The organism is Variovorax boronicumulans NBRC 103145 (assembly GCF_001591345.1).
GTDB lineage: Bacteria > Pseudomonadota > Gammaproteobacteria > Burkholderiales > Burkholderiaceae_C > Variovorax > Variovorax boronicumulans.
Window position 1 is genome coordinate 1 of sequence record NZ_BCUS01000002.1, and the last position, 55,615, is coordinate 55,615.

Annotated in this window: 52 protein-coding genes, 1 tRNA gene and 1 pseudogene (1 of these 54 cut by a window edge); 31 read left to right on the plus strand and 23 right to left on the minus strand. The window is 66.2% G+C overall.

The window, feature by feature from the left end; genetic code table 11:
* Together VBO01S_RS33115 and VBO01S_RS00830 are read right to left on the minus strand one after the other, a co-directional pair.
* Positions 1–129 (minus strand): annotated as a pseudogene (locus VBO01S_RS33115) (phosphonate ABC transporter); the annotation flags it as partial.
* Between the two features lie 13 nt (positions 130–142).
* Positions 143–1,006, minus strand: coding sequence for a putative selenate ABC transporter substrate-binding protein (locus VBO01S_RS00830; protein ID WP_062469048.1), 864 nt, complete (start codon positions 1,004–1,006; stop codon positions 143–145).
* Between the two features lie 111 nt (positions 1,007–1,117).
* Here VBO01S_RS00830 and selD point away from each other — a divergent pair, with 111 nt between their 5' ends.
* From selD to VBO01S_RS00845, 3 genes are all read left to right on the plus strand, one after another.
* Positions 1,118–2,197, plus strand: coding sequence for a selenide, water dikinase SelD (gene selD / locus VBO01S_RS00835; protein ID WP_062469051.1), 1,080 nt, complete (start codon positions 1,118–1,120; stop codon positions 2,195–2,197).
* Positions 2,198–2,360: 163 nt separating this feature from the next.
* Positions 2,361–4,877, plus strand: a complete 2,517-nt coding sequence (locus VBO01S_RS00840) for an ABC transporter permease (protein WP_062469054.1) — start codon at positions 2,361–2,363, stop codon at positions 4,875–4,877.
* A 106-nt stretch (positions 4,878–4,983) separates the two neighbouring features.
* On the plus strand, positions 4,984–6,468 hold the full coding sequence (locus tag VBO01S_RS00845) for an AAA family ATPase (RefSeq protein WP_062469057.1): 1,485 nt from the start codon (positions 4,984–4,986) through the stop codon (positions 6,466–6,468).
* A 21-nt stretch (positions 6,469–6,489) separates the two neighbouring features.
* Here the strand turns inward: VBO01S_RS00845 and VBO01S_RS00850 are convergent, their stop codons facing one another.
* Positions 6,490–7,410 (minus strand): LysR family transcriptional regulator, encoded by a 921-nt coding sequence (locus tag VBO01S_RS00850; RefSeq protein WP_062469060.1) that lies wholly within the window; start codon positions 7,408–7,410, stop codon positions 6,490–6,492.
* A 129-nt stretch (positions 7,411–7,539) separates the two neighbouring features.
* Here VBO01S_RS00850 and VBO01S_RS00855 point away from each other — a divergent pair, with 129 nt between their 5' ends.
* Complete coding sequence (locus VBO01S_RS00855) at positions 7,540–9,066, plus strand: MFS transporter (protein WP_082817911.1); 1,527 nt, start codon at positions 7,540–7,542, stop codon at positions 9,064–9,066.
* Between the two features lie 13 nt (positions 9,067–9,079).
* Here VBO01S_RS00855 and VBO01S_RS32150 read toward each other — a convergent pair whose 3' ends face one another.
* The 3 genes from VBO01S_RS32150 to VBO01S_RS00870 all read right to left on the minus strand — a co-directional run bounded on the left by VBO01S_RS32150 (position 9,080) and on the right by VBO01S_RS00870 (position 14,833).
* The gene (locus VBO01S_RS32150) at positions 9,080–10,246 is read right to left on the minus strand and encodes a hypothetical protein (RefSeq protein WP_157627236.1); all 1,167 of its coding nucleotides are present in this window, start codon (positions 10,244–10,246) and stop codon (positions 9,080–9,082) included.
* Positions 10,247–10,333: 87 nt separating this feature from the next.
* Positions 10,334–13,465, minus strand: a complete 3,132-nt coding sequence (locus tag VBO01S_RS00865; RefSeq protein ID WP_062469066.1) for a metallophosphoesterase — start codon at positions 13,463–13,465, stop codon at positions 10,334–10,336.
* A 471-nt stretch (positions 13,466–13,936) separates the two neighbouring features.
* Positions 13,937–14,833, minus strand: a complete 897-nt coding sequence (locus VBO01S_RS00870) for a LysR family transcriptional regulator (protein ID WP_062469069.1) — start codon at positions 14,831–14,833, stop codon at positions 13,937–13,939.
* Positions 14,834–14,959: 126 nt separating this feature from the next.
* On the opposite strand from VBO01S_RS00870, the gene VBO01S_RS00875 reads away from it, so the two are divergent.
* From VBO01S_RS00875 to VBO01S_RS00890, 4 genes are read left to right on the plus strand one after another with little or no spacing between them, the layout of a single operon-like run.
* On the plus strand, positions 14,960–15,718 hold the full coding sequence (locus VBO01S_RS00875; RefSeq protein ID WP_062469072.1) for an SDR family oxidoreductase: 759 nt from the start codon (positions 14,960–14,962) through the stop codon (positions 15,716–15,718).
* Between the two features lie 36 nt (positions 15,719–15,754).
* The gene (locus VBO01S_RS00880) at positions 15,755–16,255 is read left to right on the plus strand and encodes a DUF1097 domain-containing protein (RefSeq protein WP_062469075.1); all 501 of its coding nucleotides are present in this window, start codon (positions 15,755–15,757) and stop codon (positions 16,253–16,255) included.
* Positions 16,256–16,305: 50 nt separating this feature from the next.
* Positions 16,306–17,199: an SDR family NAD(P)-dependent oxidoreductase gene (locus tag VBO01S_RS00885; protein ID WP_062469078.1), complete on the plus strand. Its 894-nt coding sequence runs from the start codon at positions 16,306–16,308 to the stop codon at positions 17,197–17,199.
* 48 nt (positions 17,200–17,247) lie between these two features.
* Entirely contained in the window at positions 17,248–17,472 is a 225-nt protein-coding gene (locus VBO01S_RS00890; RefSeq protein ID WP_062469081.1) for a SlyX family protein, read from the plus strand.
* 109 nt (positions 17,473–17,581) lie between these two features.
* Here the strand turns inward: VBO01S_RS00890 and trhA are convergent, their stop codons facing one another.
* The 8 genes from trhA to cyoA all read right to left on the minus strand — a co-directional run bounded on the left by trhA (position 17,582) and on the right by cyoA (position 25,198).
* The gene (gene trhA, locus VBO01S_RS00895) at positions 17,582–18,289 is read right to left on the minus strand and encodes a PAQR family membrane homeostasis protein TrhA (protein ID WP_082817912.1); all 708 of its coding nucleotides are present in this window, start codon (positions 18,287–18,289) and stop codon (positions 17,582–17,584) included.
* Positions 18,290–18,352: 63 nt separating this feature from the next.
* Positions 18,353–18,916: a response regulator transcription factor gene (locus VBO01S_RS00900; protein WP_062469084.1), complete on the minus strand. Its 564-nt coding sequence runs from the start codon at positions 18,914–18,916 to the stop codon at positions 18,353–18,355.
* Complete coding sequence (locus tag VBO01S_RS00905) at positions 18,913–20,304, minus strand: ATP-binding protein (protein WP_062469444.1); 1,392 nt, start codon at positions 20,302–20,304, stop codon at positions 18,913–18,915. The genes VBO01S_RS00900 and VBO01S_RS00905 overlap by 4 nt, the downstream gene beginning before the upstream one ends.
* On the minus strand, positions 20,288–21,112 hold the full coding sequence (locus VBO01S_RS00910) for an SURF1 family protein (protein ID WP_062469086.1): 825 nt from the start codon (positions 21,110–21,112) through the stop codon (positions 20,288–20,290). Before VBO01S_RS00910 ends, VBO01S_RS00905 begins: the two co-directional genes overlap by 17 nt.
* Positions 21,112–21,534 (minus strand): cytochrome o ubiquinol oxidase subunit IV, encoded by a 423-nt coding sequence (cyoD, locus tag VBO01S_RS00915; RefSeq protein ID WP_062469089.1) that lies wholly within the window; start codon positions 21,532–21,534, stop codon positions 21,112–21,114. The genes VBO01S_RS00910 and cyoD overlap by 1 nt, the downstream gene beginning before the upstream one ends.
* Positions 21,531–22,172, minus strand: a complete 642-nt coding sequence (gene cyoC, locus VBO01S_RS00920) for a cytochrome o ubiquinol oxidase subunit III (protein WP_062469091.1) — start codon at positions 22,170–22,172, stop codon at positions 21,531–21,533. Before cyoC ends, cyoD begins: the two co-directional genes overlap by 4 nt.
* Positions 22,165–24,171, minus strand: coding sequence for a cytochrome o ubiquinol oxidase subunit I (cyoB, locus tag VBO01S_RS00925; protein WP_062469094.1), 2,007 nt, complete (start codon positions 24,169–24,171; stop codon positions 22,165–22,167). Before cyoB ends, cyoC begins: the two co-directional genes overlap by 8 nt.
* Position 24,172: 1 nt before the next feature.
* Complete coding sequence (gene cyoA / locus VBO01S_RS00930; protein WP_062469097.1) at positions 24,173–25,198, minus strand: ubiquinol oxidase subunit II; 1,026 nt, start codon at positions 25,196–25,198, stop codon at positions 24,173–24,175.
* A 190-nt stretch (positions 25,199–25,388) separates the two neighbouring features.
* On the opposite strand from cyoA, the gene VBO01S_RS00935 reads away from it, so the two are divergent.
* A complete protein-coding gene (locus VBO01S_RS00935) occupies positions 25,389–26,729 on the plus strand; it encodes an MFS transporter (RefSeq protein WP_062469100.1) in 1,341 nt (446 codons plus the stop codon).
* An 85-nt stretch (positions 26,730–26,814) separates the two neighbouring features.
* Complete coding sequence (locus VBO01S_RS00940) at positions 26,815–27,483, plus strand: HAD family hydrolase (protein WP_062469103.1); 669 nt, start codon at positions 26,815–26,817, stop codon at positions 27,481–27,483.
* A 28-nt stretch (positions 27,484–27,511) separates the two neighbouring features.
* On the opposite strand, the gene VBO01S_RS00945 is transcribed toward VBO01S_RS00940, so the two are convergent.
* From VBO01S_RS00945 to VBO01S_RS00965, 5 genes are all read right to left on the minus strand, one after another.
* Entirely contained in the window at positions 27,512–28,513 is a 1,002-nt protein-coding gene (locus VBO01S_RS00945) for an isopenicillin N synthase family dioxygenase (protein WP_062469105.1), read from the minus strand.
* Positions 28,510–29,253 (minus strand): amino acid ABC transporter ATP-binding protein, encoded by a 744-nt coding sequence (locus VBO01S_RS00950; protein ID WP_062469108.1) that lies wholly within the window; start codon positions 29,251–29,253, stop codon positions 28,510–28,512. The genes VBO01S_RS00945 and VBO01S_RS00950 overlap by 4 nt, the downstream gene beginning before the upstream one ends.
* A complete protein-coding gene (locus VBO01S_RS00955; RefSeq protein WP_062469111.1) occupies positions 29,250–29,960 on the minus strand; it encodes an amino acid ABC transporter permease in 711 nt (236 codons plus the stop codon). The genes VBO01S_RS00950 and VBO01S_RS00955 overlap by 4 nt, the downstream gene beginning before the upstream one ends.
* Positions 29,961–29,972: 12 nt before the next feature.
* Positions 29,973–30,668 (minus strand): amino acid ABC transporter permease, encoded by a 696-nt coding sequence (locus tag VBO01S_RS00960; RefSeq protein WP_056578440.1) that lies wholly within the window; start codon positions 30,666–30,668, stop codon positions 29,973–29,975.
* Positions 30,669–30,790: 122 nt separating this feature from the next.
* On the minus strand, positions 30,791–31,618 hold the full coding sequence (locus VBO01S_RS00965) for an ABC transporter substrate-binding protein (RefSeq protein WP_062469113.1): 828 nt from the start codon (positions 31,616–31,618) through the stop codon (positions 30,791–30,793).
* A gap of 191 nt (positions 31,619–31,809) precedes the next feature.
* On the opposite strand from VBO01S_RS00965, the gene fabV reads away from it, so the two are divergent.
* The 4 genes from fabV (at position 31,810) to VBO01S_RS00985 (ending at position 37,036) form a co-directional block, all read left to right on the plus strand.
* Positions 31,810–33,006, plus strand: a complete 1,197-nt coding sequence (gene fabV / locus VBO01S_RS00970) for an enoyl-ACP reductase FabV (protein WP_062469116.1) — start codon at positions 31,810–31,812, stop codon at positions 33,004–33,006.
* A 26-nt stretch (positions 33,007–33,032) separates the two neighbouring features.
* The gene (locus tag VBO01S_RS00975) at positions 33,033–33,452 is read left to right on the plus strand and encodes a group II truncated hemoglobin (RefSeq protein ID WP_056578450.1); all 420 of its coding nucleotides are present in this window, start codon (positions 33,033–33,035) and stop codon (positions 33,450–33,452) included.
* A 159-nt stretch (positions 33,453–33,611) separates the two neighbouring features.
* On the plus strand, positions 33,612–34,835 hold the full coding sequence (locus VBO01S_RS00980) for an NAD(P)/FAD-dependent oxidoreductase (protein WP_062469119.1): 1,224 nt from the start codon (positions 33,612–33,614) through the stop codon (positions 34,833–34,835).
* Positions 34,836–34,987: 152 nt separating this feature from the next.
* Positions 34,988–37,036 carry a bifunctional 2',3'-cyclic-nucleotide 2'-phosphodiesterase/3'-nucleotidase gene (locus VBO01S_RS00985; RefSeq protein ID WP_157627254.1) on the plus strand — a complete coding sequence of 683 codons (2,049 nt, stop codon included), beginning with the start codon at positions 34,988–34,990 and terminating at the stop codon, positions 37,034–37,036.
* A 27-nt stretch (positions 37,037–37,063) separates the two neighbouring features.
* Here the strand turns inward: VBO01S_RS00985 and VBO01S_RS00990 are convergent, their stop codons facing one another.
* Both VBO01S_RS00990 and radC read right to left on the minus strand, forming a co-directional pair.
* Entirely contained in the window at positions 37,064–37,729 is a 666-nt protein-coding gene (locus VBO01S_RS00990; protein WP_062469125.1) for a Smr/MutS family protein, read from the minus strand.
* Positions 37,729–38,406 carry a RadC family protein gene (gene radC, locus VBO01S_RS00995; protein WP_062469128.1) on the minus strand — a complete coding sequence of 226 codons (678 nt, stop codon included), beginning with the start codon at positions 38,404–38,406 and terminating at the stop codon, positions 37,729–37,731. The genes VBO01S_RS00990 and radC overlap by 1 nt, the downstream gene beginning before the upstream one ends.
* 107 nt (positions 38,407–38,513) lie before the next feature.
* On the opposite strand from radC, the gene VBO01S_RS01000 reads away from it, so the two are divergent.
* The 6 genes from VBO01S_RS01000 to VBO01S_RS01025 all read left to right on the plus strand — a co-directional run bounded on the left by VBO01S_RS01000 (position 38,514) and on the right by VBO01S_RS01025 (position 43,819).
* A complete protein-coding gene (locus tag VBO01S_RS01000) occupies positions 38,514–38,957 on the plus strand; it encodes an FKBP-type peptidyl-prolyl cis-trans isomerase (RefSeq protein WP_062469447.1) in 444 nt (147 codons plus the stop codon).
* On the plus strand, positions 38,954–39,922 hold the full coding sequence (ispH, locus tag VBO01S_RS01005; protein WP_062469131.1) for a 4-hydroxy-3-methylbut-2-enyl diphosphate reductase: 969 nt from the start codon (positions 38,954–38,956) through the stop codon (positions 39,920–39,922). Before VBO01S_RS01000 ends, ispH begins: the two co-directional genes overlap by 4 nt.
* 5 nt (positions 39,923–39,927) lie before the next feature.
* On the plus strand, positions 39,928–40,884 hold the full coding sequence (locus VBO01S_RS01010) for a threonine/serine dehydratase (protein WP_157627237.1): 957 nt from the start codon (positions 39,928–39,930) through the stop codon (positions 40,882–40,884).
* Positions 40,885–40,947: 63 nt separating this feature from the next.
* Positions 40,948–42,279, plus strand: a complete 1,332-nt coding sequence (serS, locus tag VBO01S_RS01015; RefSeq protein ID WP_062469134.1) for a serine--tRNA ligase — start codon at positions 40,948–40,950, stop codon at positions 42,277–42,279.
* 57 nt (positions 42,280–42,336) lie between these two features.
* Positions 42,337–42,426 (plus strand) — tRNA-Ser (locus tag VBO01S_RS01020).
* A 175-nt stretch (positions 42,427–42,601) separates the two neighbouring features.
* Entirely contained in the window at positions 42,602–43,819 is a 1,218-nt protein-coding gene (locus tag VBO01S_RS01025; protein ID WP_062469137.1) for a tyrosine-type recombinase/integrase, read from the plus strand.
* A gap of 80 nt (positions 43,820–43,899) precedes the next feature.
* On the opposite strand, the gene VBO01S_RS01030 is transcribed toward VBO01S_RS01025, so the two are convergent.
* Together VBO01S_RS01030 and VBO01S_RS01035 are read right to left on the minus strand one after the other, a co-directional pair.
* The gene (locus VBO01S_RS01030) at positions 43,900–44,289 is read right to left on the minus strand and encodes a hypothetical protein (RefSeq protein ID WP_157627238.1); all 390 of its coding nucleotides are present in this window, start codon (positions 44,287–44,289) and stop codon (positions 43,900–43,902) included.
* Positions 44,274–48,701, minus strand: a complete 4,428-nt coding sequence (locus VBO01S_RS01035; protein ID WP_169805010.1) for an RHS repeat-associated core domain-containing protein — start codon at positions 48,699–48,701, stop codon at positions 44,274–44,276. Before VBO01S_RS01035 ends, VBO01S_RS01030 begins: the two co-directional genes overlap by 16 nt.
* A gap of 440 nt (positions 48,702–49,141) precedes the next feature.
* Here VBO01S_RS01035 and VBO01S_RS01040 point away from each other — a divergent pair, with 440 nt between their 5' ends.
* From VBO01S_RS01040 to VBO01S_RS01075, 11 genes are all read left to right on the plus strand, one after another.
* Positions 49,142–49,390: a hypothetical protein gene (locus tag VBO01S_RS01040; RefSeq protein WP_062469145.1), complete on the plus strand. Its 249-nt coding sequence runs from the start codon at positions 49,142–49,144 to the stop codon at positions 49,388–49,390.
* A gap of 3 nt (positions 49,391–49,393) precedes the next feature.
* A complete protein-coding gene (locus VBO01S_RS01045; RefSeq protein ID WP_062469148.1) occupies positions 49,394–49,633 on the plus strand; it encodes a hypothetical protein in 240 nt (79 codons plus the stop codon).
* Positions 49,634–49,639: 6 nt separating this feature from the next.
* Positions 49,640–50,263, plus strand: a complete 624-nt coding sequence (locus VBO01S_RS32155) for a hypothetical protein (protein ID WP_157627239.1) — start codon at positions 49,640–49,642, stop codon at positions 50,261–50,263.
* Between the two features lie 147 nt (positions 50,264–50,410).
* On the plus strand, positions 50,411–50,779 hold the full coding sequence (gene xisR, locus VBO01S_RS01050) for an excisionase family protein (protein ID WP_157627240.1): 369 nt from the start codon (positions 50,411–50,413) through the stop codon (positions 50,777–50,779).
* Positions 50,776–51,357, plus strand: a complete 582-nt coding sequence (locus VBO01S_RS01055; RefSeq protein ID WP_062469151.1) for a DUF4224 domain-containing protein — start codon at positions 50,776–50,778, stop codon at positions 51,355–51,357. The genes xisR and VBO01S_RS01055 overlap by 4 nt, the downstream gene beginning before the upstream one ends.
* A 65-nt stretch (positions 51,358–51,422) precedes the next feature.
* Positions 51,423–52,136 (plus strand): hypothetical protein, encoded by a 714-nt coding sequence (locus tag VBO01S_RS01060; protein ID WP_157627241.1) that lies wholly within the window; start codon positions 51,423–51,425, stop codon positions 52,134–52,136.
* 61 nt (positions 52,137–52,197) lie between these two features.
* Positions 52,198–52,425 carry a helix-turn-helix transcriptional regulator gene (locus VBO01S_RS31590; RefSeq protein ID WP_082817914.1) on the plus strand — a complete coding sequence of 76 codons (228 nt, stop codon included), beginning with the start codon at positions 52,198–52,200 and terminating at the stop codon, positions 52,423–52,425.
* A gap of 331 nt (positions 52,426–52,756) precedes the next feature.
* Complete coding sequence (locus VBO01S_RS32160; protein ID WP_157627242.1) at positions 52,757–53,386, plus strand: hypothetical protein; 630 nt, start codon at positions 52,757–52,759, stop codon at positions 53,384–53,386.
* Between the two features lie 891 nt (positions 53,387–54,277).
* Positions 54,278–54,721 (plus strand): hypothetical protein, encoded by a 444-nt coding sequence (locus tag VBO01S_RS01065; RefSeq protein ID WP_157627243.1) that lies wholly within the window; start codon positions 54,278–54,280, stop codon positions 54,719–54,721.
* Between the two features lie 127 nt (positions 54,722–54,848).
* The gene (locus tag VBO01S_RS01070) at positions 54,849–55,406 is read left to right on the plus strand and encodes a hypothetical protein (RefSeq protein WP_157627244.1); all 558 of its coding nucleotides are present in this window, start codon (positions 54,849–54,851) and stop codon (positions 55,404–55,406) included.
* 181 nt (positions 55,407–55,587) lie between these two features.
* Positions 55,588–55,615, plus strand: partial view of a hypothetical protein gene (locus VBO01S_RS01075; protein WP_062469165.1) — the start only. Its footprint extends 479 nt past the window's final position; the window shows 28 of its 507 coding nt (coding positions 1–28); the start codon lies at positions 55,588–55,590; the stop codon falls past the right edge of the window.

Sequence of the window (55,615 nt, forward strand, 5' to 3'; positions counted from 1 at the left end):
GGTCTTGCCCGCGCCCGAGGGCCCGATGACGGCGATGCGCTCGCCGTCGCGCGCGGCCAGCGTCACGCCGGCCAGCGCGCGCTGGCCGTTGGGGTGCACCACGCCCGCGCTGTCGAGCGAAAAACTCATCCGCGCATTCCGCTCACTTGATGAGGCCGGCCGACTTGCCCGCCGTCTCGATGCCGTCGTAGTTCGACGACTTGGTGGGAATGAACTTGCTCGCACGCTGCAGCGCCATGATCTCCTTGTGCGCCGGGTTGGCCGGGTCCAGCTTCAGGAAGGCGTCGGTCAGCTTCTTCGTCACGGCGGCGTCCAGGCCCGGGCGCACGGTCCAGTTGTAGTCGTAGTAGGTCGGCGTGGTGGCCAGCACGCGCACCTTGGCGGCGTTGGGGTTCTTGGCCTCGACCAGCTTGTCCCACACCGAGGCGTTGAGCACGCCCGCTTCGGCGCGCGAGGCGGCCACGAAGGCCACGGTGGCGTCGTGCGCGCCCGAGAACGCGACGGTCTTGAAGTCCTTCTCGGGGTTGATGCCCGCCTGCAGCAGGAAGTAGCGCGGCATCAGGCTGCCCGAGGTGGACGAGGGTGCGCCGAAGGCAAAGGTCTTGCCCTTCAGGTCGGCCAGGGTCTTGGCGGGGCTGTCGATCGGCACGATGAACTTGCTGGTGAACACCTCGTCTTCCGCGCGCTGCACGATCGGCACCGCGCCGCCGTTGGTGCGGATGCGCGCCTGCACGAAGGTGAAGCCGCCCAGCCACGCCAGGTCGATCTTGTTCGTCGCCAGGCCTTCGACCACGGCGGCGTAGTCGGTCACGGGCGTGAACTGCACGTCCATGCCGGTTTCCTTTTTCAGGTAGTCGCCCAGCGGCGTGAACTTGCGCTGCAGCTCGGTGGGCGCCTCGTCGGGAATGGCCGACACGCGCAGCACGCCCTGGGCGAAGGCGCCCACGGCGGTGAGGGACAGGGCCAGCGCGAGCGCGAGCCGGGACACGGTTTGTTTCGTTTGCATGGTGTGATGACGCGTTCAGTGGAAAAAGAAAAGGGTGTGTCGGGGCACTCGGGCAGACGGCGGTGCAGGCTTCGATAATCGCGGCTTGTTCCATTCGACCGACCCGCTGCCATGATCGAAGCCGCACCTTCCAAGCTCCTGAATCCGTTGGCGCCGCTGCGGCTCACCAGCTTCTCGCATGGGGGCGGCTGCGGCTGCAAGATCGCGCCGGGCGTGCTGTCGCAGATCCTCAAGAACCATGCGGGCGGGCTGATTCCGCCCGAGCTCATGGTCGGCATCGAGACCGCCGACGACGCGGCAGTCTACCGGCTCAACGACGAGCAGGCGCTGATCGCCACCACCGATTTCTTCATGCCCATCGTGGACGACCCCTACGAGTTCGGCCGCATCGCCGCGACCAACGCGATCAGCGACGTCTACGCGATGGGCGGGCGCCCGATCATGGCGCTGGCGCTGGTCGCCATGCCGATCAACCAGCTGCCGGTGGAAGTCATCGCCGAGATCGTGCGCGGCGGCCAGGACGTGTGCCGCGCGGCCGGCATTCCGATTGCGGGCGGCCACACCATCGATTCGGTCGAGCCGATCTACGGGCTGGTCGCGATGGGGCTGGTGCACCCCAAGCGCGTGCGGCGCAACGCCGACGCGCAGGCCGGCGACGTGCTGGTGCTGGGCAAGCCGCTGGGCGTGGGCGTGCTGTCCGCGGCGCTCAAGAAGCAGCAGCTGTCCGAGGCCGGCTACCGCCAGCTGATCGAGAACACGACCAAGCTCAACACGCCCGGCATCGCGCTGTCGGCGCTCGACGGCGTGCATGCGCTGACCGACGTCACCGGCTTCGGCCTGGCCGGCCACGCGCTCGAACTCGCGCGCGGCGCGGGGCTCGCGGCGGTGGTCGAATGGTCGCGCGTGCCGCTGCTCGACAACGTGATCGCCATGGCCGGCGGCGGGCTGGTCACCGGCGCGTCGGGCCGCAACTGGGCGGGCTACGGCGCTGATGTGCAACTGCACGAAGGCCTGCCGGCCACCGCGCAGGCGCTCATGACCGATCCGCAGACCTCGGGCGGCCTGCTCGTGAGTTGCGCGCCCGAGGCGGTCGAGGCGGTGCTGGAGATCTTCCGCAACGAAGGCTTCGGGCAGGCGGCGGTCATCGGCCGCGTGGAAGCTGGCGCGCCGGGCCTCGTCGTGCTGCCCTGAGCCGGGGCCTCGCCGGGCGGGTGGGGTCGTCATCGGCACGCGCTCCTTCGTTTCTTTTTCGCATCGTGCGACAGGTCCGCGCGGCGGGCAACACCTGGCGGCCCCTTCATTCAATAACCCTTGAGTCCGCCGGTGCCGGTAGGCGTCGGCTATCGTTCGCGCCATGAACGCTTCCCTTCGCCTTGGCTGGCGCACGCTCTGGCGCGACCTGCGCGCCGGCGAGCTGCGCCTCTTGATCGTGGCCGTGGTGCTGGCCGTGGCCGCGCTCACGGCGGTCGGCTTCTTCGCCGACCGATTGCAGGGCGGGCTGCAGCGCGACGCGCGCCAGCTGCTGGGCGGCGACGCGGTGGTCGTGAGCGACAACCCGACGCCCGAAACTTTCATTGCACAGGCGAAGTCGCTGGGCCTTGCGGGCACCGGCACCTTCGGCTTCCCCACCATGGCGCGGGCCGAGGACGCCCAGGGCGGCGCCAGCAAGCTCGTGGCCCTGAAGGCCGTGACGCCGGGCTACCCGTTGCGCGGCAACCTGCAGACGGCGACCACGGCCGAGGGCGCGGGCACCGTGACGCGCGACGTGCCGGCGTCGGGCGAGGTCTGGGTCGATGCCTCGCTGCTCGACTCGCTGGGCCTGAAGGTCGGCGACACGCTGCTGCTGGGCGACACCGGCCTGCGCGTGGGCCGCGTGATCACGCTGGAGCCCGACCGGGGCGCGGGCTTCATGAGCTTTTCGCCGCGCGTGATGCTCAACCAGGCCGACGTGGCGCGCACCGGCCTCGTGCAGCCGGCCAGCCGCGTGGGCTACCGCTACGCCGTGGCGGGCGACGACGCCGCCGTGAAGCGCTTCACCGAATGGGCCGACGCCACCATCAAGAAGGGCGAGCTGCGCGGCGTGCGGCTCGACTCCTTCGAGGGCGGCCGGCCCGAGATGCGCCAGACGCTGGACCGCGCCGAGAAATTCCTGAGCCTGGTCGCGCTGCTCGCGGCGCTGCTGTCGGCCGTGGCCGTGGCGCTGGCCGCGCGCGGCTTCGCGGCCAGCCACCTGGACGACTGCGCCATGCTGCGCGTGCTGGGCCAGAGCCAGCGCACCATCGCCGCGGCCTACGCCTTCGAGTTCGCCGTGATCGGCACCGTGGCGAGCGCGATCGGCGTGGCCATCGGCTTCGCCGTGCACTATGTGTTCGTGCTGCTGCTGGCCGGGCTGGTCGAGACCGCCTTGCCCGCCGCCACGCTGTGGCCCGTGGCCTTCGGCCTGGGCATGGGGCTCACGCTGCTGTTCGCCTTCGGCCTACCGCCGGTGCTGCAGCTGGCGCGCGTGCCGCCGCTGCGCGTGATCCGCCGCGATGTGGGCGGGCTCAAGCCCGCATCGCTCGCCGTGCTCGGCATCGGCGTGGCGGGCTTCGCGGCGCTGTTGATGGCGGCCAGCAGCGACCTCAAGCTGGGCCTCATTGCGGTCGGCGGCTTTGCCGGCGCCGTGGCCGTGTTCGCACTGCTGAGCTGGCTCGCCGTGAAGGTGCTGCGCCGCAGCGTCAGCGAGACCACCGCGCCGCGCTGGCTGGTGCTGGCCACGCGGCAGATCTCGGCGCGCCCGGCCTACGCCGTGGTGCAGGTGAGCGCACTGGCCGTGGGCCTGCTGGCGCTGGTGCTGCTGGTGCTGCTGCGCACCGACCTCGTGGCGAGCTGGCGCAAGGCCACGCCGCCCGACGCGCCCAACCGCTTCGTCATCAACGTGATGCCCGAGCAGAGCGAGGCGTTCCAGAAGACGCTGCGCGATGCGGGCGTCGCCAAGTTCGACTGGTACCCGATGATCCGCGGCCGGCTGGTGGCGATCAACGACAAGCCCGTGACGCCCGACGACTACACCGAGGACCGCGCCAAGCGCCTGGTGGACCGCGAGTTCAACCTGAGCAACAGCACCGAGGCGCCCGCGCACAACAGCGTCACCGCCGGCGCCTGGACGCCCGAGGCGAAGAACGAGGTGAGCGTGGAAGAAGGCCTGGCCCAGACGCTGGGCCTGAAGCTGGGCGACACCCTGCGCTTCGACATCGGCGGCATGCAGAACGACGCGCGCATCACCTCGCTGCGCAAGGTCGACTGGGGCTCGCTGCACGCCAACTTCTTCGTGATGTACACGGTGGCCTCGCTGGCCGACGTGCCCGTGACCTACATGGGCGCCTTCCGCGCGCCCGAGACGCGCGGCTTCGACAACGCGCTGGTGCGCAGCTTCCCCAACGTGACCAACGTCGACATGAGCGCCACTATCAACCAGGTGCAGCGCGTGCTCGACCAGGTGGTGCGCGCGGTCGAGTTCCTGTTCGGCTTCACGCTGGCAGCCGGGCTCGTGGTGCTGTTCGCCGCCGTCACCGCCACGCGCGAGGAACGTGCGCGCGAGTTCGCCGTGATGCGCGCGGTGGGCGCACGCGCCAGCCTCTTGCGACAGGTGCAGCGCGCCGAGCTGGTGGGCGTCGGCCTGCTCGCGGGCTTCCTGGCGAGCATCGTGGCCTCGGTGATCGGCTGGGGGCTGGCGCGCTACGTGTTCGAGTTCACCTGGACCGCGTCGCCGCTCGTGCCGGTGGCCGGCGCGCTGGCCGGCGCGGTGCTCGCGCTGGCGGCCGGGTGGTGGGGCCTGCGCGATGTGCTGCGCCGGCCGGTGGTCGACACGCTGCGCCGCGCGGCCGAGTAGGGCCGCGCAGGCCCGTACAGTTTTTTTCTTCCGCGATCGGCAGGACGGGGCCGGGGATGCAATACATTCCCCGGCCCCGTATTCAATTCAGAAGAGAAATTCCTGCATGCGCTTGGCGTCATTCCAGATCACCAACTATCGCTCGATCCACGACAGCGGCTCCATCGATTCCTCCCAGATCACAGCGATCCTCGGCCGAAATGACAGCGGCAAGTCGAACCTGCTGCGCGCGTTGCACAGCCTGAACCCGACCGACGGGCTCACGGCACTCAGCCCCATCAAGGACTTTCCCCGGCACCGCCGCCTGGACGAATGCACCGACGACACCCCCGTCGTGCACACGCGCTGGGACCTCGACGCCTCCGAACAGCTGGCGCTCGCCGCCATCCTGCCGCGCGCGGCGGGCGTGCGCCAGGTCACGGCCGGGCGCGGCTACGGCGCCACGCGCACGACCGGCTTCGAGGGCCTGGGCCCGCTGTCGATCGATGTGAGCGACATCAAGGCCAAGGTGCGCAAGATCGTGCCCGCCGTGAAGGCCGCGGCCGAGAAGGTCGCCGACGAGTTGAAGGCGCCGCTCGAACAGGAGGCCGACGCCTTCGACGCCGCCATGATCCCGAGCCCCGACTTCGTCAAGTGGTCGGCCGGCGCGCTGCTGGCACTGCAGGCGCTGCGCCAGGCGCTGGCCACCGCCGGCGCCGAGATCGCCGACAAGCAGGCGCAGATGCTGACCGAGCTCGAGGAACTGGCACGCACGATCGACAACGACCAGCCCGCGCTGGCCCGCGCCCGCGCCTGGGTGCTGGAGAAACTGCCGCGCTTCATCTACGTCGAGGACTACGCCTCGCTGCCCGGCCGCCAGAACATCGCCGAGTACCTCACGCGCAAGGGCTGGGGCGAGCGCACGGCGGGCGAGCGCAACTTCGAGAAGCTGTGCCAGGTGGCGGGGCTCGACCCGCAGCAGCTGCAGGACCTGCTGGCTAAGAACGACTTGGCGACGCGCAACCAACTGGTGAACCGGGCGGGCGCCGTCGTGACCGCCGAGATCCGACGACTGTGGAAGGACCGCCCGCTCAAGATCCGTTTCAACCTCGACGGGCAGCACCTGGAGACGCTGGTGTCGGACCCGAACGGGGCCTACGAAGTCGAGGTGAACCTGGACGAGCGCAGCCGCGGCTTCCAATGGTTCTTCTCGTTCTACATCGCGTTCTTCGCCGGCACCCGAGGCGTGGCCGCCGGTGACGTCGTGCTGCTGCTCGACGAGCCCGGGCTGCACCTGCACGCGCGCTCGCAGGCCGACCTGCTCGCGCACCTGGAGAACGACTTCGGCCACCAGATCCTCTACACCACGCATTCGCCGTTCATGGTGCCGGCGCACCGCCCCGACGCCGTGCGCGCGGCCCACATCGACGACGTGACGGGCACCACGGTGCGCGCGGCGACGCCGGAGGATGCACGCACGCTGTTCCCGCTGGACACGCTGGCGGCGCTGTGGGGCCGCACGGCTGCACCCGTGCAACCGCAGCCGGCCCCCGTGGAGGCTGCGCCAGCCCCGCAACCGGTCGAAGCGCCCGCCCTCGCGGTCGCGGCCTGATGCACCCACCCCGCCCGCCGTTCAGCGGCGTGGCGGGCGGTTGTCTTTCTCTTCCTCGTCGGCAGTCGCAGTGAACATGTGTTCGCTCGCGAAGTCCACAAACGCCCGCACCTTCGGCGACAGCTGCCGGCTCGACGGCCACAGCGCCGAGAACTGCCCCTGCCGCACGAGGTGCGCGGCCAGCACGCGCTGCAGCTCACCACGGCGCAGCGCATCGCGCGCCAGAAAGTCGGGCATGTACGCGATGCCCAGGCCCGCGACGGCGGCGCCGAGCATGGCTTCCATGTTGTTGCAGACCAGGCCCGGCGGCAACTGGGGCGGCAGGCCGGGCAGGTCCCAGTCCTCGATCTTTCCGCCGGTCACGAACTTGTAGCGCAGGCAGCTGTGGCGGGCGAGGTCGGCCGGCACCTGCGGCACGCCGTGCCGTGTCAGGTAGGCCGGCGAGGCGGCGAGCACGAAGCTGAACGGGCCGAGCCGGCGTGCCACGAGCTGCGAATCGACCAGCTCGCCGCTGCGGATCGCCACGTCGACACCCTCGGCCACCACGTCGACCAGCCGGTCGTTGAAGTCGAGGTCGAGCTCGATCTCGGGAAAGCGTGCCCTGAACGCCGGCAGGATCGGCAGCAGAAAGCGGTAGCCGATGGTCGGCAGGCTCACGCGCAGGCGGCCGCGCGGGGTGGCGACGGCGTCCTGCAGCATGGCGCGCGCATCGCCGAGCTCGTCGAGGATGCGGCGGCAGCGCTCGTGGAACATCGCGCCCTCGGCCGTGAGCCGCACCTGCCGCGTGGTGCGGTGGAACAGCCGCACGCCCATCTGCGCCTCGAGCCGCGCGACGTTCTTGCCCACGGCCGAGGCCGAGATGCCCAGGTCGCGGCCCGCCCGCGCAAAGCTCTGCAGGTCGGCCGCCCGCACGAAGGATTCGAGTCCGCTGAAGCTGTCCATGGGCTTGATTGGCAACCTGGGGTTGGCAGTGTGAGGAGCTGAGGGCCCATTTTCGTTTCATTGAATCCTTTTTATCTTCGCTTCACGCATTCCCTTCCTTTTTCCTTCTCCCGCGTGAAAGCCCTCTCGATGTCTTCCCCCGATTCCAACAAGGCCTGGCTGCTCGCCGCCGTCTGCCTGGCCGCGCTCGGCATGCCGCTGAGCTTCACCGGCCCGGCCGTGGTGCTGCCCGCGATCCGCGACGCGCTGGGCGGCACGCCGGTGCAGCTCAACTGGGTCACCAACGCCTTCATGCTGAGCTTCGGCGCCACGCTGATGGCGGCCGGCGCGCTGGCCGATGCGTATGGGCGCAAGCGCGTCTTCCTGCTGGGCCTGGCGGTGGTGGCGCTGAGCAGCGCGCTGCTGACGCTGGCGCCGGGCATCGTCGCCTTCGACCTCGCGCGCGCCGTGCAGGGGCTGGGTTCGGCGGCGGCTTTCGCAGCCGGCACGGCCGCGCTGGCGCAGCTGTTCGACGGGCCGGCGCGGCTGCGGGCGTTCAGCCTCATCGGCACCTCGTGCGGCGTGGGGCTGTCGTGCGGATCGATCCTCTCGGGCTGGCTGGCCGACACCGTCGGCTGGCACGCCGTGATGCTGAGCCCCGGCGCCGTGAGCCTCGTTGCGCTGGGCCTGGCCGCGCCGCGCATGCGCGAGTCGCGCAACCCGCAGGCGATGGGGCTGGACGTGCCGGGCACGCTGAGCTTCACGGCCGCGCTGAGCCTGCTCACGCTGGGCGTGCTGCAGGCGCCCGACAGCGGCTGGGGCAGCCCGTGGGTGCTCGCGGCGCTGGCCGGCGCGCTGGCCATGGGCGCGGCCTTCATCGCGATCGAGCGGCGCGTGGCGCATCCGATGCTCGACCTGTCGCTGTTTCGCTTTCCGCGCTTCGTCGGCGTGCAACTGCTGGCCGCGGCGCCGGCCTACGGCTTTGTCGTGCTGCTGGTGCTGCTGCCGATCCGCTTCATCGGGCTCGAAGGGCGCAGCGCGCTGGAGGCGGGCGGCTTCATGTTCGCGCTGTCGGGGCCGATCCTCGTGGTGCCGACGCTGGCGGCGTGGCTTGCGCACCGGTTCTCTGCAGGCGTGATCTCGGCCGTGGGGCTGCTGGTGTGCGCGGCGGGGCTCGTGTGGCTCGCCTGCTGCGCGCCGGGCACGTCGCTGCACGGCCTCGTGGGCCCGCTGCTGCTGATCGGCGCGGGCATCGGCCTGCCGTGGGGACTGATGGACGGCCTGGCCGTGAGCGTGGTGCCGCGCGAGCGGGCGGGCATGGCGTCGGGGATCTTCAACACGGTGCGGGTCGCGGGGGAGGGCATTGCGCTGGCGCTGGTGGGGGCGGGGCTCACGGCGCTCGTGGCGCTGCAGCTGAAGGCATCATCGTCGCCTTCGTCCGTGGCGGTGTCGCAGGCGGCGCAGCGCGTGGCGACGGGTGACCTGACGCAGGCGCTGGCTTTGTTGCCGGGCATGGACCGCGCCGCGCTGCTGCACGCGTATGGCGCCGCGTTCGGGACGCTGCTGTGCGTGCTGGCTGGGGTGACGGTGTTGACGGCGGTGGTGGTGTTCCTGTTCCTGCGCGGGGAGGTCGAGTCGCACGGCGCGGAGGCTGCGCTGAAATGCTCAACGTCCTGAGCGGGGCGCCACCTCAGTTCAGCTTGATGTTGGAGCCTTCGAGCTTGGCCTGTCCGTTTGCGAGCGACTGCACATTGCTTTCTTTGACCTGCGTGTTGGTGAAGTCGACCGAACGACTGATGGTGTTGCCAACGATCTTCAAACTGCCAATGCGGCCCTGTTGAAGCTCCAACGAATCGATGGCGTTGCCTTCGAGCAGTACCTGAGCGGCATTCAGCCGGCCGCTACGCAGCGATGGGATCTTGTTGTTCCTGAACACGAGGCTTTGCGTCAGAACGGGTTGCGGACTCTTGTCGCCAGGTTCAAAACCACCTCCGATACCTGTGCGCTTGCCCGGACCGCCACCAAAAATATTGTTTTCGATAAGAAGGGTGTTGAAGGCCCCCGCGTATACGCTGCAAATGGCGTTGGCGTCGCCGTAGATCTGGCTGTCCTTGAGCACAAAGTTGCGTGCGCCTTCTTTCACAGAAATTTTCAACGTGCCACCCCTTACTCTTTCTATCACTACATCCTCTTTGACTGTGGCGTTGAAGAGATCGAGATTTTCCAGCACGGTGTCGCGAATGGTGAGTGACTGCACAAGCGTTCCGCCTCCTGCCATCCGAAAGAGTCCGCGAAGCTTGCAGTTTTCGATCGTGACATGTGATCCACCATATTTCCTTGATGGTTCGCAGATCACGTCTTCCAGTACGCAACCCTGAAGACCAAGCTTGGCGTCTCCATCCAAGTTAAACCACTTGGCGTTGCAGTTGATGAACAGAGCTTCTCCGTGTGTCCCCACGGCACCCCAGTGATTCTTGTCGCTGCTGGTCCCGCGGAAGTCGCAGGATTCAAAAACTGTGTTTTTGCTATGCCTCTCGCCATACATCACTGACTGGCCGATCCAGGCGCAGCGCAAGAATCGGACATCGAGTGTGTCGCCCCAACTCAGCACGCCAGAAAAATTGCAATCAGTAAAGGTGACATTGACGCAGGCACTAAGGCTAATCTCGTATCCGCCGACAAAGTCGCAGCTTACGAAATTGATATTGCGCCATTCAACATCCTCAAAATTTTCACCACTGAACAAGGCTCCTTCAATCCTCAAAAGAGAGTCGCTTGTCTCTTTGCGACGTAGCTCGGGATCCTCGAGATAGGAAAATGGCTTTCCAAAGCTTGTGATTTTTGGTTTGGTCGTCATGCTGTGTCCTGATATGGAAAGTAGCGCAGATGCCCATCCCAGTGGAAGTGCGATGAGGAGATTGCGACGGGTCGCCATGGCTGAGCCTCAGCTGCCTTTTCGTTCTATGGCTTGTTTGGAAGGGATGTACCCCTTGTCGAAATACATTGATGCGAGCCAGTCCCAATCGGGTACCTCCCCGCGCTCCTCGGGAGGGCGCAGAAAATTCCACGAGCGCCCACCAAAGCTGGCCGATCCCAGCCTCACGCTGAGCGGAAACATCCACGTGTCTGTGCAGTCGATGTCTTTGCTCCAATCGTGCTCGCCGACTTTGGGTTGCTTGAGCAGCACTTCGCAGAATCCTTGCGCCAGAGCTTCTCCGCCATTGGCATCGATGGCGCCGAGCAGGGTCTTCAAGTCTTCGGCTGTGAATTCGATCGATGGGCTCTTGGTGTCCGCGTGAAAGGTCGGCGTCAGGAGGTGCCATGTTGGGGGGCGGGGTTTTTCGAATTCATCGGTGCCGCCCTCGAACGCCCAAATCCGCATCCCCGCAATGCACTCCAGCTTCGCCATCGTGCGACTGAGCACCACCGGCACGCGTCCGCCCCCGGCACTCAGTTCGGCAGGTTCGAATTCCAGCGGCGTCTCTTTCGCCTTGTCTTTGTTCCGCTTCATCACCGTCATGTAGTCCAGCGCCACACAAAGCCGAGGCACCTCGTTCAGCGGCGCGCCAGCGCTTCGGCTGGCGCGTTGCGTACTGACCTGTCTGATCACCCCGCTGGTCGGTTCCAGCAGTGAACCCGAGGGTGGTCGCAGGGTCCAGCCATCGAGTTCATGATCGAGGTTCTGCCGGCCAATGGGGCCGCCGCAGCTGCTGACGATGAAGCGCGTGTGTTGGCGCGCCGGTGCTTTCTGCTCGTTCTGAATTCCGGGGTCGACCGCACTCGTGACTTCGATGACCCGCCCCCCGCTGGCCGGCTGGCGCCACGCCACGGTGTATACGCCGCTGCGGTGGCTGTGACCGCTGAAGTGCCAGTCGACCATGGTCTCCGGCGTCACCGTGGGTGCGCCGTTGCGGTCAGTGGCATTGCCGCTGCCCTCGGTTCGAACGCAGCGCTCGAAGTACTTGTCCTGGTTGATCTCGCAGGTGCCGGTGTTCACGATGTTGAAGCCCGGCCGGCCTCCGGGCAGCAGCGTGTAGGTGTTGCTGGCGGGCCTGAAGCGCATGTCTTGCGGCTTGGCCGAATAGGCAATGGGCTCGTCGTAGTTGATGATGGTGAAGTGGCTCGCAACCGTGAGGCTCGCGCCGGGGCTGGTGCGCTTGTGGCGTTGTGCCTGACCGAGCAATCGCAGCTGATTGGTGCTGAAGGATTGCGGTGCACGTGGCAGGATGCCTGCACCTTGCTTGTCGATGGACGTAAAGATCGCGCCCGTGACGATGTTCTTGAAGTTCTCGCCCTGGCCCCAACCCAACGCCGCAATCACCTGTGTGGCGGGGCCGCTCTCGTCAGGCTCGACGCCCAGAGCGATCAGCATGTCTTCCAGCGGAGTGAACAGCGTGTAGAACCAATCGTAGTTGTCCACCTTGTAGTTGTTTCCGGTGAGCGCCTGACCGTAGGTTGGACCGTAGGCCAGCGTGGTCTCGTAGATGGTCATGTTGTGGTCGGCCGAGATGCCTTCGTTGGGCATGTTGGCGCTCCACTTGCTGGCGCCGTCGAAGTCAAGGTAGGACGTCTCCAGGTCCTTGATGTCGAGGTTCTTGTTCTTGTTGACCAGCCTGCGCCCGACCTCGGCCTTGAGGCCGATGGTGCTGACCTGGTGCGTGCCGCCTCGCGGGGTGCTCACGGTCCGGGTCGCGGTGAAGGGGCGATCGCGCCCATAGCTGTCGCCCAGCGCGTCGGTGGTGTCTTCCATGACGCCCATGGAGGCAGCCCATTCGTTCAGGCGCGGGCTGATGCCGTAGGGCACCGAATACGCCTCGTGATTGCCGCTGGTCATGAACACGGGCAGCAGCAGCTCGTTGTAGGCGTAGCGCACGAGGCTGAAGGCCAGCATGTCGTCCTGCCCGCGGGGGTACAGGCCAGGTGTGTTGACATTGTTGAGCACGTTGAACTTTTTCCATTGCTCACCAATGCCATCAGGGACTTGGGCGGGATCGATGTTGCGATTGAAGTCGATCAGGTCACCGGTCAGCAGCAGGGCCGTGTCCGGCTTCTTGCCGGCACCGATCTTGTCGAAGAGTTCCTTGAGCGCATTGAAGCTGTTGCACACGCGTGAGCCCACCGGAAGGCTTGTGTACTGCGCGTCTTCGATGACGCGCGCGGGCGACTTGGCCAGCGCGTTGTGTCGCACGTTGATGTGCACATCGCTCAGGTGCCCGAGATTGAGCGGTTCGTTGCCGGCCAGCTTGATGACTGGGTGCCAGGCGGCCAGGCGCTCGGCGCTGTTCGTGATCAGGGTGCGGGCCTTCTGCGCGGTCTGAGGGACGTCGTATTCGAGCAGGCAGGTTTCCTTGCCCTGGCGCGCGCTCGTGGCATTGGCCGCCTGATGCCGGTAGCGAAGGTCTTCGACCTGGGCGATGAGGAAGGATTCGACCAGCAGATCCTGCGAGTGCACCGTGCTGGCAGCGCAGAGCGTGGGCAGGTTCTCCTTTTGCTGTTGGGTGGGTTCGACCATCCATGCAAAGCTCTTGAAGCTGCCGGACTCCGGCTGCACGCTCAGCGTGGCCAGGTCAAGCTCGACCTCATACACATAGCCTCCCGCGAAGCCCGATTCGGTGTACGCCTTGACTGCCTGTGGGCTGAGGGTGGCGAACACCTCGCCTTTCTGGTTGTAGATGAGCGCGCCTGCATCGAACCTTGCGACTCGCCAGACTTTGATGGCACTCTTGGCCGTGGCGCAGTCTTTGCCGTCACCGGTGAGTTCGCCGGACTGGATGTCGGCGTCGGGCTTGGGACCTTTCATCCCGACGAGGCGCAGGTGCCGTGCCACCGTGGCGGCAGCGATTTTCTCGCTGTCGCCGTCCATGGGGATGACCTGAGAGCGCTTGTCCTGCGTGTCCCGGGCTCCGTTGTTGTTGGCGACGCCGAGCGATGCGGTGGCGATGAAGAGGCTGCATTTTTTCTGGCCAGGGCCAATCAGCAGCGGGGCTCCCAGGCTCGGATACAGAATCACTGCCACCTTTTGCGCCGGGTCGCTGCAATCGCACACCGAAGTGCCTGTGTTGGGTTCGTTGGTCATGGACTACCGCGTTCTGGGACCATGCGCTGAAGCGTTGGCCGGTGAGGAGTGGGGTGAGAGGGACATTCGGGCCCGCGCGTCGCGAAGCCATGACGAACACTGATTTGCGGTCGCATGCCCAGGCTTCGCCTTCGGCGATCACTGCGTTGATCTGATGGGGATGGGAGCCACCCAGCGTGATCCGGGATTCGGCGTCTTGAGCCGAATCTCATGTGCAAACAGCTGGCTGAGTCCCTCCTGGTTCGCCAGCCGCACAAGTTCAAGCAGGCGTTGTCTCAGGACAAGGGGGATCGAGGGGGCAATGGAAAGTGGGCGCGGCATCGACGTCTTCCGTGACAAGCCAAGAGGTCGAAGTAGTCTGCGGGGATGCCGTCGCATGCACTGCGAACAATCGTCACCCGAAGCGGGCGTGCCTTAGAAAATTGCGATGAGCGTGGAAAAGTGGGGTGCTCATCGCGGCGGCGCGTGACGCTAGCCGGCCTGCGCCACCTCGAAGATGTCCCGCAGCCACCTCGTGAACACCCGCACGCGCGACGACAACTGCCGGTTCTGCGGATACAGCACCGAGACCGGCATCGGCGGCGGCGCGAAGCCCGGAAGCACCGCCTGCAGGCGGCCATCGGCCAGCTCGGCCGCCACGCGGTAGTGCGGCACCTGCACGAGCCCGAGGCCCACGACGGCGGCGCCCGTGTACAGGTCGGCGCCGGTCACCGACACGGTGGCGGCCAGTTGCACGGGGCGCACCTGACCGTCGACCGTGAACTCGAGCGGCAGTGCCTTGCCCGTGCTGCTCGACACGTAGTGCACCGCGCGGTGCGAAGCCAGCGCGGCCAGGTCGACGGGCTCGCCGTGCGCCGTGAGGTAGCCGGGGCTCGCCACCGTCACCTGCGGCAGCAGCGCCACGCGCTGCGCGACCAGCGAGGAGTCCTGCAGCGGGCCGGCGCGCAGCACGCAGTCCACGCCTTCGCGCACCAAGTCGACCAGCCGGTCGTCCTCGCCGATGTGCAGCTGCAGGCCCGGATGGCGGGCGAGGAAAGCGGGCAGCGCCGGCACCACGAAGTGCCGCGCCAGCGTGCCCTGCAGGTTCACGCGCAACAGGCCCTGCGGCGCCGCATGGGTGAACGCGCCCTCGGCCTCTTCCACGTCCGCCAGCAGCCGCACGCAGCGCTGGTAGTGGGCCTCGCCGTCCTGCGTGAGGCGCACGGTGCGCGTGGTGCGCTCGAGCAGCCGGGCGCCCAGGCGCGATTCGAGCCGCTGGATCAGCGTGGTGAGGGTGGCGCGCGGAATCTGCAGGTCGTCCGAGGCCTGCGTGAAGCTCTGGCGCTCGGCGATGCGCACGAAGGCCTGCATTTCCTGAAAGCGGTCCATGGGGTCGCCCTTCGCGCCTATTGTTTAAGTAAATGGAATTTTATTGACGAATTGGTGCTGATTATCTTTTGGGTGGAATGGCCGACCATTCGCTTCATCCACTCACCACTCCCTAGGAATCGCGCCATGAACACCGCCGCCACTTCAGCTTCGCTGCCCACCCGCGTCGCCCTCGTCACCGGCGCCTCGCGCGGCATCGGCGCCGCCATCGCCCGCCGGCTCGCCGCTGACGGGTTCGCCGTCGCCGTCAACTACGCCGCGGGCGCCGCGCCGGCCGAAGCGCTGGTCGCCGAGCTGAAGGCCACGGGCGCCCGCGCCCTCGCGGTGCAGGCCGACGTGGCGAACGCCGAAGCGGTGCGCGCGATGTTCGACACCGTCGAAGCGCAGCTCGGCCCGGTCGACGTGCTGGTCAACAACGCCGGCGTGCTCCAGACCGCGCCGCTGGCCGCGCACAGCGACGCGCTCTACGACCACACCTTCGACATCAACGTGCGCGGCACCTTCAACACCCTGCGCGAGGCCGCGACCCGGCTCGCCGAGGGCGGGCGCATCGTCAACTTCTCGAGCACCACGCTCGCGCTGCACATGCCCGGCTACGCGATCTACAACGCCACCAAGGCGGCGGTCGAGGCCTTCACGCACGTCTTCGCCAAGGAGCTGCGCGGCCGGCGCATCACGGTGAACGCCGTGGCGCCGGGGCCGGTCGCGACCTCGCTGTTCCTGGACGGCAAGACCGACGAGCAGATCCAGGCCTTCGCACAGATGCCGCCGCTGCAGCGCCTGGGCCAGCCGGAAGACATCGCCTCGGTGGTGTCGTTCCTGGCGGGGCCGGACGCGGGATGGGTCAACGGGCAGGTGCTGCGGGCCAACGGCGGCGTGGCCTGAGCGGTGGCCTCTCACGACATCCACGGAGCACGCACCATGCACTCGCCTTCACCCCACGCGGCCACCCCGCGTTTCTTCAGCCTCGCCTACACGGCGTTCACGGCCGCCGCGGCCGTGGTGGCCGCTGCCGCTTCGGCGATGGCGCTCGTGCTCGAACTGCCCGTGTGGGCGATGTTCGTCGGCTGGGTGGCGTTCTACACCCGCGGCGCGACCGCACGCGACGGCGTGTTCAACCTCGTCTGCGTGAGCCTGGGCCTGCTGATCGGCAAGGGCGCGGCGCTGGCCATCGCCGCGCTGGCCCCGATCGCGGGCGCCGCGGCGCTGCCGGTGGTGGTGCTGTTCGTGGCGCTCCTCGTGGTGTCGATGCGCAGCGTGCCGCGACTGAACAACCTGCTGTGCTATTTCCTCGGGCTGATCGCGTTCTTCGCGGTCCACCAGCCCCCTTCGCTGTCGCTGTTCGCCACGCTGGCCGGCGCGGCGGCACTCGGATCGATGGCGGCGTGGGTGGCGCACCTGCTGCAGCGCCGCGTGCGCTGACCGCCGGACTTTCCTTTCTTCCCTCTCACCTTCATTCAAGGGGTTCCCTCATGCAATCCGTCATCCTCGTCACTGGCGCCGGCTCCGGCATCGGCAAGCTCAGCGCGCAGGCGCTCGCCGAAGCGGGCCACATCGTCTATGCCTCCATGCGCGACATCGCGGGCCGCAACAAGGCGCGCGCGGCCGAGCTGCGTGCGCTGGCCACGGCCCAGGGGCTTCAGCTGCATCCGCTCGAACTCGATGTGCTGTCGCAGGCCTCCGCCGATGCCGCCGCGGCGACCATCGTCCAGGCGCAGGGCCGCCTCGACGTGGTGATGCAGAACGCGGGCCATCTCGTGGTCGGGCCGACCGAGGCCTTCACGCCGGAAGACATCGCCCGGGTGTTCGACACCAACGTGCTCGGCGCCCAGCGCGTGAACCGCGCGGTGCTGCCGTACCTGCGCCAGCAGGAGTCGGGGCTGATGCTGTGGATCAGCAGCACGACCACCAAGGGCGGCTTTCCGCCGTTCATGGGCCCGTACGGCGCGGCCAAGGCGGCCATGGATTCGCTGGCGGTGACGCTGGCCTACGAGATCGCGCGCTTCGGCATCGAGACCTCGATCGTCGTGCCGGGCGCATTCACCCGGGGCACCGATCACTTCCCGAGTGCGGGCAAGCCCTCCGATGCTGCCATTGCCGCCGCCTACGGCCGCTACGACGGCGTGATGGACCGCATCGGCGAGCGCCTGTCCGCTCTCACGCCCGAGCACGCCGACCCGCAGGCCGTGGCCGACGACATCGTGCGCATCGTGGGCCTGCCGGCCGGCACGCGGCCGATGCGTTCGCTGATCGACTTCGTGGGCGACGGTGCGGCCGAGGTCTTCGAGGTGTCGGAGCGCGTGCGCATCGACTTCGCCCGGCGCATCGGCATGGGCGACCTGCTCGAGGCGAAGGTCCGGCGCTGAGCGGGGCGCTGCCAAGAAAGGCGGTGGATCTTCCTGTCCAATAGCGGCATGGAACATTCACCGAACGACGTGACAGAGCGCCTGAACGACCTCGAGATCAAGTCGAGCTATGCCGAAGACCTGCTCGAGCAGCTGAACATGACGATCTACCGGCAACAGCAGCAGATCGACAGCCTGATCCTGCAGGTCGCGCAGCTGCGGCTGCAAAGCCAGAACGCAGGGCAGGACGGGGGCGCACGCAACCTGCGTGACGAGCTCCCTCCCCATTACTAATCACTCCCCCAGGCTTCGCGCACTTCGTGTCGCTTCGCCAACCCCCTCGCCGGGGGGCAACACCGGTGGCCCGGCAAAGCCGGTTCCACGGTGTTTCACGAAGGATCGGTCAGCCGTGCGCGTGCCAGAGCACGGCAAAGAAATGGCAGGTGCTGCCGGCCAAGACAAACAGGTGCCACACCGAATGCGCGTAGCGCACCTTGTTGTCGAACAGGAACACCACGGCCCCGGCCGTGTAGAACAGCCCGCCGGCCACGAGCCAGGCCAGACCGGCCGATGACATGCGCTCGTACAGCGGCACCGCCGCCATCAGTGCCATCCAGCCCATCGCCACGTACAGGCCGGTGGACCACAGCGGGTGCTGCAGGCGGTTGAACAGCTTGGCGCCCACGCCCAGGACAGCCGCGGCGGTGATGGCGCCGAACAGCGTCCAGCCCCAGGGCCCGCGCAGCACGCCGAACAGGAAGGGCATGTAGCTGCCCGCAATGAACAGGTAGATCGCCGCGTGGTCGAGCCGGTTGAACCAGGCCTTGGCGCGGCCGATCGGCAGCGCGTGGTACAGCGTGGAGATCAGGTACAGCACGATGGCCGTGCCCGCGAAGAGCGAGGCGCCCACCACGGCCGCGGCCTGGCCTTTCTGGGCGGCGCTGTAGACCAGGATCGGCAGCGAGGCGATCGCCAGCAGCAGGCCCAGGCCGTGGCTCAGGGCGTTGAAGAGCTCTTCCATCGCGGTCTGGTCGCGCGCGGCGGACGCCTGCTTTTTCTGCAGATCGGTGGAACGGGCGGGCTGCAGCTGCAGCGGCGGGCTATTCGTCATCAGGAACAGAGCCTCCGGGATCGGTGTTGGTTCCGCAAGAATTCGCGAAACCGGCAGATCATGTTACTTGACCTGCTGTTTGCCGAGTTTGCGTGCCAATGTGCGCCGATGCATGCCGAGTCGGCGCGCGGTTTCCGAGATGTTGAAGCCGGTCTCGGCCAGCATTTCGTGGATGCGCTCCCACTCCAGCGTCTTGATCGAGGTGGAGCGGTTGGTCAGTTCGACCTCGGTGGTGCCGGCGGCGCGGCCGAAGGCGGCCTCGATGTCGTCGGTGTTCGAGGGCTTGGCCAGGTAGTGGCAGGCGCCGAGCTTGATGGCCTCGACGGCGGTGGCGATGCTCGCGAAGCCGGTGAGCACCACGATCAGCATTTCGGCGTCGTGCCGGTGCAGCATCTGCACGCAGGCCAGGCCCGAGGCCTCGCCGTTGAGCTTCAGGTCGACCACGGCGTAGCCGGGCGAAGGGCCGTCGCCTTCCTCGAGCAGCGCTTCCACCTCCTCGAGGTTGCGCGCATGCACCACCACGTAGCCGCGCCGTTCGAAGGAGCGGGCGAGCGTGCGCGCGAAGGCCTCGTCGTCCTCGACGATCAGCAGCTGGCGGACCTCGGCGGTGTCGGGTGTGTGCGTCATGGGCTGCTCGGGGCTTGGGGGGCGGCGTTGTCCGCGATGGCTGGGGCTTCCTCGTCTTCTTCGAGCACGATGGCCGCCAGTGGCAGCGTGATGGTCACGATGGCGCCGCCCTCGGGACGGTTGCGCACGGAGACGCGCCCGCCCAGCGTGCGCGCCACGTTCACGACGAGGAACAGGCCCAGCCCGCCGCCGGGACGGCCCTTGCTCGACTGGTAGGGCTTGCCGAACTCCGCGAGGATGGCCGGCATGAAGCCGGGGCCCGCGTCGGTGACGGTGATGGTGAGCGCGTCGGCGTCGTGCGTGGCTTCCAGGCGCAGCCAGTGCGGCGAGGCCTCGAGCGCGTTGTCGAGCACGTTGCACACCATCTGCTTGATGGCCGAGTCGGACACCATGGGCAGGTCCTGCCCGAACAGGTTCTCGTAGTCGAACTCCTCGACCGGGCGCGTGGTGCGCCATTCTTCGACGAGGTCGTCCAGGAAGGTGCGCACGGTGGTCTCTTCGGACGACTCGCCGCGCGTCTCGCCGGCCGACAGCAGGATGCCGCTGACGATGCTCTTGCAGCGCTGGATCTGCACTTCCATCTCGGCCACTTCCTGCAGCAGCTCGGGGTCGGAGCTGAAGTGCGGCAGCCGGCGCCAGTCGCCCAGGATCACGGCCAGCGTGGCCAGCGGCGTGCCCAGCTCGTGCGCCGCGCCCGAGGCCAGCAGGCCCATGCGCACGATGTGTTCTTCTTCGGAGGCGCGCTGGCGCAGGTCGGCCAGCCGCGCGTCGCGCACGCGCAGGTTGCGGCTGATGCGGGTGATGAAGACCACCAGCAGCGCCGCGTTGAGCGCAAAGCACACCAGCATGCCCTGCACGTAGGGGCTCCACAGGCCGCGGTCGTGGTCCAGCGGCAAGGGCAGCGGGCGCGAGAACAGCGCCAGGCCCGCGAAGCACAGGCCGGTGATGACCACGATGGTCCAGGTCGACCAGGCCTTGAGCAGCACCGCGCCCAGGATCACCTGCAGCAGGTACAGGAAGACGAAGGGGTTGGTGGCGCCGCCGCTGAGGTACAGCTGGGCCGTGAGCGTGGCCACGTCGACCAGCAGCGCGACGAACAGCTCTTCGTTGGTCACGCGGCCATGGATGCGCAGGCGCAGCAGGCTCACCATGTTGAACAGCGCGAGGCAGGTGAGCACCTGCAGCATGTGGTTCAGCGGCAGGCGGATGCCGAAGCCGTAGTGCACCACGAGGATGGTGGCCACCTGCCCGACCACGGCGAACCAGCGCAGCTGGATCAGCTGCTGCATGTTCTGGTGGCCGATGGCGTTGTCCAGGCTCGCGACGCCCGCGCGCGGGGCGTGCAGCTCGCCGGCCACCGCGACGAGCTTGTCAGTCGCGGCGGGCATCGGCGGGGTCGGGGCGTGCGGCGTCGGCATGCGGTGCATTTTCGCCGCTACCGTCTTGCGATGCCCGTCGGCGCCGGTCGTCGCGCCACACGAACCACGCGGCGCCGAGCACCATCAGCGCCAGCCCGTACCAGGTGAGGGCGTAGACGAGGTGGCTGTTGGGAAAGGCGATGACCGTCAGGCCGCCTGCCGGCCACGTGGGCGCGGCCTGTGCGGGTGCAGCGCCGGCCTCGGCGTCGACGAAGTAGGGCGCCACGTCGGCCAGGCCGCGCGCGGCGGCAATGGCCTGCACGTCGCGCGAGAACCAGCGGTCGGCCGCGGGGTCGTTCGTGCGCAGGAAGCCACCCTTGGGTTCGGTCAGGCGCAGCAGGCCGGCCACGGTGGTGTCGCCCTGGGGCTCGGGGGCAGTGCGCGCCGCGCGTTCACGCGCTTCAGGCGGCACGAAGCCGCGGTTGACGAGCACGACGCTGCCGTCGGCGGTGCGCAGCGGCGTCAGCACCCAGAAGCCGGCGCCGAGCCGGGTGCTGGCCTGCACCAGTGCTTCCTTGTCATGGAGGAACGTGCCGCGAAGGCGCACGTGCCGGTATTCGTCGTTGGCCGCGTTGACCGTGGGCCATTCGGATCGCGCCGGCGCGTCGGCGGCCGGGGCGTGCACGCGCTGGTCGACGCGGGCGATGAGATCGAGCTTCCAGGCCCTGCGCTCGACCTGCCAGGTGCCGAGCGCAAGAAAGCCTGCAAAGGCCAGGAGGGCGCAGACCGCCAGCGCCGCACGCGTGACAACGGAGCGCGGGCGGGCGGCCGGGGCCATCAGGGCATGTTCTTCATGTCGTGGACCATGGCCGGCATCATGTTGGTGTTCATGTGATACATGACCCACAGCGAGCCGGCCAGCGTGATGACCACGAGCACCAGCGTGAAGATCAGCGCCAGCATGTTCCAGCCGCCTTCGGACTTGGCGTCCATGTGCAGGAAGTACACCATGTGGACCACGATCTGCACCACGGCGAAGCCGAGGATGACGAGGGCGGTGGTGCTCGGGTTGGCGATCACCTTGCCCATCACGAGCCAGAACGGGATCGCGGTCAGGATCACGGCCAGCACGAAGCCGGTCATGTAGCCCTTGAAGGTGCTGTGGCTGACGGGGCCGTCGTCGTGGTGGTCGCCGTGACCGTGGCTGTCGTGTGCGCCGTGGCCGTGTGCGGCGGTGGCGGTGTGTGCGGGGGCGCTCATGCCATCGATCCCATGAGGTAGACAAAGGTGAAGACGCCGATCCACACGACGTCCAGGAAGTGCCAGAACATCGACAGGCACATCAGGCGGCGGCGGTTGGCGGCGGTGAAGCCGTGCTTGGGCAGCTGGACCATCAGCACGACCAGCCAGATGATGCCGAAGCTCACGTGCAGGCCGTGCGTGCCCACCAGCGCGAAGAACGACGACAGGAAGGCGCTGCGCTGCGGGCCGGCGCCTTCGTGCAGCAGGTGCGCGAACTCGTACAGCTCCAGGCCGATGAAGCCCAGGCCCAAGAGGCCCGTGATGCCCAGCCACAGCAGCACGCCGCCCATGCGCTTGCGCTGCATCTCGAGCATCGCGAAGCCGTAGGTGATCGACGACAGCAGCAGCAGCGAGGTGTTCATCGCCACCAGCGGCAGGTCGAACAGGTCGGCGCCCGAGGGGCCGGCCGCGTAGCTGCGGCCCAGCACGCCGTACACCGCGAACAGGCAGGCGAAGATGAGGCAGTCGCTCATCAGGTAGAGCCAGAAGCCCAGCAGCGTGCCGTTCTCGGGGTGGTGGTCCTCGTTGCGGACGTGGAACAGGTCGAACGCCGGTGCGTTCGCGTTCCGGGAGGGGAGGGCGGTGGTATCAGACATGGGCGGTGGCCAGCAGGCGCGTGCGTGCTTCTTCGGTGCGAACGACTTCTTCCGCGGGGATGTAGTAGTCGCGCTTGTAGTTGAAGGTGTGGGCGATGATCGCGACCATCATGGCCGCGAAGCCGATGCCGGCCACGAGCCACATCTGCCAGATCAGGGCAAAGCCGCACACCGCGCTCAGCGCCGCGATGACGAAGCCGGCGGCCGTGTTCTTGGGCATGTGCACGGGGCTGAAGCCGTCCAGCGGACGCTGGTAGCCGCGGGCCTTCATGTCGGTCCAGGCGTCGTTGTCATGCACGCGCGGCGTGAACGCGAAGTTGTAGGCCGGCGGCGGCGACGAGGTCGACCACTCCAGCGTGCGGCCGTTCCACGGGTCGCCCGTGGTGTCGCGCAGCGACTCGCGGCGGATGAAGCTCACCACCAGCTGGATCAGGAACGAGGCGATGCCCAGCGCGATCAGCACCGCGCCGAAGGCGGCGACCTGGAACCAGATCTGCAGCGACATGTCCTGGAAGTGGCTCATGCGGCGGGTGACGCCCATCAGGCCCAGGATGTACAGCGGCATGAAGGCCATCCAGAAGCCGACGATCCAGAACCAGAACGAGCACTTGCCCCAGAACGGATCGAGCTTGTAGCCGAAGGCCTTCGGGAACCAGTAGGTGATGCCCGCCAGCATGCCGAACAGCACGCCGCCGATGATCACGTTGTGGAAGTGGGCAATGAGGAACAGGCTGTTGTGCAGCACGAAGTCGGCCGGGGGCACGGCCAGCAGCACGCCGGTCATGCCGCCGATCACGAAGGTGATCATGAAGCCGATGGTCCACATCATGGGCAGCTCGAAACGGATGCGGCCGCGGTACATCGTGAAGAGCCAGTTGAAGATCTTCGCGCCCGTGGGGATCGAGATGATCATCGTCGTGATGCCGAAGAACGAGTTCACGCTGGCGCCGGAGCCCATGGTGAAGAAGTGGTGCAGCCACACGAGGTACGACAGGATCGTGATCACGACCGTGGCGTACACCATCGAGGCGTAGCCGAACAGGCGCTTGCCCGAGAAGGTGGAGACCACTTCCGAGAAGATGCCGAAGGCCGGCAGGATCAGGATGTACACCTCGGGGTGGCCCCAGATCCAGATCAGGTTCACGTACATCATGGCGTTGCCGCCCATGTCGTTCGTGAAGAAGTTGGTGCCGACGTAACGGTCGAGCGACAGCAGGGCCAGCACGGCCGTGAGCACCGGGAAGGCGGCCACGATCAGCACGTTGGTGCACAGGGCGGTCCACGTGAAGACGGGCATCTTCATCATGGTCATGCCGGGTGCGCGCATCTTCACGATGGTGGCCAGCAGGTTCACGCCCGAGAGCAATGTGCCCACCCCCGCGATCTGCAAGGACCAGATGTAGTAATCGACCCCCACGTCAGGACTGAACAGGATGCCCGACAGCGGCGGGTACGCCAGCCAGCCGGTCTTGGCGAACTCGCCCACGAACAGCGAGGCCATCACGAGGCCGGCGCCGAAGGTGGTCATCCAGAAGCTGAAGTTGTTCAGGAACGGGAAGGCCACGTCGCGCGCGCCGATCTGCAGCGGCACCACGAAGTTCATGAGGCCCGTGACCAGCGGCATCGCCACGAAGAAGATCATGATCACGCCGTGGGCGGTGAAGATCTGGTCGTAGTGGTGCGGCGGCAGAAAGCCCGCGTTGTCGCCGAAGGCGACGGCCTGCTGGGCCCGCATCATCAGTGCGTCGGCGAAGCCGCGCAGCAGCATCACCAGGCCCAGGATGATGTACATGATGCCGATCTTCTTGTGGTCGATGCTGGTGATCCAGTCGCGCCACAAGGTGCCCCACAGCTTGAAATAGGTCACGGCGCCCAGCAGCGCCAGGCCGCCCAGGATCACGGCCGCGAAGGTCACGAGCAGGATGGGCTCGTGAAGGGGAATCGCCTCCCAGGAGAGGCGGCCGAAGACGAGCTTCGTCAGGTCTAGGTTCTGCAACATCTTAGTCTTCGGTGGTGCACATCGCGGTGACGTACTTGCGCTTGGGCGTGTCGAGGGAGTCGGCCTGCCAGGCCTGCTTGGTGGCGACGTTGAAGGCGCCGGGCTTGCCCAGGCCGCCGTCGGCGTCGATGGCCATCATTTCCTTCATGCACATCTTGTTGCGGTCGACGCACAGGTTCAGGATGGCGTCGTACAGGGCGGGATCGACCGCGGCGTAGTGGCGCACGGGCTCGCGCTCGCTCGGCACTTCGAGCTTCTTGTACTGCTCGCGGGTCAGTTCGCCTTCTTTGCCGGTCTTGACCTTGGCCACCCACTGGTCGAAGCCGTCGTGGCTCAGGCCGTGGAACTTGAAGCGCATGCCCGAGAAGCCCGCGCCGCTGTAGTTGGCGGAGAAGCCGTCGAACTCACCCGGCTTGTTGATCACCGCGTGCAGCTTGGTCTCCATGCCCGGCATGGCATAGATCTGGCCGGCCAGCGCGGGGATGAAGAAGGAGTTCATGACCGACGAGGCCGTGATCTTGAAGCTGATCGGGCGGTCCACCGGGGCGGCCAGCTCGTTCACCGTGGCGATGCCCTGCTCGGGATAGATGAAGAGCCACTTCCAGTCCAGCGCCACCACCTCGACCACCAGCGGCTTGGTTTCGGCGGGAATCGGGCGCTGCGCGTCCAGGCGGCTCAGCGGGCGGTACGGGTCCAGCGTGTGGGTGCTGATCCAGGTGATCGCGCCCAGCGCGATGATGATCAAGAGCGGCGCGGCCCAGATCGCCAGCTCGAGCTGCGTGGAGTGGTCCCAGTCGGGGCTGTAGGTGGCCTCCTTGTTCGACTGGCGATAGCGCCAGGCAAAGAAGATGGTCAGGGCGATCACCGGAATGATGATGATCAGCATCAGCACCGTGGAGACGACGATCAGGCGTCCCTGCTGGTTGGCGATGTCGCCGGAGGGGTTCAACAGCACCGTGTTGCAGCCCGCCAGGAAAATGGCGGAAAGCAGCAGAAGTGCTCGGCGAAGGGTCTTGAGGATGTGCATGCCGGGAGAGGAAAGTGCGAAGGCCGCGCAAAAATGACCCTGCAATCTACGCCGCCCAAGGGATTCCGCCTATTGGACGTTTTGTCCTATGGCGGTAAACGCAATTCGGTGAGACGCTACAGGGTGTCCAGAATTTCCCCTGTGTCGTGCCCCGGCATGACACCCGAATTACAGCCAGCCAGCTAGCAAGATGACGACGTCCAGCATCAGTCCACCAGGCGCCCAGCCTGTGTCGCACCCGACCGAAGGCGGCGCCCGCGCCGCAGACGCCGACCATTCGCACATCGCCCCGGGCGAGATCGCGGTCGGCGTGGTCATCGGCCGCGCCTCCGAGTATTTCGACTTCTTCGTCTACGGCATCGCCTCGGTGCTGGTGTTCCCGGCGGTGTTCTTCCCCTTCGAGCAGCGCCTGGAAGGCGTGCTCTGGGCCTTCGTGATCTTCTCGTTCGCCTTCATCGCGCGCCCCTTCGGCACCGTGATCTCGATGGCGATCCAGCGGCGCTTCGGGCGCGAGACCAAGCTGACGATTGCGCTGTTCCTGCTGGGCACCTCCACCGCCGGCATCGCCTTCCTGCCGGGCTACGCGAGCATCGGCTTCACGGCCATCGTGCTGCTGTCGATCTTCCGCTTTGCCCAGGGCCTGGCGCTGGGCGGCTCGTGGGACGGCCTGCCGTCGCTGCTGGCGCTGAACGCACCGCCCAACAAGCGCGGCTGGTACGCCATGCTGGGCCAGCTGGGCGCACCGCTGGGCTTCTTCCTGGCCAGCGCGCTGTTCGCGTACCTGTATTCGAGCTTGCCGCTGGCCGACTTCCTCGACTGGGGCTGGCGCTACACCTTCTACGTGGCCTTCGCCATCAACGTCGTGGCGCTGTTCGCGCGCCTGCGCCTGGTGGCCACCGACGAGTACGCGCGCCTGCTCGAAGAGCGCGAACTGCAGCCCACCAGCGTGGTCGAGCTGACCCGCTCGCAGGGCGCCAACCTGCTGATCGGCGCGTTCGCCGCGCTGGCCAGCTACGCGCTGTTCCACCTGATCACGGTGTTCCCGCTGTCGTGGATCTCGCTGTACTCCGACCAGTCGATCACCGAGTTCCTGATCGTGCAGATGATCGGCGCGGTGTTCGGCGCCATCGGCATCGTGGCCTCGGGCCTGATCGCCGACCGCATCGGCCGTCGCTTCACGCTCGGTGGCCTGGCCGCCATGATCGCCGTGTTCAGCGGCTTTGCGCCCACGCTGCTCGACGGCGGACGCATCGGCCAGGACATCTTCATCGTGCTGGGCTTTGCGCTGCTGGGCCTGTCGTACGGCCAGGCGGCCGGCGCCGTGACCTCCAACTTCGCGCCCAAGTACCGCTACGTGGGTGCGGCCCTCACGGCCGACCTGGCCTGGCTCATCGGCGCGGCCTTTGCCCCGCTGGTCGCCCTGGGCCTGTCGGCGCACTTCGGCCTGGCCTTCGTGAGCGTCTACCTGCTGTCGGGCGCGCTCGGCACGCTGGCGGCGCTGGGGCTGAACCGGGCGCTGGCGCGGGATTGACCGGCGTTGCTGCCGTGTTTTCAAAGAAGGGGCCGATGGCCCCTTTTTTCATGGCCGCCGCGTGGCTCGCTTAGGATTCGCCTCGATGTTCACCGCCGCCATTTTTGACATGGATGGGCTGCTGATCGATTCGGAGCGCCCCATCATGGCCGCCTGGATCGCCGCGGCCCGCACGCTCGATGTCGAGCTTTCGCACGCCCAGTACCTGCAATGCGTGGGGCTGGCCATGAGCGAGTCGAAGCAGATCCTTGCCGCGCTGCTCGGCGGCCCTGCCGCCTACCAGCACGCGGCGACGCAGGTGACCGCCGCGCTGCAGCTGGAACGCGCCGACGGCGACGCCCGGCCGCTCTTTCCCATCAAGCCCGGCGCGGCCGAGCTGCTCGCCGCCTTGCGCGGTCGCGGCACGCGCTGCGCGGTGGCTTCGTCGTCCACGCGCGGCCAGATCGCGGCCTGCCTGGGAAGCCTCGACGTGCTCCACCATTTCGAGGCCTTCGCGGGCGGCGACGAGGTCGCGCGCGCCAAGCCCGACCCGGCGCTGTACCGCCTCGCGGCCGAGCGCCTGGGCGTGGACCCTGCCGATTGCGTTGCCTTCGAAGACAGCGAGAACGGCGCCAAGGCCGCGCTCGCCGCCGGCATGCGCGTGGTGGTGGTGCCCGACCTCAAGCACCCGCCCGAGGCGATCGTCGCGCAGGCCTTTCATGTGCTCGATTCGCTGCACGATGCGATGCCGCACGTGCCGCGCTGGTTTCCCTGACGAAGTCAGGGCCCGTGTTCAGTTCAGTTCAGAGCACTTCGTCCCGCAGCTGCGGGAACACCTTCGACACCTTGGCCAGCAGGTAGTCGCCGTAGCGGCCGCTGAAGGCGTGCACGTTGGCGCGGTCCCAGCGTTCGGCGCTGTCGTCCAGCGCGTCGGCGCCAGCCAGGCCTTCGATGCGCTGCACGCGCGCTTCGAAGTTCGGGTCGAAGAACAGCGGGAACGACAGCCGGTCGCGGCCCGAGGTGTTGCGCTTCACGCGGTGCGGCGTCGACTTGTAGAGCCCGCCGGTCATGCGGTCGAGCATGTCGCCGATGTTGCAGACGAAGGCGCCGGGCACCGGCGGCGCATCGATCCAGCCGCCCGGCGTGTGCACCGCGAGGCCGCCCACGGTGTCCTGGTGCAGGATCGTGAGCAGGCCGTAGTCGGTGTGCTCGCCCACGCCCCATTGCACGTCCAAGCCCTCGGGCACGGCCTGCGTCGGGTAGTTGAAGAGGCGGAACAGGATCAGCGGGTCGCCCGTGTAGCGCTCTGCAAAATAGTCCGCGGGCAGGCCGAGGCTCAGCGCGATGCCTTCCATGAGCCGGTGGCCCAGCTGCGTGACGGCGTCCATGTACGCGAGGATGGTCTCGCGAAAGTCCGGCACGTCGGGAAAGAGGTTCGGCCCGTGCACCGGCGTCTTCGCCTGCACCAGCGGGTGGTCGGCGGGCAGCTCGGTGCCCAGGTACAGGCCTTCCTTCCAGTCGGGGCGGCCCGAGGTCAGCTCGCCGCCACGCGGGAAGAAGCCACGCCAGGCCCGGCCGCCCAGGGCCATGCGCCATTGCATCTTGGTTTCCTCGGGCAGGTCGAAGAACCGGTGGCTCAGGTCTTCGAGCCGCTGGATCAGCGCGGCGTCGACGCCGTGGCCCGTGACGTAGAAGAAGCCGTGCGCGCGGCAGGCGTCGCCGATCTGCGCCGCCACGCGTGCGCGTTCGGGCGTGCCGGCCACCAGCGGCGCGACGTCAATGAGGGGAAGAGATGGGTCGGTCATGCGTCTCTCGAAAAAGGCGAACGGATGTCGGACAGGAACTGCTGCGCACGCGGGTGCTGCGGGCGGTTGAAGAAATCGTCGGGCGTGGCGCGTTCGAGCACCTGACCCTGGTCCATGAAGAGCACGCGGTCGGCCACCTCGCGCGCGAAGCCCATCTCGTGCGTGACGCACACCATGGTCATGCCGTCGCGCGTGAGGTCGCGCATCACCAGCAGCACCTCGCCGACCATCTCGGGGTCGAGCGCGCTGGTGGGCTCGTCGAACAGCATCAGCGGCGGCTTCATGGCGAGCGCGCGCGCAATGGCTACACGCTGCTGCTGGCCGCCCGACAACTCGCCGGGCCACGCATTGGCTTTGTTGGCCAGGCCCACGCGCTCCAGCAGCGCCATCGCGCGTGCGTCGGCCTCCTTGCGCGACAGGCCGTGCAGCTGCATCGGCGCCATGGTGCAGTTCTGCAGCACGCTCAGGTGCGGGAACAGGTTGAACTGCTGGAACACGAAGCCGATGCGCGAGCGGAACGCGTTCACGTCCAGGCCGGGCGCGTGGATGTCCTGCCCGTCGAGCGTGATGCGGCCCGACTGGATCGGCTCCAGCCGGTTGAAGGTGCGGATCAGCGTCGACTTGCCCGAGCCCGAGGGCCCGCACACCACGACCACCTCGCCCTTGTGGATGGTCTCGGTCACGTCGACCAGCGCGTGGTAGCTGCCGTACCACTTGTTGACTTGTTGGAGTTCGATCATGCGGGCACCTTGAGGGTGGCGGCGGGAAGGCCGCGGCGCGCGAGCCGGCGCTCCAGCCAGTAGGCGAAGCGCGAGAGGCCGAAGCACAGGATGAAGTAGGTCAGGCCCAGGATCAGGTAGATCTGCGCCGGCTTGGTGAACACCTGCGTGTTGATCTGCGTGGAGATGAACGACACCTCGGCCAGCCCGATGATGTAGCCCAGCGAGGTCTCCTTGATGGTCGAGACGAACTGGTTCACCAGCGAGGGCAGCATGCTGCGAAGCGCCTGCGGCAGCACCACGAGGCGCATGGCGCCGAAGTAGCTCAGGCCGAGCGCGCGCGCGGTTTCCATCTGCCCGCGCGGCAGGCCCTGGATGCCGGCGCGCACGATCTCGGCGAGGTAGGCGGCATCGAAGATCACGAGCGCGATCAGCATGGTGGTGAACTGGTCGGTCTTCACACCCGTGACGCTGGGCAGGAAGAAGTAGGCCCAGAAGATCACCATCAGCAGCGGCAGGCCGCGCACCACGAACACCAGCGCCGTGACGGGCCAGCGCATGCAGCGCCACGGGCTCACGCGCGCCAGGCCGAGCACGATGCCCAGCGGCAGCGCGAGCACCAGCCCGCACGAGGCCAGCAGCAGCGTGAGCACCAGCCCGCCGAGCGGGCCGTTCGGGTACTGGCCGATGAGGAAGTAGACCCAGTAGTCGTGGATGATCTCTAGCATGTCATCAACGCCTCAGATGGTCCGCACCGGGAAGCGGTGGTGGTACCAGGTGGCCAATCCGGTGATCGCCAGCGACACCGTCAGATAAGCCGCGCTCGCGAACGCGAACGACTCGAAGCTGCGGAAGGTCGCGCTTTCCACCTGCCCCGCTTGGTACATCAGCTCGGCCACGCCGATCACCGTGGCGATCGAGGTGTTCTTCCACAGGCTCAGCGTCTGCGAGATGAGCGGCGGCACGGTCACGCGCAGCGCCTGCGGCAGCACCACGCGGCGCATCGTGGCCAGGAAGCTGAAGCCCAGCGCGCGGCCGGCCTCGAACTGCACGGCCGGGATCGAGCGGATGCCGCTGCGGATGTCCTCGGCCATGAAGGCGGCCGTGTACAGCGACAGCGCCACGATCGCGCTGTAGGCCTCGATGTGGCCTTCATAGAGCCAGGTCTTCAGGCCCTCGGGCAGCAGCTCGGGCGCGCCGAAGTACCAGAACAGCATGTGGGCCAGCAGCGGGATGTTGCGGATCGATTCCACGTACGCAAAGCCGAGCCAGCGCAGCGGCGCCAGCGGCGAGAGCCGCAGCAGCGCCACCACCAGCGCCAGCGGCAGCGCGAAGACGAGCGAGACCGCGAGCAGCTGCAGCGACAGCCACAGGCCCGCGACCAGCATGTCGTGGTACTGGCCGGTCAGCAGCAGCGAATAGTCGAACAGGGGCATGGGAAACGGGAGGCACGGCGAAAGGCGCCGGGGCGCACATGGTACGCATGCGCGCCGTGCTGCTCAAAAGCGAAGGGCGGGTCGCATGGCGGCCCGCCCCTGGTGTGCCGAGCGCGCGGGGCTCAGTCGATCTTGTCGGTCTCGAGCTTGAAGTCGCGCGTCTGGAATCCGGAGGCCGTGTTCGGGCCGTACCACTTCAGGAAGATCTTCTGCGCTTCGCCCGACTTCTCGAGCTCGCGCAGCGTGTCGTCCACCACGGTCTTCAGGCCGCTCTCGCCCTTCTTGATGCCGATGGCCAGCGACTCGGTGCTCAGGTTCTGCTTGAGCACCACGTACTGCGCCTTCTGCGGGCCCAGCTTGGCGTAGCTGCGCAGCAGCGCGGCCTCGTCGTCCACGTAGCCCACGCCCTTGCCCTGCTGCAGCGCCTGGAAGGCCTGCTGGCTGGTGTCGAAGGTCACGACCTCGGCGGTGGGCACGGCCTTGCGGATGTTGGGCTCCTGCGTGCCGCCGCGGATGGTCAGCACCTTCTTGCCGCCGAGCTGCGGCACCTCGGTGATGCCGCTGGTCTTCTTCACGATGGCCTTCTGGCCGGTGACGAAGGTGGTGAGCGAGAAGTCGATCTGCGCCTCGCGCTCCTTGTTGTGCGTGAGGCCGGCGGCCACCAGGTCCACGTGGCCCTGCTGCAGCTCGGGAATGCGCGCGGCCACGGCGATCTGCTTGAGCACCGGCTTCACGCCGATCTTTTTCGCGATGGCGTTCACCAGGTCGACCTCGTAGCCGACGATCTGGCGCGTCTTCGGATCGATGAAGGTGGCGGGCTCGTCGGTGCCGAGCACGCCGACCACGAGTTCGCCCTTCTTCTTGATGTCGGCGAGCTGGTCCGCATGGGCGGCAACGCCGGTCAGCAGGGCGGAAGCGGCAAGGGCCGCGGCAAGCAGGGTGTGGCGCATGGTGGGGATCGTCCTCTCTCCAGAGTGAAATTCAGGCCGGAACCATATCAATAAAACCCAAGATTATTAAATCGTCAATCGACATATGCATATGGGGCTGATGAATCGGCCTGTTGCCGGCTGGGTTAAATTCGCGACGCCGCGACGTGCCCCGCCGCCGTCCCCCGAATGTCTTACCGAGCGAGCTTTTCATGATCATCCAACCCCGCGTGCGCGGCTTCATCTGCGTCACCACCCACCCCGTGGGCTGCGAAGCCAATGTCCGGCAACAGATCGCGTACGTCAAAGCCAAACCCCCCATCGCGGGCGGCCCCAAGCGCGTGCTGGTGATCGGCGCGTCCACCGGCTACGGCCTGGCCGCGCGCATCACCGCAGCCTTCGGCAGCGGCGCCGACACGCTGGGCGTGTGCTTCGAACGCGCGGGCAGCGCGACCAAGCCCGGCTCGCCCGGCTGGTACAACACCGCCGCCTTCCACCGCGCCGCCACGGCCGAAGGGCGCTACGCCAAGACGATCAACGGCGACGGCTTTTCCGACGCGGTGAAGCAGCAGGCCATCGAGACCATCCGCGCCGACCTCGGCCAGGTCGACCTCGTGGTCTACAGCCTGGCCGCGCCGCGCCGCACGCACCCCAAGACGGGCCAGGTCTTCAACTCCGTGCTCAAGCCCATCGGCAAGGCCGTGACGCTGCGCGGCCTGGACACCGACAGCGGGACCGTGAAGGAATCGGTGCTCGAGCCCGCCACGCAGGAAGAGATCGACAACACCGTGGCCGTCATGGGCGGCGAAGACTGGCAGATGTGGATCGACGCGCTGCAGCAGGCCGGCGTGCTGGCCGACGGTGCCAAGACCACGGCCTTCACCTACCTGGGCGAGCAGATCACCCACGACATCTACTGGAACGGCTCCATCGGCGCCGCCAAGAAGGATCTGGACGAGAAGGTGCTGGACATCCGCGCCCAGCTGGCCGCCAAGGGCGGCGACGCGCGCGTGTCGGTGCTGAAGGCGGTGGTCACGCAGGCCAGCTCGGCCATTCCGATGATGCCGCTGTACCTGTCGCTGCTGTTCAAGGTGATGAAGGCCGAAGGCACGCACGAGGGCTGCATCGAGCAGGTGCACGGCCTGTACGCGGACAGCCTGTACGGCGCCACGCCGCACCTGGACGACGAAGGCCGCCTGCGCGCCGACTACAAGGAGTTGGCGCCGCAGGTGCAGGCGCGCGTGCAGGAACTCTGGCCGCAGGTCACCGACGCCAACCTCAACGAGCTGACCGATTTCGCGGGCTACAAGACCGAGTTCCTGCGCCTGTTCGGCTTTGCCGTCGAGGGCGTGGACTACACGGCTGACGTGAGCACCGATGTGGGCATTCCCGATCTGATCCAACTCTAGAGCGACCCGAGGGGATACTCCCGCCCATGCAGATTCAAGACAAACCGCCCGCCGGCACGCCCTTCGAGTGGATCGGCGGCGAGCCCAAGGTGGAGGCGCTGGTCGAGCGCTTCTACGACCTGATGGACCTCGAGCCGGCCTACGCGCAGCTGCGCGCCGTGCACGGCACCGACCTGGACAACGCGCGCCAGCGCCTGTTCTGGTTCCTCTGTGGCTGGCTCGGCGGGCCCGCCCACTACACCGACCGCTTCGGCCACCCCATGCTGCGCGCGCGGCATTTGCCGCAGGCCATCGGCGGCCACACCATCGGCATCAAGGAACGCGACCAGTGGCTGGCCTGCATGGACCAGGCGATGGGCGAGACCGGCGTGCCTGAAGACTTGCGCGCGAGGTTGCGCGATTCCTTCTTCAAAACCGCCGACTGGATGCGCAACCGCGGCGAATAGATCAGGCTCGCCCCCAGGCTACGCGCACTTCGTGTCGCTTCGCCAACCCCCTGCCGGGGGCAACACCAGCGGCCCGGCAAAGCCGGTTCCGCGGTGTTCCACGAAGGGGCCAGGCCGTCGAATGAACCACATACACAACGACTCGAAGGATCTTTGTCCATGAATTCCATCGTCATCATCGGCGGCGGCCACGCCGCGGCCCAGCTCTGCGCGGGCCTGGCGGAAGCCGGGCAGGGCGCGCGCGTGCACCTGGTCTGCGAAGAGGCCTGCGAGCCGTATCACCGCCCGCCGCTGTCGAAGGCCTTCCTCAAGAGCGCCGACGAAACCACGCAGCCGCACAAGGCTGCCGACTGGTACCGCGAAGCGGGCATCACGCTGCACCTGGGCGACGCCGCCGTGGCCATCGACCGCGAGGCGCACACCGTCACGCTGCGCTCGGGCGCGGTGCTGCCGTGGGAGCGCCTGGTGCTGGCCACCGGCACGCGCGCGCGCCAGATGCCCGGCCTGCCGCAAGGCCTGGAGAACGTGGCGAGCCTGCGCGCCGCCGACGAGGCGCAGCGCCTGCGCACGCGGTTGGCGGATGCGCAGCAGGTCACGGTGTTGGGCGGCGGCTTCATCGGCCTCGAAGTGGCGGCCACCGCGCAGGCGCTGGGCAAGCGCGTGCAGGTGATCGAATGCGCGCCGCGCCTGCTGGGCCGCGCCGTGTCGCCCGAGCTGTCGGCGCACGTGCTGGCCACGCACCGCGCGGCCGGCATCGACATCGTGCTGGGCGCGCAGACCGGCGCCTTCGAGGTCGTGGGCGACCGGCTCGTGTCGGTCGAGGTCAACGGCGTGAAGCAGCCGATCGATCTGCTGCTGCTGGGCATCGGCGCGGTGCCCGAGACCGCGCTCGCGCAGGCCGCGGGCCTCGAGTGCGCCGACGGCATCGTGGTCGACGGCCACATGCAGACCAGCGCGGCCGACGTGCTCGCGGTGGGCGACTGCACGCGCTTCCCCGACCGCCGCGCGGGCCGCGCGCTGCGGCTCGAATCGGTGCAGAACGCGAACGACCAGGCGCGCACCGCCGTGGCCACGCTGACCGGCGCCGCGCGCGATCACGACGCGGTCGCGTGGTTCTGGTCCGACCAGGGCGGCCTGCGGTTGCAGATGGCGGGCCTGATGCCGGCCGAAGGCACGCCGGGCCTGGTGAGCGTGCGCCGCGCGGGGCCGAAGCCCGAGGCGTTCTCGCTGTTCCACTACGTCGACGGCCAGCTCGTGTGCGTCGAATCGGTGAACGCGCCGGTCGATCACATGATGAGCCGCAAGCTGCTCGAAGCGGGCCGCAGCCCCGCGCCGGAGGCGGTGGCGGACGCGGCGGTACCACTAAAGAATCACCTGGCCTGAACCTGGCGTAACGGCTGTCGCAACGGCGCTGCACGACAGGCCCGGATTCACCGGTCTGTCACCCGGCTTTCGGAGACTGGTCTTCCTCATATCCGCAGGGAGACCTCTCGATGAACAACGCAGTGGCCGCGTCGCTGGCGCGCCTCGCCCCCATGTCCACCTGTGCCGCCGTCCTGGCCGCCGTGCTCACCGCCTGTGGCGGTGGCAACGGAGGCGGCACCACGTTCCCCCCGATCGTTCCGCCTCCTGCGCCCGCGCCGGCCCCGGCGCCCGTGGCCGCCGGCACGCGCACCACGGTCGCGCTGCTCGAAACGACCGACCTGCACTTCAACGTGCGCAGCTACGACTACTTCAAGCTCGCCGAAGACAAGTCGTACGGCTACGAGCGCACCGCGACGCTCATCAACGCCGCGCGCAAGGAGTTCGCGAACACGATGCTGTTCGACAACGGCGACACCATCCAGGGCACCGCGCTGGCCGACTACGAAGCGCTGGTCAGCCGCATCCCGTGCACGCAGCCGCTGTCGATGTACAAGGTGATGAACGCCACCGGCTACGACGCCGGCACGCTGGGCAACCACGAGTTCAACTACGGCCTGGACTTTCTCAACCAGGTGCTCGGCGGCGGCCTCGATGTCGAGGGCGTGGACGGCAGCAAGAAGTGCGCGGGCCCGAGCTTCCCGATGGTGGTGGCCAACGTGCACAGCCTCAAGAGCGGCAAGCCGCTCGTGGCGCCCTACACCATCGTCACCAAGCAGTTCACCGCCACCGCGCCGGACGGCAAGAGCGTGACGGTGCCGGTGAAGGTCGGCGTGATCGGCTTCACCACGCCCGGCATCATGAACTGGGACAAGCGCTTTCTCGAAGGCAAGCTGCGCACCGAAGGCGCGGTCGAAGCGGCCAAGCGCTACGTGCCCGAGCTGCGCGAGAAGGGCGCCGACATCGTCGTGGCGCTGCAGCACGGCGGCCTCGACGCCTCGCCGTACTCGCCGACCATGGAAAGCCCGGGCCTGTACCTGTCGAAGGTGCCCGGCATCGACGTGCTGATGATGGGCCACCAGCACGGCCTGTTCCCCGACCGTGGCGCCAAGCCCGGCTACACGCAGCCCGGCGTGGACAACGCCGCCGGCACCGTCAACGGCGTGCCGGCCGTGATGCCCAGCTCGTGGGGCAAGGCGCTGGGCCTCGTGAAGCTCGAGCTCGTGTGGGACGGCAAGGCCTGGGGCGTGGACAAGAGCAAGACGCTGGTCGAGGCGCGCTCGACCCAGATCGGCAAGGGCGTTTATGTCGATGCCGACCCGAGCGTGGCACCGATGGTCGACACCCAGCACCAGGCCGCGATCGACTACGTGAAGACGCCGATCGGCAGCACCGACTTCCGCATGAACACTTTCTTTGCCGACGTCGGCGACCCGGGCGCGATCCAGATCGTGAACCAGGCCCAGGCCGACTACGTGAAGACCTACGTCCAGGCCAGCCTGCCGCAGTACGCGGGCCTGCCGGTGCTGTCGGTGAGCGCGCCCTTCAAGTCGGGCTTCGAAGGCGGACGCGACTACACCGACGTGGCCGTGGGCAACCTGGCGATCTTCAGCGCGGCCGACCTGTACCTGTACCCGAACACGGTGTACGCGGTGAAGGTCACGGGCGCCGAGATCAAGGGCTGGCTCGAGGCCGCGGCCAAGCGCTTCAACAGGATCGACCCGGCGCTCACGACCGACCAGCCGCTGATCAGCCCCTTCCCGGGCTACAACTTCGACATGTTCACCACGCCCGACATGCAGTACGAGATCGACGTGACGCAGGCCGTGGGCAGCCGCATCAAGAACCTCATGTACCTGGGCGCGCCCATCGATCCGGCGAAGGAGTTCGTCATTGCCACGAACAACTACCGCGCGACGAGCGGCGCGAGCTTCATCCCGGCGCTGGACGGGCGCGCCACGATCTACGCCTCGCCCGATGCGAACCGCGACGTGCTGATCGCCTACATCAAGGCGAAGAAGACGATCACGCGCGCGGCCGACGGCGCGGCGCGCAGCTGGCGCTTCACCAAGGTGACGACCGCGGGCAACGTGACGATCACGTCGGGCCAGGGGCAATTGAGCGCGGCCACGGACGCGGGGTTGACGAACATCTCGCTGCTGACCGCGGATGACGGCAACGGCAAGGGCCGCTCGGTCTACAAGGTCGATCTGAGCAAGTAAGAAGGGCAGGGCCCGTGCGGCGCCGTGTCAGCGCCGCACGGGGGCCAGCAGCACCACCAGGGCCCCGGCCCCGCCTTCGGCCGGCTTGGCCTGCACGAAGGCGATCACCTCGTTCTTCTGGATCAGCCAGCGCTGCGTCTTGGTCTTGAGCACCGGCTGCTTGCCGGGCGAGCCCAGGCCCTTGCCGTGCACCACGCGCACGCAGCGCAGCCCCTGCTTGTGGGCGTTGCGGATGAAGCCGCCGAGCGCCTCGCGCGCCTCGTCGCTGCGCAGGCCGTGCAGGTCGACCTGCCCCTGGATCGACCAGTCGCCCTTGCGCAGCCGCGCCGTGATGTCGGTGCCGATGCCGGGGCGGCGAAAGCTCATGGCGTCGTCGACGTCGAGCAGCGTGGTCACGTCGAACTCGTCGGACAGCGACTCGCGCAGCACGCGCTGCTCGTCGAGCTGGTGCTGAAACGGAATGGGCGCGGGCGGCTCGGGCGCGAGCGCCACGGCGGCCTTGCGGCGCAGCGGCTCGGTGGCGCCGATGGCGCGCGTGAACAGGTCTTTCTCGGCGGCACGCTTGCGTTCGGCCGCGGCGCGCGCGGCGGCCTCGGCGGCCTCGCGCTCGCGGGTTTCGGCGAGCACGCGCTGCACCTGCTTGAGGTCGGCCAGGTTCTTCAGGGCCGGGGGACGCGAAGAAGACGACGCCATCAGAGCAGCCCCCGTTCCGCCATCGAGAAGCTCTGGCCCGGGCTCACGATGACGTGGTCGAGCACGCGCACGTCGACCAGCGCCAGCGCGGCGCGCAGGGTCTGCGTGAGCGATTCGTCGGCGCGCGAGGGCTCGATGCTGCCGCTGGGGTGGTTGTGGGCCAGCACCACGGCCGCGGCCTGGTGGTGCAGGGCGCGGGTGACGACCTCGCGCGGGTAGACGCTGGTCTGCGTGAGCGTGCCGCGAAACAGCTCCTCGAGCGTGAGCAGGCGGTGCTGCACGTCCAGGAAGAGCACCGCGAACACCTCGTGCGGGCGCGAGCCGATGTGCATCTGCAGGTACTGCTTGACCGCCTCGGGCGAGTCGAACACCGTGCGCTCCTTCAGGCGCTCGCCCATGGCGCGGCGCGCCAGTTCGAGCACCGCCGTGAGTTCGGAGCGCTTGGCACTGCCGCCCATGCCCTTGACCGCCTTGAGGTCATCGGGCGCCGTGTGCAGCAGCCCCGACAGCCCGCCGAAGCGTTCGAGCAGTTGCTGGGCCAGCTGGAGCACGTTCTTGCCGGCCACGCCGGTGCGCAGCAGCAGTGCCAGCAGCTCGGCGTCGGCCAGCGCGGCGGCGCCCCGCGCGATGAGCTTTTCGCGCGGCCGGGCGTCGAGAGGGAGATCCTTGAATGCCATGAAACCCTGCAGAAACCTGGGCCGGGGCGAGGTGTTGCCCCGATCCTTAAAATGAGGGCCAGTTTATCGGGACACCTCCCTCGTCTTTGCCCACCTTCGCTGCACCCATGTCCCAAGTTGTGACTTCCGGCTCCTTCCTGACCCTGCACTACCGGCTGGCCGGTCCGGCGGGCGACATCATCAACACCTTCGCCGACAAGCCCGCCACGCTGTCGCTGGGCACCGGCGAGCTCTCGCCGGCCATGGAGCAGCGCCTGATGGGCATGGAAGAGGGCGCGCACGCCACCTTCGAGCTGCCCGCCGGCGAGGCCTTCGGCGAGCGCAACCCCGACATGCAGCAGTGGGTGGCGCGCAAGCTGCTGGCCCAGATGGGCGACCCCGACGAGCAGTACGCCGTCGGCGACGTGGTGCAATTTCCCACGCCCGACGGCTCGGGCAGCTACGCGGGCGCGGTCGTCGAGTCGAACGAGACCGGCGTGCGCTTCGACTTCAACCACCCGCTCGCGGGGCAACCGGTCACCTTCGAAGTGAAGCTGATCGGCGTGCTATGAACCCGAACATCGAAGAAGTCCTGTTGGCCGAGCCGCGCGGCTTCTGCGCCGGCGTGGACCGCGCCATCGAGATCGTCGAGCGCGCCCTCGCCAAGTTCGGCGCACCGATCTACGTGCGCCACGAGATCGTGCACAACACCTACGTGGTGAACGAGCTCAAGGCCAAGGGCGCGATCTTCATCGAAGAGCTCTCCGACGTGCCGACCGGCTCCACGCTGGTGTTCAGCGCGCACGGCGTGAGCAAGGCCGTGGAGCAGGAGGCGCGCGACCGCGGCTTCTCGATCTTCGACGCCACCTGCCCGCTGGTGACCAAGGTGCACGTCGAGGTGGCCAAGCTCGCCAAAGAGGGCTACGAATTCATCATGATCGGCCACAAGGGGCACCCCGAGGTCGAGGGCACGATGGGGCAGCTGTCGAGCGGCATCCACCTCGTGGAAGACGTGGCCGACGTGGCCAACGCCTCGCCGCTGCAGACCGAGAAGCTTGCCGTGGTCACGCAGACCACGCTCAGCGTGGACGACGCCGCCGAGATCGCCGCCGCCGTGCGCGCGCGCTTCCCGAACGTGCGCGAGCCCAAGCAGCAGGACATCTGCTACGCCACCCAGAACCGCCAGGACGCGGTGAAGATCATGAGCCCGCAGGTCGATCTCGTGATCGTGGTCGGCAGCCCCACCAGCTCCAACAGCAACCGCCTGCGCGAGCTGGCGCAGCGCCTGGGCACCGAGAGCTACATGGTCGATTCTGCCGACGAGCTCAAGCCCGAATGGTTCGAGGGCAAGTCGCGCATCGGCCTCACCGCCGGCGCCTCGGCGCCCGAGGTGCTGGTGCACGAGGTGATCGAGCGCGTGCGCGCCTTCGGCGCCGTGTCGGTGCGCAAGATGGACGGCATCGAGGAAACCATCAAGTTCCCGCTTCCCAAGGGCCTCAAGCTCGACGACATCCCGCCCCCTGGGCACATCTCCTGAACATCATGACAAACACCGATTGGCGCTCCGACATCGAGAGCGCCTCCCGCAGGCTGGGCGAACGCGCCGGCCATTTCCTGCGTGAAACGCCGCTGTGGAAGCTGCCGGCCGCCGCCCTGGGCGTGGCCGCGCCCGGCGCCGAAGTCTGGCTCAAGCTGGAGCACATGCAGGTCAGCGGCAGCTTCAAGGCCCGCGGCATGATGAACCGCCTGCTGGCCAACGACATCCCCGCCGCGGGCGTGATCGTGGCCTCGGGCGGCAACGCCGGCATTGCCACGGCGGCCGCCGCCAAGGCGCTGGGCGTGCCCTGCCAGGTGTTCCTGCCGGGCGTGTCGCCCGAAGCCAAGCGCGCGCGCCTGCGGGCGCTGGGCGCCGAAGTGGTCGTGGTCGGTGAGCTGTACCCCGACGCGCTGGCCGCCTGCCTGGCGCGCCAGAAGGAAACGGGCGCCTTGCTCACCCACGCCTACGACCAGCCCGAAGTGGTGGCCGGCGCTGGCACGCTCGGCCGCGAGATCGAGGCGCAGGGCGGCCTGCCCGACGCCGTGCTCGTGAGCGTGGGCGGCGGCGGCCTGATCGGCGGCCTGGCCGGCTGGTTCGAGCAGCGCGCCCGCGTGGTGGCGCTCGAGCCCGAAAAGGCCCCGACGCTGTTCCGCGCCCGCGAGGCCGGCGAGCCCGTCGACGTGGACGTCGGCGGCATCGCGGCCGATTCGCTGGGCGCGCGCCGCATCGGCGCCATCGCCTGGGAGATCACGCAGCAGCAGGTGCGCGACGCGCTGCTGCTGTCCGACGACGCGATCCGCGCCGCCCAGCAGTGGCTCTGGAAGGAGCTGAAGCTCGCCCTGGAACCGGCCGCCGCGCTGCCGCTGGCGGCGCTGCAGACCGGCGCCTACGTGCCGCGCGAGGGCGAGAAGGTCTGCCTGATCATCTGCGGGGCGAACGTCGATCCGGCCACGGTCGCCTGAGTCGTCGCGGGCGTGCGAGCGGGGAGGGCGGGCGCGGGCCGGGCGCCCACCTAAAATCTCCCCATGCTCGACATCACCCTGCTCCGCAAAGACCTGGCCTCCGCTGTGGCCGGCCTCGAAAAACGCAAGAAGAACCAGCCTTACCTCGACGTCTCGGCGTTCACCGCGCTCGAGGCCGAGCGCAAGACGCTGCAGACCCGCACCGAGGAAATCCAGGCGCGCCGCAACACGCTGAACAAGCAGATCGGCCCGCTCAAGGCCAAGGGCGAGTCGGTCGACGCGCTCATGGCCGAGGTCAACGCGCTCAAGGCCGAGCAGGAATCGCAATCCAAGCGCCTCGAAGAGATCCAGCCCGAGCTGCACGCGCTGCTGCTGGCCGTGCCCAACCTGCCGCACGCCAGCGTGCCGCTCGGTGAAGACGAGGCCGGCAACGTCGAGATGCGCCGCTGGGCGCCCCAGGGCGGCGCCGGCGCCAACGCCACGCCGCTGGCCTTCGCGCCCAAGGACCACGTCGACCTCGGCGCCCCGCTGGGCCTCGATTTCGAGATGGGCGCCAAGCTCTCGGGCTCGCGCTTCACCGTCATGAAGGGCCCGATCGCCCGCCTGCACCGCGCGCTGGCCCAGTTCATGGTCGACCTGCAGACCGAACAGCACGGCTACACCGAGTGCTACGTGCCCTACGTGGTCAATGCGGCCACGCTCAGCGGCACCGGCCAGCTGCCCAAGTTCGAAGGCGACCTGTTCGCCGCGAAGAAGGGCGGCCAGGACGGCGAGCCCGCGCCCGACCATTCGGCGCTGTACCTCATCCCGACCAGCGAAGTGCCGCTGACCAACTTCGTGCGCGACGAGGTCGTGCCCGAGGCGCAGCTGCCCATCAAGCTCACGGCCCACACGCCGTGCTTCCGTTCCGAAGCCGGCAGCGCCGGGCGCGACACGCGCGGCATGATCCGCCAGCACCAGTTCGACAAGGTCGAGATGGTGCAGATCGTGCACCCCGAGAAGAGCTACGACGCGCTGGAGCAGATGACCGGTCACGCCGAAGCCGTGCTGCAGGCGCTGGAGCTGCCGTACCGCGTGGTGCTGCTGTGCACCGGCGACATGGGTTTCGGTTCCACCAAGACCTACGACCTCGAGGTGTGGCTGCCCGCGCAGAACACGTACCGCGAGATCAGCTCGGTGTCGAACTGCGAAGCCTTCCAGGCGCGCCGCCTGCAGGCCCGTTTCAAGAACGCCCAGGGCAAGAACGAGCTGGTGCACACCCTCAACGGCTCCGGCCTAGCCGTGGGCCGCGCGCTGGTCGCCGTGCTGGAGAACCACCAGAACGAAGACGGCTCGATCAACGTGCCCGCGGCGTTGCGTCCGTACCTCGGCGGCCTCGAAGTTTTGCGCGGTTGAAGCGCAGGGCGTCAAAAGTCAGATTTTTCTGGCTATAATCTGAGGCTCGACAGCACCGGAGAGGTGGCAGAGTGGTCGAATGTACCTGACTCGAAATCAGGCGTACTAGCGATAGTACCGAGGGTTCGAATCCCTCCCTCTCCTCCAAAAATGATTCCGCAGTAGGCCGCCGACGGCCTGGAATCAGCAGCTAAGCCCCGCTAGACGGGGCTTTTTTGTGCGCGGTTGTCCGGCAACGTCTTTTGACAGCCGGCGCAAAACGGGGGCACAGTTGGGGGCATAAACCGCGAACCGTGCGGTCGTCTCCCCAAAATGCCCCCAGATGCCTCTCACCGACACTGCCTGTAAGAACGCGAAATGCCCTGACGGGCGCGCGTATCAACGCTTCACCGACAGTGGCGGGCTGTACCTCGAGGTGACCTCCCCGGGCAGCAAGCTCTGGCGCTGGAAGTACCGCTTCAATGGCAAAGAGAAGCGCCTGGCTGTCGGCATCTATCCTGAAGTGAGCTTGGCGCAGGCTCGGCGCGCTCGCGACGATGCGCGCCTTCTGCTGAAGGGCGGCGCCGACCCGGCCCAGTTCAAAGCCGACGCAAAGCTCAGTGCGCGCGTCAGCGTGGGCAATACCTTCGAGGCGGTGGCCCGGGCCTGGCACGAGCACTGGAAGGCTGGCAAGTCCGAACGCCATGCTGGCTACGTGCTCACCCGGCTCGAGGCCGACGTGTTCCCAGACCTCGGCAAACGGCCGATCGCTTCGATCACCGCGCCGCAGCTACTCGCCGTCGCGAAGAAGATCGAGGCTCGCGGCGCTGTGGACATCGCAAAGCGCGCGTGGCAGACCTGCAGCCAGATCTTCAGGTATGGGATCGCCCACGGCATCGTCGAGCGCAATCCAGCGACCGACGTGAAGCCCTCTGATGCGCTCAAGCCGCGCACCAAGGGGCACTTCGCGCGCATCGAACCCAAGGAACTGCCCGAACTTCTGCGCAAGATTGAGGCGTACCAGGGAACGCCGGTGACTCGTCTGTCGCTGAAGCTCATGGCGTTGACCTTCGTGCGGACTGGTGAGCTGATCGGCGCGCACTGGGATGAGTTCGACATCGAGGCTGCGGAGTGGCGCATCCCCGCTGAGCGGATGAAGATGAAGACGCCTCACATCGTGCCTTTGTCGACGCAGGCAGTGGAGGTTCTCGGTGCCATCCACGAACTGCGCGGCTTGAGCGGTCTCCTTTTTCCTGGCGAGCGCGACCACGATAAGCCCATGTCCAACGGCACCATATTGGGCGCGCTCAAGCGCATGGGCTACGCGGGGCGCATGACGGGGCACGGGTTCCGCGGCATTGCGTCGACGATCCTCCACGAGCAGGGGCACCGTCACGACATCATCGAACTGCAGCTCGCGCACCAGGAGCGCGACGAGGTGAGTGCGGCCTACAACTTTGCGACGTATCTGCCGCAGCGTCGAAAGATGATGCAAGAGTGGGCCGATCACCTGGATCAGCTGCGCCGCGGCGCGAAAGTCCTGGCGTTCAAGGCTGCATAGTGACCCATGGAGTCTCAAAGCCGCTGAGCGTCAGGGCCACCCAATGAAATGGAATGGAATGGAGCCTGACTCCAAGACTTCTACTGCTTTACCCTGAGCAAGATGTTGCTGCCAGATTTGACGACCAGATAGGGATGCTCATACGTGACCACGGGGTCTTCCTTGATCTCTCTCGACGTCCCTAGATTCGCCATCGCGATCAAGTCACACACGGCGCCACCACTGGCACAGGAATAGAACCAGCCGTCAAGTTGACCTATGCCTGAACCCCTCGGCGCATAGAGAGCATAGATCTCCGCATTCCGCCCAGTTGAAAGTTTGACGTTGTAGCGCCTCTCTACATGCGAGGAATAGATCTTGTCGATCCAAGTGCCTGCCTCCTTGAGGCTGCCAACACGTACGGGCGCATCCTGAGCTGCGGCACAGAAGGACATCAGCACAAGCGAGATCACCGCTAGTTTGGCAAACATACAACTCCACATTGTGTTGGATAGGTTGATGGTGGTACCGGTGAGCCGCCAAGTGACTTTGCGGGCCGGCTTCCCTGCTTGTCAGACCAAGTGCCATCTGCATCCTGACGATACCAATGGTAGTCACCGCGACCTTGAGAAATACTGGTCGGTCGAATGAAGAGTTGTGCGCCGTGGTACCCAGCGGGGCAGGACTGATCTGCTCGCGGAGCGACACCTCCATCCCGACGCACTGCATCAAGCGTATCGCCGCAGTTGGGGTTGAAACCTGAGATGCCTGCACCAGATGGCTCGCCAGGATCAGTGCCACCGACCCCTCGCAGCGGACCACCCGATCTCATGCCGGGTCTGTTGAGCGCATAGGCATAGCAGTTGTTCTGCCACCGCCAAGCCTCGCTGTCGTTGTACCTGGGGTCGAACATCGGCGCAGAGCGGTTGCTGCTCGGGCCCCACTGGCCATCGCCCCAGCGATCAAGCCCAAACGGATCAACAAATCTTAGTGAATTTGCGTCGACGTAGCCAAACCGATTCCATCCGCCATCTAGTCCAATCGGATCTGGCTGGCTGTATCGCCCAGTCCTACTGTCATAGCTTCGGAAGTAGTTGTAAAACAACCCCGACTCCTCATCGGCATACTGCCCCGGATACCTCAGGTTGAACTTCACCTCCGACACGCCCGTGGTGCCCGGATTCGGCGTCACGTTCAAGTCGGCAAACCGGTTCCTCGCCGTCGTCGGCTTGTCTTCCCCGAACGCGCTGTAGCTCCACTGCCAGGCCGCTTGCCCGCTCACATCGGTGAGCTTGCGCGGCGTGTTCAGGTGGTCGCTGTGCACCGCGTAGGTGGCGCCGTTGATCACTGCCGCGATCGGCATCGGGCCGTTGGCCGTCGGCAGGTAGATGTACTGCGCCTGCCCGCCGCTGTTGGTGCCGCCGCTGCCCACTTCGGCGATCAGCGTGCCTTGCTCGTCGTAGACATAGGTGTAGCCCTGCTGCTCGGCCTGGTTCGTCGCGGGGCTCCACAGCCGGGTGAAGAAGGCGACCAGGCTTTGCATGAAGCCCGGATCGGCCTCGTCGCCCTGGCTCGGTGGGTACAGCGGCTCGGTCTTGAACACGCGCTGGCCCAGCGCGTTGTGCGCGTAACGCGTGGTGGGGCTGATGTCGGTGGCGCCGGTGGTGGCGGCAGCCAGCCGGCCCTCGGCGTCGTAGGCGTAGCTGCGCAGGCCGTCGGTCACGAGGTCGCCGTTGGCGTTGTAGCCATAGGTGACGCTGGTGTTGCTCGCGCCGTTGATGGTTTGCGCAAAGCCCGTCAGACGATTGCTTGCGGCGCCCACGGTGTAGGTGCGCTGGGTACTCTGGCCGCCGAGCACGCGTGTGCTGCTCGCGCGGTTGCCGTTGTTGTCGTAGGTGAACGCAGAGGTATTGCCCGGCGCATCGAACTGACGCAAACGTCCTGGAGCACTAAAGACCGTTGTCCAAGTGACGTTGCTACTTACGATGGTGCTGTGCGTCGGGTCGGCGTCGCCCGGGCGGTAAAGATTCTGCGTGAGGCTGGTGATGCGGCCCGCGGCGTTGTACACGTAGCTGCTGAACTCGGTGCCGGTGAGCCGGCCCGCGGTGTCGTACACGCGGCTGGCGGCCACGGACGCGGGCGGTGCGGTGGCAAAGGCCCATTGCCACGCGGTGGGCTGGCCGAGCGGGTTCCATGCGATGCCGCTGACGAGCGGACTGCCGTTCCAGTTCAGGCCTGCGAGGCGGCCGGTGGCGTCGTACAGGTGGGTGAGCATGGCGCCGTTGGGGTAGCCGATGCTGGCCAGCGTGCCGTTGGCGTTGTAGCCGTAGCTCACCTGCTGCACACCACCGTTTGCGAGCGTCTGCTTCTTGAGCGTGACGTGCCCGAAGGCGTCGCGGGTGTACTCGGTGGTGCCGCTGCGGTCGATGACTTCCGAGAGGTAGCCCTTGCTGCTGGCCGTGAGGTCGTAGCGCAGCGTGGTCGTCTTGCCATCGGCGAAGACGAGGCTGGTCGGCCGGCCGAGCAGATCGCGCACGATGGTGGTGGTTTGCCCCATGGCGTCGGTGATCTGGCTGGGCAGGCCGAGGCTGTCGTACTGGGTGCTGGCGCCGCCCGTGTCGGCGCTGGTCTCGGTCGTGGCGTTGCCTTGCGCATCGCGGGTGTAGCCGGTGACCACGCCCTTGAAGTCCTTGGCTTCGGTGACGGCGTCGAGCGCGTTGTACTTGAAGGTGGCGACCAGGTTGATCGGGTCGGTCACTGTAGTGATTCGGCGCAGGTCGTCCAGACCGTACTGAGTGCTTTGATTTAGGCCGTTGGTGGTGCGGGTCAACTCCCCGTTAGCGTCGTAACCGAAGGCGCGGCTCTGATTGGCGCCTTCGGTGGTGGCCGAGAGGCGGTTGATGTTGTTGATCGTGCGCGCCACGCTCCAGGCCACGTTGCCGGCGCTGTCCTTGATCTGCTCAGCGGTGCGGTTGCCCATGCCGTCGAGCGTGTAGCTGCCGCTCTCACCGCGGTTGTTGCTCCAGCCCGTGAGGCGGTGGGCGGCGTCGTAGGTGTAGGTGAGAACGAGGCCGCTGGGCAGCGTCGCCGACTCGACGGTGCCGAAGGGCTTGTAGGTCAGCGTGGTGGTCTGTGCACCAGCAAGGCCCGCGCCGACGGTCTGGGTCAACAGGCGATCACGCAGGTCATATGTGTAGGTGGTGACGAGGCCGTTGGGGGCGGTGGTGCTCGCTACGCGATTGGCGTTGTCGTGCGTGTAAGTGGTGACGTGGCCCAGCGCGTTGGTCGATGTGAGGGCGTTGCCCAGAGTGTCATAGGTGTAGCTCGTGACCGCGCCGTTGGGCTCCGTGGCGGTAGTCACCAGCTGCTGGGCGTTGTAGGCCCACTGCCAGAGCAGGGCCTTGTTCGTGGTGGTGTCGGTGACGGTTCTTGACAGTGTGTTGCCGACGGTGTCGTAGGTGTAGGCAGTGGTGCGGCCAAGTTCGGTGACCAGCACGGGCAGGCTGAACTGGGCATGCCACTGGGTGGTCGTGGTGTGGGTCTGGGGGGTGCCCACAGCCTGAGTCACAGAGGTGGGCAAGCGTCGAGTGGTGTCCCAGGCGGTGTTGCTGACCACGCCCTTGAAGTCGGTCTCGGAGGTAATGAGGCCGTTGGCGCCTTGCACACGAGAAGAAGCATCCGATTCGCCTTCGCCTGAGGGCAGTGAGCCGCTCGCGATGGAAAGTTTGCCGGCGCTGGTAGCGTAGCTGTAGTTGCGTCTGGTGTTCAGGGGGTCGATGACGACGGCTGAGGCCGAGTCCGGGTAGCTGACTTGGTATTTGTTCACACCCCCGGCCAGCTCGGTGCTGATGGCCCGGCCTTTGGCGTCATAGGCGAAGGTGCCCCAGCGGAACCCGGACTCATCGAAGATGCCCGTAAGCGCGTTGGGGAATGAAGCGTTCTCGTAGAGGAAGCTGCGCGCTTTGCCGTCGGGATATGTGACGGTCGCGAGGCGGTCAGAAGCATCGAAGCCGTAGGCGATAACGCGGCCATCGGGGGTGGTAACGTTGGCGAGCTGGCCAGCGCTGTTGTATGCGAAGGTGAGCGTTCGGCCGAAGCCGTTGCTGACGGCGACTAGGCGGCCGGAGCTGCTGTAGGCGTAGGTGTACGAGAAGCCGGGACGTGCCACGCGAGTCTGCAGCTTGCCGGAGCCATCGAAGGTGAAGACGGTGTCATCGTCTGAGCGGTGCCAAACCCAGGCGCTACCGGATTGGGTCAGGGTGTCGGCACTGTTGATTGCGGTCCAAGCGGCAGAGCTGGATGCCTGAATGAAGGTGCGCAGATACCCTTCTGGGCTAGTGATGGCAACAGCAGCTGGGATGGCGGGGGATGCGTTGGAAGACGACGGAGAAAACGCAAAGCGCCAGTCCTCGGAATGGGTCCAGGCAGAGCCTAGGCCGGCAGAGGTGCGGGAGGTGTCTCGGCCCCAAGTGCTGCGGTACACGCGGCCCAAAGATAGAGGGGCGGGGCCGAAATCCGACCAGTCGAGCTGAGACTCGAACTTCTCGTTTGTCGCAGGAGCGATGGGATTTCCGACCAGTGCGCCCCCAGGGGCCTTGCATTGCCCTCCGAAAGCTGGCTCTGGTGTGGCTAGCTCGCAGGCTGTCTGGGTCGCATTGTCTTGATAGCCGTTTGCACACTTGCATTGACCGACATAGGCTTCGGTGCTGTTCACAGGGCATGTGCCAAGAACGCGCAGAATTTCGTAAGAGGCCACTTGCCAGAAGTTGCCTTTGGTGTCGTAACGATCGTAGGCGCACCTTTCTCCGCCGTTAGTTAATCGTGGATTGCGTCCAGTAATCCCGTTTCCGACCTCGTTCTGAAACGCGACGTCATCTTCACAGGCTGCTTGCCGCGTGGGCATCGTCCGCGTGGATGGGCTAACGTCCTCAGCCCTGTACACATAGGGGCTGAAAATAAGAGCGTTAGCTTGGCCATGATTGCCAATCAATAGCAGTCCTACGGCCACGAAGCGAAGAAGCAAGCTGCAACGCCCCAAAGTTCTCCGCAAGCAGAGAAGATTGCATCGGACGATCTCCAGCGACGCGTTTTCTTTTCCACCCTCACTCGTCGATACAAGCGCTGCATTGCGCAGCCATGACATTGCTACCGCCATCAAGCCACCTCATTTCAGCGGTTCTCTGACCGCGGTGTGGCATGGTAACAAGTTGATGCATGTCGATTGACGGCCTCTGCACTTCAGCAACTGGCACGCGATTGACGCTGAAACTCGTAGCCCGCAGGGCTCCACGGGCCTGATGGTGAGCGAGGTCAAAATGGGTTCCCCAACTACCGGAGGCGGAAATGGATGAAGTCAAGGCGGAGCACAGCGGCAACTTCAAGATCACCGGGTATGGCCAGGCTGCCCCGGGAGGGCGGTACATAGCCACCTTCGTGATCACCGAAGCACATGCCACAGGCGAAGTCGAACTGAAGAAGTCGACGGGCGAGACCTTCGCCCGTGAGATGGACGCAGCCGAGGCAGCCATCGTCGCCGGGAGGAAATGGCTCGAGGAACATCGCCCGGTCAACAGCTGGGAATCCAAGAAGTAGCGGATGGTCAAGCCGACCCGCACCGCCGCTCAGCTGAAGCAGATGCTGCTCATGCGTATCGAGGCTTTGCCGGGCCTTCGAGGCCAGCAGACCGATGTGCACCGTGGTGGTGTGATCGGCATACCGCCTGAAGAAGATGGCCCCAACTGGACCGTTCGCGTCGTCAGCGATCGCGGCGCGCACCGCGCCGACATTGCGCAGATTATCCGGACGCTGCAGACGCAATTTGACTTGGAGGAGTAGATTCCAATGGCTGAAGGTCTCGATATACCTGCATGGGTTCAAGCTGTCGGTTCGGTTTTGGCCATCGGTGCAGCAGTTCGGATTTCGCGAGCTGAGGACAGAAGACGCCTCAGAGAGGCGGTAGCAGCCGCGGAAGTAACTGGTGCGCTCGTCCGATCCAGATTGCTAGACCTGCGCGCTGCTCTCGCAAAGGTCAGGCAGGAATACACAGGCATCGCTCGGTCCCACGATGGAATCTTGAAGTTCGTCGCTGCGGCCAACGTCGTGATGGCGACGCCGGTTCCTTCGGAAGAGCAGTTGATTCGGTTGACTGCTTCTCCGATCACTGGGGCGGCCGAACTTGCTGAGTTGGTTTCCAGGCTGGAGCGAGTGCGAACCCTTTTGCCCACTATCGATTGGTCGAGCGATATGCGCGGTGACTCCGGCCCAGGTCCTTCCGCAACTTCCGGACTCATGGAGGACCTCAGTCAGATCGAGAAGCTGGCAATAGAAGCTCATGCGACCCTGATGAGATTCAGCGATTCGTGCCAAATTTCCCGCGAACTGCGGACCGAGGTGCGACGGGATTTGAGTTGGCGGCGGCATCCGGTGAGAGCAGCCAAACGCGCCTGGAGTCGGGTGTGGCCCTGATGTGAGCTCAAATAGAAGGCCTTGATGCCTTCGATCACGCGGCGGCTCCCATAGATTTGCGCCTCGTGCGCGAAATTCGCACTGATCAGTGTGCACGCCGTTGGCGAGTGCGTCCCAACCAATCCGGCGGAACTAAGGAGCTGTCGAATGCCAAAAGCTAAGGGCAACGAGATCGAACTGTTCGCCGCGGCTCTGCTGCGCTCCGTTGAGGAGATGAAGCGTGCCGAGCAGGCGGTGATGCACACGCCCGCGAAGATCGCAGGCAGGAAGGCGGAAGCTCTCGGTACAAGCGAATCGGGCTACCGATGGGTCAAGCTGAAGAAGCACTGTGAATCCACCGGTGACACGCTGGATGCCGTGCACGCCAGGCGCCGAAAGCGCATTTGGATCGACGGCGTGCAGTGCCGTATTGGCCCGGACGGCAACCTCTACGTCAACCCAGAGGCATATAACAGGTGGATAGAGGCCGGTACCCCTGGAGCGCCAGAAGATCGACGACGTGAGTTTGAGCAATGACGCTCGTCATGTTCTTGACCGATCAGGAACTGGAGCGTCTGACCGGCTACAAGATCAAGTCGAGGCAGATCGCGTGGCTGCGCAGTCAAGGCATCCCCTTCCGGGTGAGTGGGACTGGGCACCCCGTTGTGACACGCGTGGCGATCGAGGGGCCGTCGATTAGTCTGCCGGCCGCAAGTCCTGCGCCCATCCCATGGGTACCCGCCGTGCTGCAAAGGGAGCGCGCCTTGCCGCCCGCGCCAGTGAGTGTTGCGCCTCGCCGCGCCCTCGCAGTCAATCCGTCGACCTGCGTGCCACCGACGTGCGAGAAGTTGGCCAGCCTCGAGCCTCCGCACCAACATCCCGCCGGCGCACTGTTGCGCGTGAAGGACATCTGCGGCGATCGCAAGAACGGACAGCCTGGTTTGCTGCCGATCGTGAGCCGCACGTGGCTCAAGTGGGTCGAACAAGGCAGAGTGCCCCAGGGCATCCTGCTCGGAACGCACACCCGGGTGTGGCCGGTCGAGCAGGTGCTCGCCGTGCGCGAAGGACTTCCGGTAGGAGGGGCGGCGCCCGATGAGCAGCACATCAAGCGATGACTCAAGCCGGGTGACTATCACGCCGGTCCGCGACATATTCGTCGAGACTGAAAGGAGCACCAGACATGCAGGGAGAGGACTCGGCTGGAGATGCCGCATCGCCCAACGGGGAAACCAACGGATGCCTGCTCAGATTCGGGCCGAGAGAAGACACAGCGCAGCGTCGTGCAGATCTCGCAGCCTACTGCTATCTATCGACCTCCAACGAACTCCATGCCATGCCGAAGGCTACGCCAGCGGAGGCGAGGAGTAGCAGGGTCAACAATCTTCGCGCGGCATTGCTGGACTTCTTGAATGAGGCCGGCAGAGCACATGAACCTGTCTGCATTGATCAAGAGTTCGCTCAGGAACTGCATCGGGAGATGCAGCAGCACTTCTCCGGCGGGACGTTCGGGATGCTGCTCAGCCGCCCGCAGCGCACTGAAGCTCATCGACCCAAGGAGAACTACCTGCAGAGGCGTGTCAAGTTGAACGCTCTCGTGTACCTGCATGGCGCAGAAATGGGAGTGGTGAATACATCCAGTCCCATGAAGGATGTTCGCCTAGCGTGTGGTTTGAGAAGCGAAGGGACCGTCCGAGGTTGGAAGGCAGACAAGGAACTGATGGCGGAAGCGCGTGAGCTTGCCATCGTCGTCATCGTCGAGCATGCCGAGCAGCCGCGGGCCACACTCGAAACGGCTTTTGTCCGGGTGCTCGAGCACGCCGGGCTCGTTTACCGGAAGCATGTCCTCGACTCGGGGCTGGTGGGGGGGCTTGCCCGCAAGAAAGCTGGCACTTAATCGCGGTTGATCAAGAGACGAGCCGTTGCCAGACTCCAGGCAAATCGAAGGAGTTTACAAGGTGACCATTCATCAAAAATCCGGCGAGCTAGTAGGCCATCCAGCAGCGCTTCTGCGGTGTTCGTCCGTGACGGCGCTCACCGGCCTTAGTCGGAGCACCCTCTACGCAAAGATCGCCGTCGGAACATTCCCGGAGCCGGTCAGGCTCGGACCGCGCTGTAGTCGATGGCGTGTAAGGGACGTGGCTGCCTGGTTGGACGCACTCGAGCCCGGGCGTCGGCCTACTTAGACTTGCGAGCCGTGTGCGGTCTGATTCTCAGACCTCTCGCAAACCTGTGCGTCGGCATTGACGGATCTCAGCCCCCGTTTGCGATTCGACAGATTTGATCCGCCACGTGGAGTGCCCACATACCCCACTTCAATGCCCATGTCGACGAGCTGGGCCGTCCGGCTCGCGCTGAAATATCGCGCTTTGCACAAGTGGTCACATGGTTGAAGGGAAGAACAAGGGCTCGATCAGGCCCAGATCGGCTGCAGGTACTGCAGATGGCTGACTTTTCAGTCGGGCCGAATAAAAACAGAATGTCAGGCTCAATCAAGATCCGACGAAGGAGCTAGTCTTGACTCGTGTGACGAACCATTGGTCCGCCGAAGAAAAAGCTTTGCTGATGGACATGTCTGGACAACTGAGATCGGAGGATGTTGCTCATCTGTTAGGACGAACCAAAGCATCTGTGCGTTCCATGCACAACTCGCTAGCACGTCAGGCACCGGGCCATGAAGCGCCACGCAGGTGGACTGCCGAGGAACGAGATTTTCTGGCGATGAACCACCTGGTCCTTACGAATCGACAGATTGCGAATAGGCTAGATCGGACAAGGGCGGCGGTGCGAACGATGATCGTAAAGCTGCGCTTGGTCGATCCATCTGATCTTCCTCGACGGTGGACGGAGGCCGAAGACACGTATCTGCTTTGGGCTTGGCAGACGGATGCGGTGAGCGATATTGTTGAAGCGTTGGGGCGCACAGCTGAGGCTGTGTATTACCGCATGGGGGTGGTACATCAAATCCCACGCCCCCTGAGCTACTACGCTATCAGCGGACAAGCCTATCGGCTCTACTCCCCAGAATTTCGCGAGTTGATAGCCCTTAGAAAAAGGTTGAAGAAAGGACTTCTCGATGCGGAATATCGACGATCTACGCGCGCTACTCTTCGTGGAGTTGGAGGCATTGGAGGGAAATCCAACTGATGCTGATGTCGACCGTATCAGGCTCAAATGCGCTCTGGCAGACCGCGTGATTGACATCACGCGGCTAGAGGTTCAACTGGCGGCCGTGATGAAAGGCTCGCTCGATGTCCCCTTTATCGAAGCTCAAGCTCCCGAGCGTACGAGCAGCAGTAAGCCACCTTCGCGTTTTCCGACGGAAAGAGAGCCGATTGCGAATGCTCCAGAGCTAACCGCACTGGAGCGGGCCGCGAAGGTGCTTGCGAGTGGTCCAAAGACAGATCATCGTTGGCGTACCCCTCTGAGGCGAGACCGATAGTTAAGTCTGCTGCTCATCGTTCGCCGCATGATGGCTGAAATCGGCTGGGCAAGGTGGGGGGCTCGACAGCGTCCTGTCGGCCCGCGTACCCTTGTCTAGCCGCTTGAGCATGGGTTCACTGTGCGTGACGCTACATGGCCTGCTTGGCCAAGCTCCATTAGTCCGGAACACGCCGGCGCGCGAGACCTCTGAACTCCACCGGTCGGGCATCTTCCCTGTCCCCATCAAGCTAGGGGCGCGCTGCAGTCGGCGCCCTGCAGGAGAGGTTCTTGCATGGCTGGATGCGACACGACTCGTAGAGCGTCGCTTGGTCGGTCGACCTCCTGCTGTGGCACGTTGAATGCGTCCCGTCGCATCTTGTTCAGAACTCGATGAGGTCTAGCGAGGATGTTTTTTGAATACATGGCCCAAAAAACAATTTCTGACAAGGTGGTGTTTGTACGCATAAGAAATTGATTGATAGGCCATCAAATCAAATTCAAAATAAGGCCATGTCACCTAGCGAACTCATCGGACGCGGGGGGGCGGGCAGAGGTCAAGGGCGCAAGCCGATCTCCGACGACGCCAGACCCTACAAGCTACTTCTCCCAGCGGAATTGCGCGCCAAGCTGGACGATCTCGGTGGGGCGGAGTGGCTCCGCTCTCAGTTGTCCCTTGCTGCCTACCTTGATGAAATTAATCTGGAAAACGCCATGAACCTTGCGGCTCGGTACATCAACGCAATGCGACAGCTTCCGCAGTACTTTTCCAATCTGGACTACCGCGGCCCGTTGACTCACGTAATGACGGGGGTGCGTGTATTGCCCGCTGGCGACCTTACCGACCCCGAGGACGATAGCGGTATTTTGGAAGTGATTTATCCGGGGGGGCATCGGATCGAGGTTAACGGCCACGCGCTGTACCAGATGGCCTTGGCCGAGGGAGTGCGATGGGAGATCGACAGCAATATAGATGACATTCCGCTGCGAAAACGGGATGTCTATCAAGCGCGTATTGCTGATCTAGATGAGCACTTGCGACGCAAGCATGGGCTGATTTGAGATCGACAGAATAGACCTCGCTAGTCAGCCGAGGAGCATGCTGACTAAAAAGCGAACGACCGTAGGGGGTAGGAGCCCTACAGCCGTTCTAACCAAAACGTGCACAACTTAGAAGGAGATGCACATCATGGCTACCAAGAATGTACAAGGTTCGGAGACTTCTCACCCTTTGGGTGGGATGAGCAACGAACAAATCGCGCTGTTGTGTGAACGAATCGCTACGGACGCCGACACGCTATCTGCGTTCTCCGCGTACGCTGCGCAGCGAGCCGAAGGCGCATCGATCTATGACTTTCACGTCGTGGACAGCTTGGCGGAAAAGATCGGAGCACTTGCCGAGATGATGGTGCCTGGGACGGCACGCGAGAACGTGGTTGGATGGCTGGTCGGAACACATTTCCCGGACGAACCCAGACCTCATTGCCTGTCCATCGCGCCTGCCGTACGTGATGCCACTGAGACTGTAGATTCTTCCGATGAACGGACCCAGGTCGGTTGGGCGGCAGCTTGTCAGATCGACGCGCTGCTGGGGATGCTGGCACGTGAGGAAGGGCAGGATGACTTTGATCTCACCGCGAGGGCTGCCATGGTGCGCATGCGGCAACTGTCGAGCATCACGCTATCGGTATTCGGTGGCGACACTGGCCGGAAGCTCTCGGAAATGAAGGCGGTGCTCAATGGCTGACAGTATCCCCATGCACCTTACATTGGTCGCAGCCAATAACTTCTCACGGCAGCCTCTGGCTGCACCGCGGGCGCGCCCCCGGACATGGCGCAATCGCCCTCCGCTCGAGCGCGAAGAATGGCCTTGGGCCAACGCATACACCGGCACTGCAGAGGCACTGGTCGCCGCTGGGATCTGCCGCATGGAACAGCTTCCCGGCCAGCCCGGAA

Bases quoted from the DNA above. Each gene is read 5' to 3' on its own strand.
- VBO01S_RS00830 (WP_062469048.1), bottom strand. From the start codon at position 1,006: ATGCAAACGAAACAAACCGTGTCCCGGCTCGCGCTCGCGCTGGCCCTG.
- selD (WP_062469051.1), top strand. From the start codon at position 1,118: ATGATCGAAGCCGCACCTTCCAAGCTCCTGAATCCGTTGGCGCCGCTG.
- VBO01S_RS00840 (WP_062469054.1), top strand. From the start codon at position 2,361: ATGAACGCTTCCCTTCGCCTTGGCTGGCGCACGCTCTGGCGCGACCTG.
- VBO01S_RS00845 (WP_062469057.1), top strand. From the start codon at position 4,984: ATGCGCTTGGCGTCATTCCAGATCACCAACTATCGCTCGATCCACGAC.
- VBO01S_RS00850 (WP_062469060.1), bottom strand. From the start codon at position 7,410: ATGGACAGCTTCAGCGGACTCGAATCCTTCGTGCGGGCGGCCGACCTG.
- VBO01S_RS00855 (WP_082817911.1), top strand. From the start codon at position 7,540: ATGTCTTCCCCCGATTCCAACAAGGCCTGGCTGCTCGCCGCCGTCTGC.
- VBO01S_RS32150 (WP_157627236.1), bottom strand. From the start codon at position 10,246: ATGACGACCAAACCAAAAATCACAAGCTTTGGAAAGCCATTTTCCTAT.
- VBO01S_RS00865 (WP_062469066.1), bottom strand. From the start codon at position 13,465: ATGACCAACGAACCCAACACAGGCACTTCGGTGTGCGATTGCAGCGAC.
- VBO01S_RS00870 (WP_062469069.1), bottom strand. From the start codon at position 14,833: ATGGACCGCTTTCAGGAAATGCAGGCCTTCGTGCGCATCGCCGAGCGC.
- VBO01S_RS00875 (WP_062469072.1), top strand. From the start codon at position 14,960: ATGAACACCGCCGCCACTTCAGCTTCGCTGCCCACCCGCGTCGCCCTC.
- VBO01S_RS00880 (WP_062469075.1), top strand. From the start codon at position 15,755: ATGCACTCGCCTTCACCCCACGCGGCCACCCCGCGTTTCTTCAGCCTC.
- VBO01S_RS00885 (WP_062469078.1), top strand. From the start codon at position 16,306: ATGCAATCCGTCATCCTCGTCACTGGCGCCGGCTCCGGCATCGGCAAG.
- VBO01S_RS00890 (WP_062469081.1), top strand. From the start codon at position 17,248: ATGGAACATTCACCGAACGACGTGACAGAGCGCCTGAACGACCTCGAG.
- trhA (WP_082817912.1), bottom strand. From the start codon at position 18,289: ATGACGAATAGCCCGCCGCTGCAGCTGCAGCCCGCCCGTTCCACCGAT.
- VBO01S_RS00900 (WP_062469084.1), bottom strand. From the start codon at position 18,916: ATGACGCACACACCCGACACCGCCGAGGTCCGCCAGCTGCTGATCGTC.
- VBO01S_RS00905 (WP_062469444.1), bottom strand. From the start codon at position 20,304: ATGCCCGCCGCGACTGACAAGCTCGTCGCGGTGGCCGGCGAGCTGCAC.
- VBO01S_RS00910 (WP_062469086.1), bottom strand. From the start codon at position 21,112: ATGGCCCCGGCCGCCCGCCCGCGCTCCGTTGTCACGCGTGCGGCGCTG.
- cyoD (WP_062469089.1), bottom strand. From the start codon at position 21,534: ATGAGCGCCCCCGCACACACCGCCACCGCCGCACACGGCCACGGCGCA.
- cyoC (WP_062469091.1), bottom strand. From the start codon at position 22,172: ATGTCTGATACCACCGCCCTCCCCTCCCGGAACGCGAACGCACCGGCG.
- cyoB (WP_062469094.1), bottom strand. From the start codon at position 24,171: ATGTTGCAGAACCTAGACCTGACGAAGCTCGTCTTCGGCCGCCTCTCC.
- cyoA (WP_062469097.1), bottom strand. From the start codon at position 25,198: ATGCACATCCTCAAGACCCTTCGCCGAGCACTTCTGCTGCTTTCCGCC.
- VBO01S_RS00935 (WP_062469100.1), top strand. From the start codon at position 25,389: ATGACGACGTCCAGCATCAGTCCACCAGGCGCCCAGCCTGTGTCGCAC.
- VBO01S_RS00940 (WP_062469103.1), top strand. From the start codon at position 26,815: ATGTTCACCGCCGCCATTTTTGACATGGATGGGCTGCTGATCGATTCG.
- VBO01S_RS00945 (WP_062469105.1), bottom strand. From the start codon at position 28,513: ATGACCGACCCATCTCTTCCCCTCATTGACGTCGCGCCGCTGGTGGCC.
- VBO01S_RS00950 (WP_062469108.1), bottom strand. From the start codon at position 29,253: ATGATCGAACTCCAACAAGTCAACAAGTGGTACGGCAGCTACCACGCG.
- VBO01S_RS00955 (WP_062469111.1), bottom strand. From the start codon at position 29,960: ATGCTAGAGATCATCCACGACTACTGGGTCTACTTCCTCATCGGCCAG.
- VBO01S_RS00960 (WP_056578440.1), bottom strand. From the start codon at position 30,668: ATGCCCCTGTTCGACTATTCGCTGCTGCTGACCGGCCAGTACCACGAC.
- VBO01S_RS00965 (WP_062469113.1), bottom strand. From the start codon at position 31,618: ATGCGCCACACCCTGCTTGCCGCGGCCCTTGCCGCTTCCGCCCTGCTG.
- fabV (WP_062469116.1), top strand. From the start codon at position 31,810: ATGATCATCCAACCCCGCGTGCGCGGCTTCATCTGCGTCACCACCCAC.
- VBO01S_RS00975 (WP_056578450.1), top strand. From the start codon at position 33,033: ATGCAGATTCAAGACAAACCGCCCGCCGGCACGCCCTTCGAGTGGATC.
- VBO01S_RS00980 (WP_062469119.1), top strand. From the start codon at position 33,612: ATGAATTCCATCGTCATCATCGGCGGCGGCCACGCCGCGGCCCAGCTC.
- VBO01S_RS00985 (WP_157627254.1), top strand. From the start codon at position 34,988: ATGTCCACCTGTGCCGCCGTCCTGGCCGCCGTGCTCACCGCCTGTGGC.
- VBO01S_RS00990 (WP_062469125.1), bottom strand. From the start codon at position 37,729: ATGGCGTCGTCTTCTTCGCGTCCCCCGGCCCTGAAGAACCTGGCCGAC.
- radC (WP_062469128.1), bottom strand. From the start codon at position 38,406: ATGGCATTCAAGGATCTCCCTCTCGACGCCCGGCCGCGCGAAAAGCTC.
- VBO01S_RS01000 (WP_062469447.1), top strand. From the start codon at position 38,514: ATGTCCCAAGTTGTGACTTCCGGCTCCTTCCTGACCCTGCACTACCGG.
- ispH (WP_062469131.1), top strand. From the start codon at position 38,954: ATGAACCCGAACATCGAAGAAGTCCTGTTGGCCGAGCCGCGCGGCTTC.
- VBO01S_RS01010 (WP_157627237.1), top strand. From the start codon at position 39,928: ATGACAAACACCGATTGGCGCTCCGACATCGAGAGCGCCTCCCGCAGG.
- serS (WP_062469134.1), top strand. From the start codon at position 40,948: ATGCTCGACATCACCCTGCTCCGCAAAGACCTGGCCTCCGCTGTGGCC.
- VBO01S_RS01025 (WP_062469137.1), top strand. From the start codon at position 42,602: ATGCCTCTCACCGACACTGCCTGTAAGAACGCGAAATGCCCTGACGGG.
- VBO01S_RS01030 (WP_157627238.1), bottom strand. From the start codon at position 44,289: ATGTTTGCCAAACTAGCGGTGATCTCGCTTGTGCTGATGTCCTTCTGT.
- VBO01S_RS01035 (WP_169805010.1), bottom strand. From the start codon at position 48,701: ATGCCCACGCGGCAAGCAGCCTGTGAAGATGACGTCGCGTTTCAGAAC.
- VBO01S_RS01040 (WP_062469145.1), top strand. From the start codon at position 49,142: ATGGATGAAGTCAAGGCGGAGCACAGCGGCAACTTCAAGATCACCGGG.
- VBO01S_RS01045 (WP_062469148.1), top strand. From the start codon at position 49,394: ATGGTCAAGCCGACCCGCACCGCCGCTCAGCTGAAGCAGATGCTGCTC.
- VBO01S_RS32155 (WP_157627239.1), top strand. From the start codon at position 49,640: ATGGCTGAAGGTCTCGATATACCTGCATGGGTTCAAGCTGTCGGTTCG.
- xisR (WP_157627240.1), top strand. From the start codon at position 50,411: ATGCCAAAAGCTAAGGGCAACGAGATCGAACTGTTCGCCGCGGCTCTG.
- VBO01S_RS01055 (WP_062469151.1), top strand. From the start codon at position 50,776: ATGACGCTCGTCATGTTCTTGACCGATCAGGAACTGGAGCGTCTGACC.
- VBO01S_RS01060 (WP_157627241.1), top strand. From the start codon at position 51,423: ATGCAGGGAGAGGACTCGGCTGGAGATGCCGCATCGCCCAACGGGGAA.
- VBO01S_RS01070 (WP_157627244.1), top strand. From the start codon at position 54,849: ATGGCTACCAAGAATGTACAAGGTTCGGAGACTTCTCACCCTTTGGGT.